The organism is Microbacterium sp. 67-17, assembly GCF_001898325.1.
Classification (GTDB): Bacteria; Actinomycetota; Actinomycetes; order Actinomycetales; family Microbacteriaceae; genus Microbacterium; species Microbacterium schleiferi.
On record NZ_MKTR01000014.1, the window covers coordinates 1 to 57671 of the forward strand.

47 protein-coding genes and 1 pseudogene (1 of these 48 running past the window's edge) are annotated in these 57671 nt (G+C 67.9%); 23 read left to right on the plus strand and 25 right to left on the minus strand.

Features of this window, described 5'->3' with window-relative positions:
- Positions 1-63 precede the first annotated feature (63 nt).
- Positions 64-680: pseudogene (locus BGO47_RS05845) on the plus strand (integrase core domain-containing protein); the annotation flags it as partial.
- Positions 681-904: 224 nt separating this feature from the next.
- Here the strand turns inward: BGO47_RS05845 and BGO47_RS05850 are convergent.
- A complete protein-coding gene (locus BGO47_RS05850; RefSeq protein ID WP_292709458.1) occupies positions 905-1765 on the minus strand; it encodes an ABC transporter permease in 861 nt (286 codons plus the stop codon).
- The gene (locus tag BGO47_RS05855; RefSeq protein ID WP_292709459.1) at positions 1762-2739 is read right to left on the minus strand and encodes an ATP-binding cassette domain-containing protein; all 978 of its coding nucleotides are present in this window, start codon (positions 2737-2739) and stop codon (positions 1762-1764) included. The genes BGO47_RS05850 and BGO47_RS05855 overlap by 4 nt, the downstream gene beginning before the upstream one ends.
- 83 nt (positions 2740-2822) lie before the next feature.
- Here BGO47_RS05855 and BGO47_RS05860 point away from each other — a divergent pair, with 83 nt between their 5' ends.
- Entirely contained in the window at positions 2823-3695 is an 873-nt protein-coding gene (locus BGO47_RS05860) for a GTP-binding protein LepA (protein ID WP_292709461.1), read from the plus strand.
- Between the two features lie 205 nt (positions 3696-3900).
- On the plus strand, positions 3901-4752 hold the full coding sequence (locus BGO47_RS05865; RefSeq protein WP_228177413.1) for an LLM class F420-dependent oxidoreductase: 852 nt from the start codon (positions 3901-3903) through the stop codon (positions 4750-4752).
- A gap of 271 nt (positions 4753-5023) precedes the next feature.
- Here the strand turns inward: BGO47_RS05865 and BGO47_RS05870 are convergent, their stop codons facing one another.
- From BGO47_RS05870 to BGO47_RS05880, 3 genes are all read right to left on the minus strand, one after another.
- Entirely contained in the window at positions 5024-6049 is a 1026-nt protein-coding gene (locus tag BGO47_RS05870; protein WP_292709465.1) for a methionine synthase, read from the minus strand.
- Positions 6046-7065, minus strand: a complete 1020-nt coding sequence (locus tag BGO47_RS05875; RefSeq protein WP_292709467.1) for a DUF1852 domain-containing protein — start codon at positions 7063-7065, stop codon at positions 6046-6048. Before BGO47_RS05875 ends, BGO47_RS05870 begins: the two co-directional genes overlap by 4 nt.
- 277 nt (positions 7066-7342) lie before the next feature.
- The gene (locus BGO47_RS05880) at positions 7343-8614 is read right to left on the minus strand and encodes an alpha-hydroxy acid oxidase (protein WP_292709469.1); all 1272 of its coding nucleotides are present in this window, start codon (positions 8612-8614) and stop codon (positions 7343-7345) included.
- 289 nt (positions 8615-8903) lie between these two features.
- Here BGO47_RS05880 and BGO47_RS05885 point away from each other — a divergent pair, with 289 nt between their 5' ends.
- The 4 genes from BGO47_RS05885 to BGO47_RS05900 all read left to right on the plus strand — a co-directional run bounded on the left by BGO47_RS05885 (position 8904) and on the right by BGO47_RS05900 (position 12033).
- Positions 8904-9941: an FUSC family protein gene (locus tag BGO47_RS05885; protein ID WP_292709470.1), complete on the plus strand. Its 1038-nt coding sequence runs from the start codon at positions 8904-8906 to the stop codon at positions 9939-9941.
- Positions 9942-9967: 26 nt separating this feature from the next.
- Positions 9968-11296, plus strand: a complete 1329-nt coding sequence (locus tag BGO47_RS05890; RefSeq protein ID WP_292709471.1) for an MFS transporter — start codon at positions 9968-9970, stop codon at positions 11294-11296.
- Positions 11297-11357: 61 nt separating this feature from the next.
- On the plus strand, positions 11358-11582 hold the full coding sequence (locus BGO47_RS05895; protein ID WP_292709474.1) for a three-helix bundle dimerization domain-containing protein: 225 nt from the start codon (positions 11358-11360) through the stop codon (positions 11580-11582).
- Positions 11583-11628: 46 nt separating this feature from the next.
- The gene (locus BGO47_RS05900; RefSeq protein ID WP_292709475.1) at positions 11629-12033 is read left to right on the plus strand and encodes an HsmA family protein; all 405 of its coding nucleotides are present in this window, start codon (positions 11629-11631) and stop codon (positions 12031-12033) included.
- 3 nt (positions 12034-12036) lie between these two features.
- Here BGO47_RS05900 and BGO47_RS05905 read toward each other — a convergent pair whose 3' ends face one another.
- The 6 genes from BGO47_RS05905 to BGO47_RS05930 all read right to left on the minus strand — a co-directional run bounded on the left by BGO47_RS05905 (position 12037) and on the right by BGO47_RS05930 (position 18471).
- A complete protein-coding gene (locus BGO47_RS05905) occupies positions 12037-12354 on the minus strand; it encodes a YbjQ family protein (protein WP_292709477.1) in 318 nt (105 codons plus the stop codon).
- A gap of 54 nt (positions 12355-12408) precedes the next feature.
- A complete protein-coding gene (locus BGO47_RS05910) occupies positions 12409-12810 on the minus strand; it encodes a hypothetical protein (protein WP_292709479.1) in 402 nt (133 codons plus the stop codon).
- Between the two features lie 99 nt (positions 12811-12909).
- The gene (locus BGO47_RS05915; RefSeq protein ID WP_292709938.1) at positions 12910-15180 is read right to left on the minus strand and encodes a glycoside hydrolase family 3 N-terminal domain-containing protein; all 2271 of its coding nucleotides are present in this window, start codon (positions 15178-15180) and stop codon (positions 12910-12912) included.
- 109 nt (positions 15181-15289) lie between these two features.
- Entirely contained in the window at positions 15290-16174 is an 885-nt protein-coding gene (locus tag BGO47_RS05920) for a carbohydrate ABC transporter permease (protein ID WP_292709481.1), read from the minus strand.
- Positions 16174-17181 (minus strand): sugar ABC transporter permease, encoded by a 1008-nt coding sequence (locus tag BGO47_RS05925; protein ID WP_292709484.1) that lies wholly within the window; start codon positions 17179-17181, stop codon positions 16174-16176. Before BGO47_RS05925 ends, BGO47_RS05920 begins: the two co-directional genes overlap by 1 nt.
- A gap of 9 nt (positions 17182-17190) precedes the next feature.
- Positions 17191-18471: an extracellular solute-binding protein gene (locus BGO47_RS05930; RefSeq protein ID WP_292709486.1), complete on the minus strand. Its 1281-nt coding sequence runs from the start codon at positions 18469-18471 to the stop codon at positions 17191-17193.
- A 195-nt stretch (positions 18472-18666) separates the two neighbouring features.
- Between BGO47_RS05930 and BGO47_RS05935 the strand changes: the two genes are divergently transcribed.
- Complete coding sequence (locus BGO47_RS05935; protein ID WP_292709488.1) at positions 18667-19683, plus strand: LacI family DNA-binding transcriptional regulator; 1017 nt, start codon at positions 18667-18669, stop codon at positions 19681-19683.
- Here BGO47_RS05935 and BGO47_RS05940 read toward each other — a convergent pair.
- The 4 genes from BGO47_RS05940 to BGO47_RS05955 all read right to left on the minus strand — a co-directional run bounded on the left by BGO47_RS05940 (position 19669) and on the right by BGO47_RS05955 (position 23006).
- Entirely contained in the window at positions 19669-20013 is a 345-nt protein-coding gene (locus BGO47_RS05940; protein ID WP_292709490.1) for a DUF202 domain-containing protein, read from the minus strand. The genes BGO47_RS05935 and BGO47_RS05940 overlap by 15 nt on opposite strands.
- A gap of 12 nt (positions 20014-20025) precedes the next feature.
- Positions 20026-20385 carry a DUF202 domain-containing protein gene (locus BGO47_RS05945; RefSeq protein ID WP_292709492.1) on the minus strand — a complete coding sequence of 120 codons (360 nt, stop codon included), beginning with the start codon at positions 20383-20385 and terminating at the stop codon, positions 20026-20028.
- A 79-nt stretch (positions 20386-20464) separates the two neighbouring features.
- Positions 20465-20860 carry a DUF4259 domain-containing protein gene (locus tag BGO47_RS05950; RefSeq protein ID WP_292709494.1) on the minus strand — a complete coding sequence of 132 codons (396 nt, stop codon included), beginning with the start codon at positions 20858-20860 and terminating at the stop codon, positions 20465-20467.
- A gap of 118 nt (positions 20861-20978) precedes the next feature.
- Positions 20979-23006: an ATP-binding protein gene (locus BGO47_RS05955; protein WP_292709495.1), complete on the minus strand. Its 2028-nt coding sequence runs from the start codon at positions 23004-23006 to the stop codon at positions 20979-20981.
- Between the two features lie 99 nt (positions 23007-23105).
- Here BGO47_RS05955 and BGO47_RS05960 point away from each other — a divergent pair, with 99 nt between their 5' ends.
- Positions 23106-23495 carry a response regulator gene (locus BGO47_RS05960; RefSeq protein ID WP_292709497.1) on the plus strand — a complete coding sequence of 130 codons (390 nt, stop codon included), beginning with the start codon at positions 23106-23108 and terminating at the stop codon, positions 23493-23495.
- Here the strand turns inward: BGO47_RS05960 and BGO47_RS05965 are convergent.
- Positions 23449-24645, minus strand: coding sequence for an ROK family protein (locus BGO47_RS05965; RefSeq protein ID WP_292709498.1), 1197 nt, complete (start codon positions 24643-24645; stop codon positions 23449-23451). The genes BGO47_RS05960 and BGO47_RS05965 overlap by 47 nt on opposite strands.
- 91 nt (positions 24646-24736) lie before the next feature.
- Between BGO47_RS05965 and xylA the strand changes: the two genes are divergently transcribed.
- The 8 genes from xylA (at position 24737) to BGO47_RS06005 (ending at position 36648) form a co-directional block, all read left to right on the plus strand.
- Complete coding sequence (xylA, locus tag BGO47_RS05970; RefSeq protein ID WP_292709500.1) at positions 24737-25924, plus strand: xylose isomerase; 1188 nt, start codon at positions 24737-24739, stop codon at positions 25922-25924.
- 123 nt (positions 25925-26047) lie between these two features.
- Positions 26048-27382 carry an FGGY family carbohydrate kinase gene (locus BGO47_RS05975; protein WP_292709502.1) on the plus strand — a complete coding sequence of 445 codons (1335 nt, stop codon included), beginning with the start codon at positions 26048-26050 and terminating at the stop codon, positions 27380-27382.
- 163 nt (positions 27383-27545) lie between these two features.
- Positions 27546-28268, plus strand: a complete 723-nt coding sequence (locus BGO47_RS05980; RefSeq protein WP_292709504.1) for a GTP pyrophosphokinase family protein — start codon at positions 27546-27548, stop codon at positions 28266-28268.
- A 97-nt stretch (positions 28269-28365) separates the two neighbouring features.
- Positions 28366-30576 carry a glycogen debranching protein GlgX gene (gene glgX, locus BGO47_RS05985; protein WP_292709506.1) on the plus strand — a complete coding sequence of 737 codons (2211 nt, stop codon included), beginning with the start codon at positions 28366-28368 and terminating at the stop codon, positions 30574-30576.
- 2 nt (positions 30577-30578) lie between these two features.
- On the plus strand, positions 30579-33047 hold the full coding sequence (gene treY / locus BGO47_RS05990; RefSeq protein WP_292709508.1) for a malto-oligosyltrehalose synthase: 2469 nt from the start codon (positions 30579-30581) through the stop codon (positions 33045-33047).
- Complete coding sequence (treZ, locus tag BGO47_RS05995; protein WP_292709510.1) at positions 33044-34846, plus strand: malto-oligosyltrehalose trehalohydrolase; 1803 nt, start codon at positions 33044-33046, stop codon at positions 34844-34846. The genes treY and treZ overlap by 4 nt, the downstream gene beginning before the upstream one ends.
- Positions 34847-34952: 106 nt before the next feature.
- The gene (locus BGO47_RS06000; RefSeq protein ID WP_292709533.1) at positions 34953-36143 is read left to right on the plus strand and encodes a cation:proton antiporter; all 1191 of its coding nucleotides are present in this window, start codon (positions 34953-34955) and stop codon (positions 36141-36143) included.
- Between the two features lie 4 nt (positions 36144-36147).
- Entirely contained in the window at positions 36148-36648 is a 501-nt protein-coding gene (locus BGO47_RS06005; RefSeq protein WP_292709534.1) for a glutaminase, read from the plus strand.
- Positions 36649-36776: 128 nt separating this feature from the next.
- Here the strand turns inward: BGO47_RS06005 and BGO47_RS06010 are convergent, their stop codons facing one another.
- Positions 36777-37364 (minus strand): LysR substrate-binding domain-containing protein, encoded by a 588-nt coding sequence (locus tag BGO47_RS06010; protein ID WP_366246876.1) that lies wholly within the window; start codon positions 37362-37364, stop codon positions 36777-36779.
- A 120-nt stretch (positions 37365-37484) separates the two neighbouring features.
- On the minus strand, positions 37485-37955 hold the full coding sequence (locus BGO47_RS06015) for a transferase (RefSeq protein ID WP_292709536.1): 471 nt from the start codon (positions 37953-37955) through the stop codon (positions 37485-37487).
- Between the two features lie 126 nt (positions 37956-38081).
- Between BGO47_RS06015 and BGO47_RS06020 the strand changes: the two genes are divergently transcribed.
- Entirely contained in the window at positions 38082-38783 is a 702-nt protein-coding gene (locus BGO47_RS06020; protein ID WP_292709538.1) for a YitT family protein, read from the plus strand.
- Between the two features lie 29 nt (positions 38784-38812).
- On the opposite strand, the gene BGO47_RS06025 is transcribed toward BGO47_RS06020, so the two are convergent.
- Positions 38813-39586, minus strand: coding sequence for a DNA-formamidopyrimidine glycosylase family protein (locus BGO47_RS06025; RefSeq protein WP_292709540.1), 774 nt, complete (start codon positions 39584-39586; stop codon positions 38813-38815).
- Positions 39579-44339: a DEAD/DEAH box helicase gene (locus BGO47_RS06030; RefSeq protein WP_292709542.1), complete on the minus strand. Its 4761-nt coding sequence runs from the start codon at positions 44337-44339 to the stop codon at positions 39579-39581. The genes BGO47_RS06025 and BGO47_RS06030 overlap by 8 nt, the downstream gene beginning before the upstream one ends.
- Before the next feature lie 272 nt (positions 44340-44611).
- On the opposite strand from BGO47_RS06030, the gene BGO47_RS06035 reads away from it, so the two are divergent.
- Together BGO47_RS06035 and BGO47_RS06040 are read left to right on the plus strand one after the other, a co-directional pair.
- Positions 44612-45091 (plus strand): cupin domain-containing protein, encoded by a 480-nt coding sequence (locus BGO47_RS06035; RefSeq protein ID WP_292709544.1) that lies wholly within the window; start codon positions 44612-44614, stop codon positions 45089-45091.
- Positions 45092-45172: 81 nt separating this feature from the next.
- Positions 45173-46651, plus strand: a complete 1479-nt coding sequence (locus BGO47_RS06040) for a thioester domain-containing protein (RefSeq protein WP_292709546.1) — start codon at positions 45173-45175, stop codon at positions 46649-46651.
- Positions 46652-46763: 112 nt separating this feature from the next.
- On the opposite strand, the gene BGO47_RS06045 is transcribed toward BGO47_RS06040, so the two are convergent.
- The 5 genes from BGO47_RS06045 to BGO47_RS06065 all read right to left on the minus strand — a co-directional run bounded on the left by BGO47_RS06045 (position 46764) and on the right by BGO47_RS06065 (position 55391).
- Positions 46764-47786 carry a putative zinc-binding metallopeptidase gene (locus BGO47_RS06045; protein WP_292709548.1) on the minus strand — a complete coding sequence of 341 codons (1023 nt, stop codon included), beginning with the start codon at positions 47784-47786 and terminating at the stop codon, positions 46764-46766.
- 202 nt (positions 47787-47988) lie between these two features.
- On the minus strand, positions 47989-48867 hold the full coding sequence (locus BGO47_RS06050; protein ID WP_292709550.1) for a transglutaminase family protein: 879 nt from the start codon (positions 48865-48867) through the stop codon (positions 47989-47991).
- Positions 48868-48877: 10 nt separating this feature from the next.
- Entirely contained in the window at positions 48878-51394 is a 2517-nt protein-coding gene (locus BGO47_RS06055) for a circularly permuted type 2 ATP-grasp protein (protein ID WP_292709552.1), read from the minus strand.
- The gene (locus BGO47_RS06060) at positions 51391-54663 is read right to left on the minus strand and encodes a transglutaminase family protein (RefSeq protein WP_292709554.1); all 3273 of its coding nucleotides are present in this window, start codon (positions 54661-54663) and stop codon (positions 51391-51393) included. Before BGO47_RS06060 ends, BGO47_RS06055 begins: the two co-directional genes overlap by 4 nt.
- A gap of 71 nt (positions 54664-54734) precedes the next feature.
- Positions 54735-55391 carry an alpha/beta hydrolase-fold protein gene (locus BGO47_RS06065; RefSeq protein ID WP_292709556.1) on the minus strand — a complete coding sequence of 219 codons (657 nt, stop codon included), beginning with the start codon at positions 55389-55391 and terminating at the stop codon, positions 54735-54737.
- A gap of 22 nt (positions 55392-55413) precedes the next feature.
- Between BGO47_RS06065 and BGO47_RS06070 the strand changes: the two genes are divergently transcribed.
- The 3 genes from BGO47_RS06070 to BGO47_RS06080 form a co-directional block, all read left to right on the plus strand.
- Positions 55414-56082, plus strand: a complete 669-nt coding sequence (locus tag BGO47_RS06070) for an NUDIX hydrolase family protein (RefSeq protein WP_292709558.1) — start codon at positions 55414-55416, stop codon at positions 56080-56082.
- Between the two features lie 14 nt (positions 56083-56096).
- Positions 56097-56939 (plus strand): ATP-binding protein, encoded by an 843-nt coding sequence (locus BGO47_RS06075; RefSeq protein WP_292709560.1) that lies wholly within the window; start codon positions 56097-56099, stop codon positions 56937-56939.
- 68 nt (positions 56940-57007) lie between these two features.
- Positions 57008-57671, plus strand: partial view of a cell division initiation protein gene (locus tag BGO47_RS06080; protein WP_292709562.1) — the 5' portion only. Its footprint extends 566 nt past the window's final position; only the first 664 of its 1230 coding nucleotides appear in the window; it begins with the start codon at positions 57008-57010; its stop codon lies off the right edge, out of view.

Below are 57671 nucleotides of genomic sequence, written 5' to 3' on the forward strand. Positions count from 1 at the left end.
TCACCCCCTACCTCTAACCACCAACACCAACCCGCTTACACAGAAGACTTGACAAGCCCCACTCCGTTGACCGGCCGGGTCATCCGCGCCTCGAAACAGACCGCCGTCCGATACGAACGCGCCCGGCCGGGTGAGCTGGTCCATATAGACGTGAAGAAACTGGGGCGTATCCCCGACGGCGGCGGGTGGCGCGCCCACGGCAGAGCCGCCGGCGACACGGCGGCCCATAAGCGGGCTCGGATCGGTTTCGACTACGTCCACTCGATGATCGATGACCACTCCCGGCTCGCATACTCCGAGATCCACCCCGACGAGAAGGGCGCGACCTGCGCCGGGTTCCTCACCCGGGCTGCGGCGTACTTCGCCGCGCACGGCATCACCCGCATCGAACGGGTCATGACCGACAACCACTTCAGCTACCGGCTCTCGAACGACTTCCAGACCGTCCTCCGCGGGCTCGGTGCGAAACACGTCCTCATCCGCCCGCACTGCCCGTGGCAAAACGGCAAAGTCGAACGCCTGAACCGCGTACTCTGCAAACCGAATGGGCCTACCGGCAGATCTTCACCTCTAACACCGCCCGCGCCGACGCCCTCGCACCCTTCATCGAGCATTACAACGCTCATCGCCACCACACCGCCATCAACGGCACACCCCTCAGCCGAGTGTTACCAACGTGACTGCCGAGTACAGCTAGCGGCGGGCCTCGCAACAGCCGCGCAGGCGGCGGGCCCGGTCCCGTGGCCGACGTGGCCACAAGAGAAGCCGGTACCCGCGTTCACGGCCATCGATCACGTCCTCGCGCGCGGGGCAGTTCCCACGGGGTGGGACAGTGCGTACATCGAGGGCAGCGATCACCGGGCGGTCATCGCGAACTGGGCCCTCTGCGACCTCACCTGAGGCCTCAGCGGCTGAGCGATGCGAAGCGGCGGATCGACAGCGGAACGAACACGACGAGCATCACAATCGTGATCAGCAGCACATAGATCACCGGATGCTGCAGCGGCCATGCGTCGGTTGCCGCACTGCCACTGGGTGCGTTGCCGAACAACTCCCGGGCTGCCTGTACGAGGGCCGAAACCGGGTTCCATTCCGCGATCACCCGGAGGGGGCCGGGGAGGTTCTCACTCGGCACGAACGCGTTCGAGATAAAGGTCAGCGGGAACAGGATCAGGAACGAGGCGTTGTTGATGACCTCGGGGCTGCGCACGATCAGACCCAGGAACGCCAGCACCCACGAGAGCGCGTAGGCGAAGACCAACAGCAGCCCAACGCCAGCCAGGAACTCGAGGGGAGATGACTCGACGCGCCACCCCACGAGAAGGCCGGTGAGCATCATGACGATCAGGGAGAGAACGTTGATGACGAGGTCTCCGACCGTCCGCCCGACGAGCACCGCCGACCCGCTCATCGGCAGGGTGCGGAAGCGGTCGATGATGCCGTCCTTGAGGTCTTGGGCCATCGCCGAGCCCGAGTATGTCGAGCCGAACACGATGGTCTGCGCGAAGATCCCGGCCATGAGGAACGACGTGTAGCTCTCGCCCGGCACCTGGATCGACGAACCGAAGACGAACGTGAACAGCAGCACGAACATGATCGGCTGGATGAGGGTGAAGATCAGGATGTCGGGAACCCGGGTCAGTTTCTTCACATTGCGCCAGGTGGTGACGTAACCGTCGGAGAGGAACCGACTGAACGCCGTACCGGGCCGGGGCTGCAGTGTTGTGCTGGATGATCCCGTCGTGTGCGAGGCCTCGGTGCTCATGCCGCCTCCTCCTCGTCCGTGGTCTGCTCGGCGGCATGGCCCGTCAACCGCAGGAAGACGTCATCCAACGTGGGCCTGCGCATCCCGGCATCGTGCAGTTCGACCCCGGCAGCAGCGGTGTCGGTCATGATGCGCGAGAGAGCGTCGGCTCCGTCGCTGACCGGAACGACGAGGCCGCGCGCGCCGTCCGATGCGACCGGCCCCGAGCCGTAGCGCGAGAGGATCTCGCGCATCGCGTCGACATCGCTCTCGCTCACAAGGCTCACCGCGATCCGCTGACCGCCGACCGACGACTTCAGCTCGTCGGCGGTGCCCTTCGCGATCACCCGCCCGTTGTCGATGATCGAGATCGAGTCGGCGAGGCGGTCGGCCTCCTCGAGGTATTGCGTGGTCAGGAGCACCGTCGTGCCGCCGGCGACGAGCGATTCGATCACGTCCCACAGTGCGAGCCTGCTGCGGGGGTCCAGGCCCGTCGTCGGTTCGTCGAGGAAGAGCACGGGCGGATTGATGACGAGCGCGCCGGCCAGGTCGATCCGGCGCCGCATCCCGCCCGAGAATCCTTTGACGGGCCGGTTCTGGGCATCCACGAGATCGAACAGCTCGATGAGTTCGCGCGCCCGCTGGGCTGAGCGGCGCCGCCCGAGGTGGTACAGCATCCCCACCATGAAGAGGTTCTCGAACCCGGTGAGGTTCTCGTCGACCGCCGCGTACTGACCGCTCGCGCCACTCATCCGACGGATCTGCTGCGGATCTGCGAGCACGTCGACACCGTCGATGCTCGCGGAACCGGCATCCGGTCGGATGAGGGTTGTCAGCACCTTGACCGTCGTCGTCTTCCCGGCGCCGTTCGGCCCGAGCAGCGCTGCGACGGTTCCCTCCGGCACTGACAGGTCGAGCCCGTCAAGCGCGCGGACAACCGGCGCACCCCGCGGATGGTACGTCTTGACGAGCCCGCTCGCCTCGATGAAAGCCATAGCACGGATGGTAACGGTGCCCGCAGACATCCGGGTGCCTGCCAACGGCCCCACGGGGGAGGACTGTCCCGCATGATGGATGCATGGCTGAGCCGGTGACGTCCCAGCGGATTCTCGAGCACGTCCAGCGGCTCGGCGAGGAGCATCCGCCGATCGAGCTCGATTCGGTCGACCGCGGCATCCGTGATCCGCATACCGTTGCCGATCGGTACGGGCATGTGATCGACTATCTCGCTCGTGTCGAACTCGAGGTCGACCGCAACGTCCTCGAGCTGCTCGTCCTGTTGCCCGATGTCAGCGAGGTCGACCGGATGTTCTACGCCGACGTGTGGCAGCCCCAAGAGATCCAGCATGGACTGATCCTCGATCGACTGCAGCAGGATCTCGGGTGCCCGGCGGCTGAGCCCGTGCTCGAGGTGTCGTACAAGATGCGGATCATGGGCGCTCTCGCGCACTTCTCTGCGATCCAAGACATCGCGCGGCTGCTGTATTACCTCACTGGCGCGAGCACCGAACGGCAGGCGGTGCTCGCCTACAACACGATCCACAGCGGGATGACAGGGCTCGGTGAGTCCGCGATCGCCGAGACGATCATCGCGCCCATCCGTCGGCAAGAACCCGGCCATTTCGCCTTCTATCGGATGAGCGCGACCGAGCTCGTGCACTCCGGGGCGCTGCGACCCTGGCAGCTCTACCTCGCCCGCGTCCTGCGCGAGAAGACCTACAACCTCGTCGGCACGAACGGACAGGACCGCTACCGCGCGCAGATGGGCGGCGTCGTCACAAGCCTCGGGTTCGACACCGACCTCGACAAGTACGCGCGCGAAGTCGGCCGCATCGAAGCGCAGCTACTGTGGGCGAACGAGCAGGGCATGGAGTTTCCGCCCTACGTCCTGCGGGCCCTCCGCGAGAGCATCGACCTCTACCGCGAGCGGGGCTTCGGCGACGCCGCGTGACGCGGCATCCGTGGTGGCATCCGCTGCCCGGGCCGACCTCTCGTGGGTAGGAATTCTCGCCGAGGTAGGGCGATGTGCATGCTCATCGTCCTGCCTCGGCGATTGCTCCTACCTCCGTGAGGCATCGCACAAGACCACGGATGCCGATGGCGGCGTAACCTGACAGCGCGGCCGGATACGGCATCCGACCCGGGACGGAGCTGACATGCACTTCGGGCTGCACATCGCGGACTTCACCTTCGACTCGGGGCCGGCCGAGCTCGGCCAGACCCTCGCGCGGCACGTCAGGCACGCTGAGGATGCCGGCATCCAGCGGATCACCGTCATGGACCACTTCTGGCAGCTGCCCGGCATCGGCCCCGTCGAGCACGAGATGCTTGAGGCTTACGCGACCCTCGGGTTCCTTGCCGCGCACACGCAGAAAGCGATGCTGCACGTCCTGGTCACGGGCGTCATCTATCGGCATCCCGCCCTGCTTGCCAAGCAGGTGAGCACGCTCAATGTGCTCTCGGGTGGCCGGGTCGGACTCGGCATCGGCGCAGGCTGGAACGAGCAGGAGTGTGTCGGCCTCGGATTCCCGTTCTCGCCCGTGGCGCAGCGTTTCCGCGAACTCGAGGAGACGATCCAGATCTGCCAGCAGATGTGGTCGGACTCCGACGAGCCGTATGACGGGGCGATCTGGCAGCTCGGGCGCACGCTGAACTCGCCGCAGAACGTCACGAAGCCGATGCTCATGATCGGCGGCGGGGGAGAGAAGAAGACCCTCAAGCTCGTGGCGCAGTACGCGGATGCCTGCAACCTCAGCGCCCTCGCTGGAGTACCCACGGGCAAGCTCGACGTGCTGCGGGCCCACTGCGACGATGTCGGGCGCGACTACGACACCGTCGAGAAGACCGCCATGATCGGCGTGAATCCCGAATCCACGGCGGACGGCGTCGCCGACCAGGTGCGGGCGCTGGGGGAGGCGGGCTTCACGACGACGTACGTCTTCTCTGTCGGCATCCGTCAGCCCGAGAAGGTCGTCGATCTGATCGCCGGGGTCGCCGCGCGGGTCTAGCGGGCCGAGTCCACCGCACGCCCACCGCACGAAGGTAGGTGTTCTCGCCGAGGTAGGACGTTTCTGGTGCACATGGTCCTACCTCGGCGATTTCTCCTACGTCGGCGCGTGCCGAAGACGGATGTTGAGCCGGTGGCCGCACTGACAGTTCGCCGCACGAAGGTAGGTGTTCTCGCCGAGGTAGGACGTTTCTGGTGCACATCGTCCTACGCTGGCGATTTCTCCTACGTCGCTGCGGTGGCGACCGATGCCGGAGGTCGGCTGCCTGAGTTCAGCCGCCGAGTTCCGATCGCACGATCGCCGCGCCCGCGGTGAGGGCGGCGAGCTTCCCGCGGGCGAGCGCGCGGGGAAGCGGTGCCATGCCGCAGTTCGTGGACGGATAGAGGTTCTCGGCATCCACGAACTGCAGCGCCCGCCGCAGCGTGTCGGCCACCTCATCCGGGGTTTCCACGAGCGTGCTCGCCACGTCGATCGCCCCAACCATGACCTTCTTGCCGCGGATGAGCTCGATGAGGTCCATCGGTACATGGGAGCGATGGCACTCGAGCGAGACGATGTTGATGCTCGATTCGCGGATGCGGGGGAAGATCCGCTCGTACTGGCGCCATTCAGACCCGAGCGAGGCCTTCCAGTCGGTGTTGGCCTTGATGCCGTAGCCGTAGCAGACGTGCACCGCCGTCTCGCACGTGAGCCCCTCCGCCGCGCGCTCGAGCGCCGCGATGCCCCAGTCGTTCACGTCGTCGAAGAACACGTTGAACGCCGGCTCGTCGAACTGGATGATGTCGACCCCGGCCGCCGCGAGTTCTTTCGCCTCCTGGTTGAGGATGCCGGCGAACTCCCACGCGAGCTCCTCGCGGCTGCCGTAATGGGCGTCGTAGAGGGTGTCGATCATGGTCATCGGGCCGGGCAGCGCCCATTTCACCGGTCGATCGGTGTGGGCGCGCACGAAGGCGGCATCCTCGACGAACACCGGCGCTTTGCGCACGACGGGGCCGGCAACCGTCGGAACCGACGCGTCGTAACGGTCGCGGATACGCACCGTCTCGCGGCGCTCGAAGTCGACGCCCGCGAGGTGTTCGATGAAGGTCGTCACGAAGTGCTGGCGGCTCTGCTCGCCGTCACTGACGATGTCGATTCCCGCGTGCTGTTGGTCCGAGAGCGCCAGCAGCAAAGCGTCTTGCTTACCTTCGGTGAGGATGTCGTCGTCCAGCCTCCAGGGCGACCAGAGCGTTTCGGGCTGTGCGAGCCATGCGGGCTTGGGCAGGCTGCCTGCGGTGGAGGTGGGAAGGAGCGTCACGCCTGGGCCCCCTCCAGCTCGCGGGCGGAGAACTGTGCCGACCACAGCTCCAGCGTCTCGCGGTGCGGCTCGACGAAGTGTTCGCCGGCGAAACGGCCCTGCTCGACGGCCAGGCGGCTGCGCTCCTCACGGTCGTAGTCGATGCGGGTCAGCGAGTAGTCGGGCTGGCTCAGGCTGGGCTGGAACCGCGCGGGTGCAGCGGAGTTGGCGTTGTAGATCTCGGGACGGTAGATCTTCTGGAATGTCTCCATGGTTGCGATCGTGGAGATCAGTTCGAGGTTCGTGTAGTCGGCGAGCAGATCACCGACGTGGTAGAAGGCCAGCGGCGCGGCGCTGCGCGGCGGCATGAAGTAGCGGACCTTCATCCCCATCTTCGCGAAGTAGTCATCGGTCAGCGAGTACTCGTCCTGGCGGTACTCGACGCCCAGAACCGGATGCCGCGTGTCGGTGCGCTGGTAGGTCTTGGTGCTCGAGACGCTCAGGCAGATGACGGGTGCCTTGGCGAAGTGCCGCGTGTAGGCATCCGATGCCAAGAAGCTGCGGAACAGGTTCCCGTGCAGCACTCCGAAGTCATCGGGGACGCTGAATCCGGATCCGCCGGCGTTGTGCGCGGGGAGCACGACGCTGAAGTCGTAGTCCCGCACGTACGACGAGAAGTTGTTCCCGACGATGCCCGGGATGCGGGTTCCGGAGCCGTGGTCGACGATCGTCGTCTCGAGAACCTCGATGATCGGGAAGCGCTCGCCGTCGCCGCCCCCGTCGAGGTCGATCGATACCGAGACGATGTCGAGATCGACCGAGTAGCGGTCGCCGGTGTCGTTGTCGGTATCTGCGAGCTCATTGAGCCGGTTGTCGATCATCCGGATCGCGTTTCGCAGGTTCTCCCTGCGACTCTCGCCGCGCGCGAGGTTCGCGAAGTTGGTGGTGATGCGCGTGTTGTCGAGGGGACGGTAGTCCTCGTCGAATCGGACACGCTCGAGGGTGAAGACGGGGACGGGCGGAGACGTCAGACGCATGACAGACCGTTCGGGTTGGGCGAGCCGGGGCGGCCCGCTGAATTGTCAGGGAGCCGCAGCGCGTGCCCGATGCTGTGCTCGGGCGCGAGGCTTCGCGTCATGCTGCGATGTGTTCGAGGATGCCGTCTTCGAGGGGGGTCCGCAACTTGCGACGTAACGCAGTGACGGATTGGTGGGAGGCGGCGCCCACGAGACCCCTCCGGCTGCTCGTGAGCGTAGGTCTTCTCGCCGAGGTCGGACGGTCGGTGACGAGATCGTCCTACCTGCGCGATCTTGCCTACCTGGCGGACGTGTCGAGGGGAACGGATGCCGCGCCCCCGCCCACCGGAACCAGACGCGTCAACTGTGTGACGTGGCGGGGTTCCAGCTCGGCAAGGCTCGACACGCCGAGCAGGCGCATCGTGCGCTCGATCTCGGCGCGCAGGATCTCGATCGTGCGGTCCACGCCCTGTCGTCCGCCCGCCATGAGGCCGTACAGGTACGCGCGACCGATGAGCGTGAACGTGGCGCCGAGGGCCACGGATGCCACGATGTCGGCACCGTTCATGATTCCGGTGTCGATCATGACCGTGGCATCCTTGCCGACTTCGCGCACGACCTTCGGCAGCAGGTGGAAGGGGATGGGTGCGCGGTCAAGCTGCCGCCCACCGTGGTTCGAGAGGATGATGCCGTCGACACCGTGGTCGATCAGGCGCACCGAGTCGGCGACGTTTTGCACACCCTTGATGACGATCTTTCCGGGCCACAGATCACGGATGACGGCGAGATCCTCATAGCTGATCGTGGGGTCCATGGCGGCATCCAGCAGCTCACCGACGGTGCCGCCGGTCGACGAGAGCGAGGCGAACTCGAGCTTCGGAGTCGTGAGGAAGTCGTACCACCACCAGGGCCGGGGAATCGCGTTGACGATCGTGCCGAGGGTGAGCTGCGGCGGGATCGAGAAGCCGTTGCGCTTGTCGCGCAGGCGTGCGCCCGCGACCGGGGTGTCGACGGTGAACATGAGGGTGTCGAAGCCGGATGCCGCGGCGCGGCGAGCCAGCCCGTAGGAGATCTCGCGATCGCGCATGACGTACAGCTGGAACCAGTTGCGCCCGCCGGGGTTGGCAGCCTTCACCTCCTCGATCGATGTCGTGCCGAGGGTCGAGAGAGTGAAGGGGATGCCGGCAGCTCCAGCCGCCGAGGCGCCAGCGATCTCGCCTTCGGTCTGCATGAGTCGCGTGAAGCCGGTCGGCGCGATTCCGAAGGGGAGCGCCGAGGGGCCGCCGAGGACCTCGACGGAGGTGTCGAGGTCGGGCGCGGGGGTCAGGACGTCGGGGTGGAACTCGATGTCCTCGAATGCGCGGCGGGCGCGCGAGAGCGACAGCTCGCCCTCGGCGGCGCCATCGGTGTAGTCGAATGCGGCCTTGGGTGTGCGGCGCTTGGCGATGGTGCGGAGGTCAGAAATCGTGAGTGCCGACTGCAGCCGTCGCTTGCGTCCGTCGAACTCGGGCTTCTTGAACTTCATCAGTTCGAACAGCTCGGCAGGCTGGGGAAGCTGACGTTTCACCATGATGGTGTCCTTCCGTGTCATCGGATGCCCGAGGGCTGGGGGTCGTAGCGCCGAGGGTTATGTGTCCTGACCACACGGTACCGTAGGTCGTCGAGGCCCCCGTCGATGAGTCCGGCAGCCCGCGGTAGAGATCGGACGCGCAGCGGTGGAACCGTTCCTCGAGCAGGATGGCGAGCATTCGCGACCCCGTCAGGTGAGGTTCACCCCCGAGCTCATCATCCGGGAATCCAGTCGTGCGACCCTGAGAATCTGAGCCGCATCGCGGGCATGCTCCCCTAACGTGGGCCGCATGAGCATGTCAGTCGCCCTTCGCACCGCCCAGCGCTCGTCGTTGCTCCAGGTCGTCAAGTCCGCCGTCGCCACCGTGCTCGCGTGGTTCCTCGCCGGGTGGCTCATCCCTGCTCAGCCCCCGGTTTTCGCCGCGATCGCCGCGCTCCTGGTCGTCCAGCCGAGCCTGAACCAGTCGTTCGGGAAGGCGCTCGAGCGCAGTGTCGGGGTCATCGTCGGTGTCGTGGTCGCCTCGGCCCTCGGCATCCTGCTCGGAACCTCTACCTGGGTCGTTGCGGTCGCCGTGGTCGTGGCGCTCGTGCTCGCGTGGGCCCTGCGGATGACGCCCGGCACCGGAAACCAGGTAGCCATCAGCGCGCTCCTCGTGCTCGCCCTGGGAACGGCAACACCCAACTACGCGCTCGATCGCATCGTCGAGACGGTCATCGGCGCCGCGATCGGTTTCGTCGTCAACGTCCTCATCGTTCCGCCGCTCTCGGTCGAGCCGGCCCGCCGCGCCGTGCGCGCGCTCGCCGATGACCTCGCCGGAACCCTCGACCGCTTGGCCGATGCCCTGCAGCACTCGCAGAGTCGGGCGCAGCTGGACGATCTTCTCGCGCGGGCGCGAGCGACGCGAGCGAGCCGGGATGCCGCGGATGCCGCGATCGCCGCGGCGCGAGACTCGCTGACCCTCAACCCTCGCGCGCCGCGCCATCGGGCCGAGCTCGCTGCTCTCGACACTCTCGTCACGACGTTCACGCCGATCGTGACGCAGGCCATCGGGATGACCCGCGCGTTCCACGAGCGCTACGACGACACCCTCACGGGCGAGCCCGCAATCGGCGCGATCGCCGAACAACTGCGCCGAGCGGCACACGATGTGCGATTCGCGCCCGACCGGGGCGCTGCTCCTCCGACCGCTGGCGTGATCGAACCCGCCGCGCTGACGAGGCCCCTCGCGGTGACCGCTCCGGCGTCGGATCACTGGATCCTCGTGGGCTCGATGATGGTCGACCTTCTTCGCATCCATCACGCGCTCGTCGGGATCGAGACCGAGTGAGGCCGCCGGAGTACTAGCGTTATGAGGTGACCTCGGCTCGCCGCCCCCTCGCCGGAGGGCCGAGCTGGCGAGCATGGCTGATCTGGTCGGTTGCCGTTGCCGGATACGTTCTGGCCGTCACCAACCGCAGTTCTCTCAGCGCTGTCGGTGTAGACGCCGCCGATCGCTTTGGCGCCGACGCGTCGACGCTGTCGCTGTTCGCGGTCATCCAGCTCGGGGTGTATGGCGGCATGCAGATCCCGGTGGGAGTGCTGCTCGATCGCTTCGGGTCGCGCCCGATCATGACCGTCGGCATGGTGCTGATGGCGCTCGGTCAACTCGGGATGGCGATCTCTCCGAGCGTCGGTATCGCCCTTGTCGCCCGTGTTCTGCTGGGCGCGGGAGACGCGGCCATCTTCCCCGGCGTCATCCGCCTCATCGCCACCTGGTTTCCCGCGCAGCGCGCACCGGTCATGGTGCAGCTGACCGGCATCGTCGGTCAGGCCGGGCAGCTGGTGGCGGTGATTCCCCTGGCGGCTTTGCTCCACGCCACGTCGTGGACGATCACGTTCGGGTCGATCGCGGGGCTCGGTCTCGTGTTCGCCATCCTCATCGCTCTGGTCGTACGCAACCATCCACCCGAACTGGAGCGGGATGTCTCGATCAACACCGACACGGGTGCGATCCGGGTCGTCACCTCGACCGTGGACACGGGGGTCGGCATCCGTGCCGCGTGGGCGCACCCCGGTACCCGACTCGCGTTTTGGTCACACTTCACCACCCCCTTCGCCGGCACGGCTTTCGTGCTGCTGTGGGGAATGCCGTTCCTCACCGTCGGCGAGGGGCGCACGGTCGCCGAAGCCGCCGGCATCCTGTCGCTGTACGTCGTGGTCGGGATGGCCCTCGGACCGATCATGGGCGGACTGTCGCAACGACTGCCCCAGCATCGATCGCGCGCCCTCGTGCTGCCGTCGGTCGCTGCTCAAGCTGTCGCGTGGGCGGTTGTGATCGCCTTTCCCGGGCCCGCGCCGCTCTGGCTGCTGTTCGCGCTCGCCGTCGCTCTCGCCATGGGGGGACCCGCGTCGCTGATCGCGTTCGACCATGCCCGCACCCACAACCCAGCACAGCGCTTGAGCACGGCGACAGGGGTCACCAACGCGGGCGGATTCCTCGCCGCGCTCATCGCGATCTACCTCATCGGTCTCGCGCTTGACCTGCAGGGCGCTGGGACACCCGACACCTACACGCTGCAGGCCTTCCGCATCGCGTTCCTCACGCAATTCCCGCTGTGGGCCATTGGGGCGTTCTTCATCGTGCGAGAGCGCCGGCGCACCCTCATCCGCCTCGGTCTCGTGAGCCCTCGAGCTCCGCGCTGAACAGGGCGTCCTCGCTGACGCAAGGGTGGAAATTCGACGCGAGCGCGCGCATCCTAGACGCGTGAGCGCGACGAACCCCCGCGATGAGTACGAGGCGCTGAACCACGCCGTGGACCGTCTCGTGCGCCGCATCCCCTGGGCCGACGAGGCGGGCGTCAGAATCATGGTCGCCGAGGAGGTGGCGGCTCTCGGTGATGCGCGGTTGCGGCACTTCATCCCCGCGATGGTGGAGGCTCGGGTGCTCCGGCGGCTCCGTGCGCCCGGACCGTTGGACATCGCCGTCTAGGCGACTTCAGCGTTCAGTATTACTGAAGGTTTGCTAGCATCGCGTCATGCTTGTTGCAGCCATCGTCATCATCACGCTTGCCCTCGTCTTCTACTCCATCGGCGTCTGGGCGGAGCGAATCCAGCGCACCCTGAAGTGGTGGCACGCCGCGTTCTTCGCAGGAGGCCTCGCCGCCGACACCACCGGGACTGTGCTGATGTCTCAGATCGCGGCAAGCCGTCGAGCGGATGGGGTCGCCGCGGGCGGGCTGGATCAGTTGATGGCGATCACCGGGCTCGCAGCCATCATCCTCATGGCGATCCACCTCGTGTGGGCCGTGATCGTCCTGATCCGAGACCGCGCCAACGAGAAAGCTGTCTTCCACCGATTCAGCATCGTGGTGTGGGCCATCTGGCTCGTGCCCTACGTGCTGGGCGCGGCCGGGGCGATGATCGGGGGCTCAGCGTCCTGATGCTCAGGAGATCGTGACGGCGGTGCCGTAGGCACACACCTCGACGCCGCCGCTGTCGCCGTAGTCGTTGGTCTCGAACCGGAAGGCCACGACGGCGTTCGCGCCCTTCGCCTCAGCCTCAGCCGACAACCGCGAGAGCGCCTCGATGCGGGTCTCGTGGAGCAACTCCGTGATGCCCTTGAGTTCGCCGCCTGCCAGAGCCTTGAATGATGCGCCGATGTTGGCGCCGATGTGCCGTGAACGTACGGTGAGCCCGAAGACTTCCCCGTGGACGGCGGTGATGGTGTGACCGGGGACGTCGTTGGTTGTGACGATCAACATGGCGTCAGTCTGCCAGCGGGGCGAGCCCGGGGGAAGAGCGCGCTTACGACGGGTCTAGTCCTGGCTCTCATCAGTCGGTACCGCCCGAACGAACGCGTCGACCTCGTCGGCGGGCATATCGATCCCGGCCTGGCACAGCCGCTCCTGCAGAACCTCGCGGAGGCGGCGGCGGTTCGCCCGGGGGTGGTCCATGCGCGTCTGCGCGAGAATCCCCGTCACCTCGTCGTGGACGCTCGGAGCGTTCATTGCCATTCTCGGTCGGCTCTGGGTTGTCGGGTCGGCGGCGTCGCGAGCGGCATCGGCCCCGACGTCGCGGCGTAGCCGTCGCCTGAGCGCACGCTCGGCGCGCGGACTCTCCCGGTCATCGTGGAGTTGCGAGACGGGCGGCTCGATGCCGGGATTGCCGCTGGCACTGTTTGTGCGGGACGCGAGGGTCTTGTGGGTGGGGTTCGTCATAGCGAGCTCCCTTCCGTGGGTCGGCCCTCAGCATCGCTGCGCACAGCCGTGCGCACCACCCGGTTGACAGATCGCGGCTGACGCGATCCGAGGGCGGGCTCAGTTGGTGGCGGAAAGCTCCGGCACGGGCTGCGCCGCTGGCGACAGCGTCGACCGGGCCTGTGTGACTCGCCGATCGGAGAGGGCAACGTCGTGCGCCTCGCCCACCAGCGTCGTGGACCCCCATGTCGCCCGGTCAGCCGCCGTCCCCACCCACAGTTCCACCTCGCCGGGCTCCACCCTGCGAACCAGGTCCACGCCGGCGGCGGCAAGCCGTCCACTCGGGACATCGAACGTGACGATCGCGCTCTGTCCCGGCTCCAGGGCAACACGCTCGAAGCCGATGAGTTGCGCGACCGGCCGCGTCGTCGACCGATACGGGGTGTGGGCGTAGAGCTGAACGACATCCGTGGCCCCGCGCTTCCCGGTGTTGGTGACGGTGACGCTGACGCCGAGCTCGCCGCTCGTCGGTGCCGTCTCCGGCGCCGACAGATCGGTGTACTGGAAGCTCGTGTAGCTGAGACCGAACCCGAAAGGGCGAACGGGCGTGCTATCGGCAGTCGTGATCTCGGACGGCCCTCCCAGCAGGGGATGCAGGTAGCTGTAGGGCTGGGCGCCAGCCGACCGCGGCAGGGAGACCGGCAACCGGCCCGAGGGCGAGACGTCACCGGCGAGGATGCGTGCCAGGGCACGTCCGCCTTCTTCGCCGGGGAAGAAAGCCTGCACGATGGCGCCGACGGCATCCGGTCCATCCAGTGCCCAGTCCAGGGCGTAGGGGCGTCCGCTCAACACGACCATCGCGACGGGGGTGCCGGTCGCGGCGATGGCGGTGACGAGGTCACGCTGAACGCCGGGCAGATCGAGGCTGGAGACGTCGTTTCCCTCTCCCACCGTGCCGCGGCCGAAGAGGCCGGCGCTGTCTCCGACCACGACGACGGCGACATCGGCATCCTTGGCATCGGCGACAGCCGCTGCGAATCCCGACCGGTCGTCACCCTCGACCGCGCACCCGGCCGAGAAGGTGATCTCTGCGGCGGCGAAGCGTTCGCGGATGCCGTCGAGGACACTCGGGGCGTCGAACCCGAGCGGCGTCTCTGGATGATGAGCGAGCACATGATTCGCAAAGGAGTAGCACCCCATCAATGCCGCATGCCCTGCCGCGTTCGGTCCGCTGACCGCGATGCGCAGACCCGGGGCTGCGCCCAGCGGCAGCAGCGCGTCATTTCGAAGCAGCACCACCGATTCTTCGGCAAGGCGCCGGGCGAGGTTTCGATGGGTGGGGGAGTCGAGGTCGATGACCGTCGGGGGAGTCTCGAACTGCTCGTCGAGCAGACCCAACTCCTCCTTCTGTGAGAGCACGCGCAGGACGGCGCGGTCGACGAGGGCGACAAGCTCCGGATGCTGCGCAATCAGCTCGCGCAGCGGTGCCGTGTACGCGTCGCCGGTCGGCAGCTCGACATCCACGCCGGCGCGCAGCGCAAGAGCGGCTGCCTCACCGCGGCCGGGGGCGAGCTGATGCATCGTGTGCAGGAAGGCCACCGAGAAGTAGTCGGCAACCGTCACCCCATCGAACCCCCAGCGCTCACGCAAGATATCGGTGAGGTAGGCAGGCGTGGCGGCTGCCGGCAGCCCGTCGATCTCGGCGTAGGAGTTCATGACCGACCGCGCTCGCCCCTCGATGACGGCCATCTCGAACGGCGGCAGATAGACATCCGCGAGCTCGCGCGGCCCGGCGTGCACGGGCGCGTGGTTGCGGCCGGCCTGCGACCCCGAGTACCCGACGAAGTGCTTGAGCGTCGCGTGCACACCCTGCGACTGCAGCCCGCGCACGTAGGCGGTGCCGATGACACCGACCACGTACGGATCCTCCGAGATGCACTCGTCGACTCGTCCCCAGCGGGGATCCCGCACGACATCGAGCACCGGCGCGAGCCCCTGATGGATGCCGAGCTCCCGCATCGACCCGCCGATCACCGCCGCCATCTCAGCGACCAGGGTCGGGTCGAACGCGGCGCCCCACGCGAGCGGCGTCGGGAAGGTGGCTGCCTGCCAGGCGGCCAATCCCGTCAGGCACTCCTCGTGGACGATCGCCGGAATCCCCAGGCGCGAGGTCTCACGAAGGCGCTTCTGCTCGCTCCACAGCCACTGAGCCCGCTCGATCGGATCGACCGGACGGGTCCCGTACACGCGCGTGAGGTGGCCGAGGCCGTGAGCTGAGGCATCCGTGTAGAGCGTCGAGGTCGCCATTTCGCCCTGCAGCGGCGCGACGATGTCGTCGCCCTGGTCGACCCAGAATCCGACGAGTTGCGCGAGCTTCTCATCGAGGGTCATCTCGCCGTGCAACGACCGTACGCGATCGCTGACGGCGGGAGTGGGTTCATCGAACACGAGCACAGTTCCTTCGGTCGAGCGGATGCCGCGGTCGCGGCATCCGGTTGAGTCAGCCCTTCACGGCTCCGGTGAGACCGCCGACGATGCGGCGTTCGAAGAGGCTGAAGAACACGAGAGCGGGAATCATCGACAGGGACGTGAAGGCAAGGACCTTCGCGGTGTCGACGGAGTACTGCGACGCGAACGCTTGGACGCCCAGCGGCAGCGTGAAGCTCGCCTCGTTGTTGAGGATGAACAGCGGCAGCATGTAGCTGTTCCAGCTGGCGATGAACGCAAGGATGCCGACGGTGATCACGCCGGGCATCGACAGGGGGATGACCATGCGCCAGAAGAAGCCGAGCCTGCTGCATCCGTCGATGAACGCAGCCTCTTCGATTTCCCGGGGCAGCGCCTGCAGGAACGGCACCAGGATGATGATCGTCATCGGCAGGGCGAATGCGACCTGGGGGATGATGACGCCCGCGAGCGAGTTCATGAGCCCGAGGTTTCGCACCAGGATGTACAGCGGTGTGATTGCGACGGTCATCGGGAACATCAGTCCCGCCGCGAACACGGCGTAGAGCACGCCGCGCATCCGGAAGCGATATCGCGCGAGCACGTACGCCGCCATCAGCCCGAGGGTGACCACGAACAGCGTCGTCGCGATAGCGGCGATCGAGGAGTTGAGCACCTCGCGCCAAAAGACGTCGCTGGTCAGCACGTTGAGGTAGTTCTCGAACTGCCACGTCGCGGGCAGGCCCGCCGGGTCTTGCGTGATCTCGGAGTTCGTGCGGAATCCGCCGATGATGATGTAGGCGACGGGGACGAGGATCAGAACGACGAGCGACCACGCCAGGAAGTAGATGAAGAAGTTTCCCGTGCGTTGTCCAGCGGTGCGCTGCGGGCGTCGCCGATCGGTGCGGCCGCCGGGCGCTGTCAGAGTTGCGGTGGCCATCAGTTCGCTCCTCCTGTGACGGCTCCTTCGGTGTCCCGTCGCAGCACGAAGCGCTGATACACCAGGGCGACGGCGAGGGAGATGAGGAAGATGACGACGGCGACTGCGCTGCCGTAGCCGAAGCTGCCGGCATTGCGGCCGGTGACGACCATGTACGTTGCCATCGTCGAGGTACCAGCGGTGGATGCCACGTACTGCCCCCAGATGATGTAGACGAGATCGAACAGTTGGAGGGATCCGATGATCGACAGGAACGCCCAGATGCGCAGCGTCGGCCCGAGCAGCGGCAGCGTGATGCTCCGCTGGATCTGCCAGTACGAGGCGCCGTCGATGGCGGCTGCTTCGTAGAGTTCTTCGGGAATGCCCTGGAGGCCGGCGAGCATGAGGATGACGGCGAAGCCGATGTACTTCCAGGTGATGATGCCCATCAACGTCCAGATCGCCAGATCCGGGTTGGAGAGCCAGTCCTGGGTGAGAGCTCCGAGGCCGATCTTCTCCAGGAAGTCGTTGAGCGCGCCGTTGGTGGCAAGCATCAGGCTCCACCCGGTGCCCACGACCACCTCGGCGATCACGTAGGGGACGAAGATGAGGACGCGGATCGCGGACTGACCCCGCATCTTGCGGTTCAGCAGCAGGGCAAGGCCGATCGCGATCGGTCCCTGGATCACCAGGGAGAGGACCACGATGATCGCGTTGTGCCACAGCGCAGCCTGGAAGGCAGGGTCGCTGAGGATGACGATGTAGTTGTTCAGGCCGACGAAGTCGGTGGCCGGGCCGAACCCACTCCAGCTGAAGAAGCCGTAGTAGGCGGCCATCACGACCGGGAAGATCACGAAGGCCAGAAAGACGATGAGGGCGGGGCCGATCAGGATGCCGATCTCGGCGCGGGTGCGCCACGACCTGTGCCGAGGGCGCCGGGAGGGGGACGACGCCGAGGCGCCGCCCCCCTCTTCCGTGACGCTCACGACCGCATCCGTGACCGGATAGGTTCGTTCGCTGACGGACATGACGACCGATCAGCCTCGCGCTGCTGCGTCGTTGACTGCCTGGACGATGGCTTCGGGCGAACCGTTACCAGCGAGAAGGTCGACGACAGCGACGTTCAGGGCGTTTCCGACGTTCTGTCCGTAGAGCGTGTCGAGCCACAGCACCACGTACGGCGCTTCGCTGTACGCCTCGAGCACCGACTGGAGAGCAGGTGTCGTGACGACATCCTGCGCCTCATTGCTGGCGGGAAGCGTCTGGAAGGCCTCGGCGTAGGCCTCCTGCTGGTCCTTTGTCGCCAGGAAGTTCAGGAAGTCGACGCACTCGGCTGGGGCGTTGACCCAGCAGGAGTAGCCGTCGGCCCCACCCATCATGGCACCGGGCGTACCGTCGCCGCCCTCGATCTCGGGGAAGGGGAACCAGCCAAGGTCAGGCAGCGGCTGCTCGTCCGGGGTGAGCGACGCGATGACGCCGGGGTTCCACGCACCCATGAGTTCCATCGCGGCCTGGCGGTTGGCCAGCAGTCCTGCTGACGATCCTGCGCCCTGCTGCGCGGGTGTCGTGAGGAAGCCGTCGTTGAAGGGCTCTGTGGCGATGAACTCCTGAAGGTCCTCACCCGCACGCAGCCAGCACTCGTCGTCGAACGAGCGGCTCTTGGCTGCCTCGTCCATCGCTTCCTGCGAGCACTCGCGCAGGGCGAAGTTGTAGTACCAGTGAGCGGCGGGCCAGGCATCCTTCGCGCCGACGGCGATCGGTGTGATGCCCGCAGCCTTGAGGGTGTCGTTGACCTCGACGAGCTCGTCGATCGTTCCGGCAGGCTCGACCCCCGCCTCGTCGAAAAGATTCTCGCTGTAGAAGATGCCCTCGGGGAGTACGGCCAGCGGCATACCGAAGACCTTGCCGTCGAGGGTGAAGGCGCTCAGCGACGATGCCATCGCCGACTCTGCCTCGGCTGAGATCTTGCCGGTGAGGTCCATGACCTGGCCAGCGTCGACGACGTCCGCAAGCTTTCCGCCGCCGCGCGCCATGAACACGTCGGGGGCATCTCCGGCGTTCAGGGCGGTCTGGAGCTTGCCGTCCATGTCTTCGTTCTGAATGGACTGCACTTCGACCGTGACATCGGGGTTCTCGGCCATGAAGGCTGCTGCAGCGTCTTCCCAGTACTGCATGCCATCGCCGGTGGTCGAGTTCTGCCAGACGGTCAGCGTGACCGGCCCGTCTCCCGACTCGCCGCCGGAGCCACTGCATCCGCTGAGCGCGAGTGCGCCGACGGCCAGGGCGGCCGACGCCGTGAGTACTTTGCTGTACTTCATGTGATTCTCACCTGTTCTCTTCATTGAGGAGCGGCTCGGGCGTCGAGCCGCCGCTGCGTGGACACGGTGCATGTGGGGCGAGCTTCCCGTGTCTCGCGGCCCGTGGGGGGCGACGTGGGAACAGTGTCGTCAGGCGCATCACTTCATGTCAAACGTTTTCGAAAACCTTTTCAAAATCCAGTAGGGTGGCCATTCATGGCGAGACGTCCGACGATCACCGACATTGCAACCGCGGCGGGAGTGTCGGTGGCTACCGTCTCGAAGGCGGTCAACGGGCGCTACGGGGTGGCCCCCGAGACCGTCGAGAAGGTCATGCGGGTGGTCGCCGAGATGGGCTATGAATCGAGCCTCGTCGCCAGCCGGATGCGCGGTGTGCGCACCGGCGTTGTCGGTGTTCTCGTTGCCGAATTCGAGCCGTTCAGCGCCGAGGTCCTCAAAGGCGTGGGAGCTGCAGCAGAGTCCCACGAGCTCGATGTGCTCGCCTACAGCACGCCGCGGCGGGTACACGGAGCCGGGTGGGAGAACACGTCCCTCGCGCGACTGGCGGGGAGCCTTATCGACGGCGCGATCATTGTGACGCCGACCGTGGAGGCGATCGTCGCCGACATCCCGGTCATCGCGATCGACCCCCACGTCGGACCGGGTGATGGCGTACCCACGGTCGAGGCCGACAGCTTCGGGGGAGCTGTCTCGGCAGTCAAGTATCTGATCGAGCTTGGCCACCGCCGGATCGGGTTCGTCGCCGGGCGGCCGGACCTGCGCTCATCGCGTGCGCGAGACGCCGGCTACCGGCGGGCATTGTCCGATGCCGGGATCCCGTACGACTCCGAAGTCGTGCGGGTTGGTTTCTACGAGCAGGATGCTGCGCGCACCGCGGCGCTCTCGCTGCTCGATTCGCCCCGCCGCCCGACCGCCGTGTTCGCCGCGAACGATCTGTCGGCCATCGGCATCATCGAGGTCGCACGGGAGATCGGACTCGAGGTCCCGCGGGATCTATCGGTGATCGGTTTCGACGACGTGCTCGAAGCGTCGCGGATGTCGCCTCCACTGACCACCGTTCGCCAGCCCATGCGGCGACTCGGGGCTGCAGCCATGTCCCTGTTGACGACTCTCATGAACGGCGAAGAACCGCCAGAGCGCCACGTGCGGCTTGCAACGCAGCTCATTCCGCGGGCCACAACCGCCCCGCCGAGGTCCTCAGGTGAGCGGTAGTGCGACCAGCACGACGATGCCCAGTGCCCCGATGAGTGCCACGAACACCGCCAGCGTCAGCAGGAGTGCGCCGTCGGGAACGAGGGTGTGATCGCGAGCCGCGACAGTCGCGAACGATATGCGCTCGTAGCGGCGGCGGGACCATGCCCACAGAACCGCTGAGAAGATCACTCCGAGGATGCCGGGGAGGATCCACCATCCGCCTCCGAGAGCCGTGGGCAACAGCCGCATCGCGACGACAGATCCGACCGCGATACTCAGAGCGGTCCGCCGCCACGCCAGTTCGGTGCGCTCGGGCTGGAGCCCCGGATCGAACAGCTGATCACTCACGCGGGTGCCGCCCTAGGCGAAGATGACAGCGAGCAGGATGAGCGCCGCCGACAGCGTGACGGCCACCCCCGTGACCGCGCCCAGGAGCGACCCCGGCAGCGGGCTGTTCAGTCGCAGGGCGCGCTCGCTGCGCTGCCACCCGAACCAGGCCAACGCGGGAGTGAGCATCCCCATGACAATCAGCACGAGGCTGGCTGCCAGTCGCAGGCCCGGATGCAGGGCAAGACCGAGCACCTCCAGGGCGACTCCACCGGCGATGAGGGCGAGGGCGGTGCGGATCCAGGCGAGAAATGTTCGCTCGTTGGCAAGCGAGAACCGCACATCCGGCTCCGAGCCGTGACGGTAGACGGACTGCGGAAACCGCGGGCTCATCGGGGCCTCCCTGAACGCTGACGATTGCTCACCCTACCGCGACGCGCGCCACCCGTCCGGCGCGATGGCCAGGTGATGATCAGGTGATCAGCGCTGCCCGAATCTGCTCGATCGCCTCGCCCCAGCCGGGGTCTCCCGTCCATGCCGCAGTCAGTTCGCTGCCCGAGCCGCAGGCGGCATTGAGTGCGGCGACCGCAAGATCGCGGGTGTCCGGGGTCGGACGACCCGCGCGCGTGATGAACGACTCCACTTCCTCGGTGTACGCGTCTCGCTGTGTCGCGTGCCCCAGGCCGTGCGCGACGACTTCGGCTGCGGCGACGGCGATGACCGCCGTGTCACGATCGATCTCCTCGCTGTCCTCGAGGGCATCGGCCAACGCCTCGTCGACCACGCTCCAGTCCGACTCGTCTTCGAGTTCCCAGGCCCAGTCAGCCGCGACATCGTTGCCGAACGGCTCAACACTCCACGCACCCATGGCCGGCACGCTAGGGGTTCCGAATGAACGGATGCCCCTCCTCCGGTAGCCCCGATGTGACACTCGGGCAAAGGCTCGCGACGTCCCCTCCTGCACGAATCCGGATCGCGGCCGGGGCTCAGGAGCTCATGCCGCTGGAGAGCTCGGGTGGTTCCGTGTCAGCGATCGGAAGGGTGATCTGCGCGCAGGTGCCCACCGGCTCTGCGCGAGCCAGCTCGATCCGGCCGTCCATGGCCGACAGGAGCTCTTTGACGATGGCGAGGCCGAGGCCTGTCCCCGGGACCCCGCGGCTCGTGCTCGAGGAGCTTCGATAGAACCGGTCGAAAATGTGCGTCAGATCCTCCTCGGCGATGCCCTCGCCCTGGTCCGAGATCGTGACGACCACCTGATGGTCGGTACGGTACGCCACGATCGAGATCGTCCCGCGATCCGGCGAGAACTTGATCGCGTTGGTGAGGATGTTGGTGAAAACACGCGTGAGGTCGATCTCGCGGCCGTGGACGGGTAGATCTGCCTCGATCTCGGCGGCAACCCGAAGGTGACGTTGCTGGATGCTGTGCTTCGCGTCTTCGACGCTGCGTTGCAGCGCGAGCCCGGCATCCGTGACGGGCAGAGCGTCAGCTGAGGAAGGCCCTCGGCTCAGCTTCGACACCAGCAGTACGTCGTCGATCACCCCGCGTAGCCGCGTCGCGTTTCTGAGGATCACGTCCACCTGTTCGCGAACGTTCGGGTCGTCGGTCGTGTCGCTGAGCTCCTCGGCGAATCCGAGGATCGATGTGATCGGGGTTCTCAGCTCGTGCGTGACACTCGCGACGAAGTCGACTTTCTGCTGTGTGAGGGCCTGGAACGTTCGGCTCACCTGGCGTTCGCGCTCCAACCGCCACTCCATCTCGCGCTCCGCTTCACGAAGCGGCCGCAGGTCCTGCACCGAGACGAGGAGTACGCGGTTCAGGCCGGAGCGGTTGACAGCGTCGATTGTGATCGTGGCCGGCGGGTTCCCGGGTGCGACATCCTCCCAATCGACAGTCACCGAGACGTCGTAGGTGGCCTCGGCAAGCGACGGTCGCAGGAGCGCATCCTCGCGAAGGCGCCAGCGCCCCGTATCCGCGCGTTCGAATTCGCTGCGCAGCAGGACGACCGCCGAGGCGTTGACTTCCAGAACGGAGTACTTGCCCGGGCTGTCCTCTTGGAGGATCGCGAACCCGCTCTTGGACTGCCGGAACGCGTCGTGAAGCAGGTGCGATACCGCCATCTGTCTGTTCTCGAGTGCGCGTCTGTCGTTCTGCGAAGCCGAGATCGCGAGAGTGGTCGCACCGAGGCAGATCGTGAAGACCTGGAGCGCCGTCGCTGTCGGAAGCTCCGAGCTGGCGGCGGCGTACGCTCCCCCGCCGATGACGGTCAGCCCCGCGGCTGTGCCAACGACCGCGAGAAGCTGCACGGCGACGAAGAACATGGGTTCTGCAACCGCTGCCCAGGCCATGAGCGGCATGGCGAGGATCGGAAGGGGGACAGGTGTGCCGGGGAAGAATGCGATTGCCGTGGCGGCGAGCATGGCCACGGTGAGGACGACGCTGCGCCACCAGCGTGCGGATGCTGCACGTGGGATGGCGATGAGGCCGAGTGGCGCGATCAGCACCATCGCCGAGAGGTGGGACGCGCCGATCGTCCAGAAGGCGTCCACGAAGTCGCCGCCGCTGAACTCGCGGGCAACTCCCACGAACGCACCGACGATGGCTGCTCCGCTGATCGCCCCGATGGCGAAACGACCGACATCCGTCAATGTTGTCAGCCGGGGTCGATCCTGCTCGCGCGAGACCGCTGTCGCAACCACCCACACTTCGACTGCGACCCCGAGCGACCCCAGAATCACCACGAGGAATGGGCGGCCGGCAACCGCCGAGCCGAGCCCCGACGCCAGCGCCACCGCGACCGCCGTGAGCCATCGCCACCGCGACGGCGAGGCCGCAACGGCGATCGCGCCGACAGCAGCCGTCGGCCACCACCACGCCAGGCCCATCTCGCCACGCTGTTCGAGGGCGAAGACGACGGCGAGAGCCCCGCCCAGCGTGACCAGCCCAGTGACGCAGACCGCTCGCCACACGGGCGCGGCCTGACCGATGGTCGCCGCAACGCTTGGCCGCGTCATGCCCGATCCCTTCTGACGTGCCCACCCCTTCGCACTAGCATGGCTCACAGCAGGGCCTTTCGCAGGCCTGAAGCAGTCTTTTACCGAACGGAGGGTCGTGTGGCGCGCATCATCGTCATCGATGACGACGCGGACATCGTGCGGCTCGTCGCGATCCGGCTCGCGCGCGCCGGCCACGAGATCGACGAGTACTACGACGGCACCTCCGGATTGCGGGCTATCCAGTCCACGAGTCCCGACCTTGCGGTTGTTGACTGGATGATGCCTGGCATGGACGGCATCGCCGTCGCCCAGGCGGTTCGGGCAGATGCGTCGCTCGCGAACCTGCCGCTGCTGCTTCTCACCGCCCGCTCAGATCCCGCAGAGCACGAATACGCCCGAGGGGAAGGCTTCTCGGCTGTCGTGACCAAGCCCTTCACAAAGGCGGAGCTGCTCAGTGCGGTCAGCGCGCTCCTTCCGCCGGATGCGGGCGCGCCGGCATCTGGCTGAGCGGATCTGCGAGCAGGGCAGCGAAGGCTGCCTCCGCAGCGCCGATCAAGAGTCGGTCATCGGCGAGAACTGCGGCTCGGATGTCCACGTCCTCGGCGTTCGCGGGCATCGACTGCGCGCGAACGAGCTCGGTGAGCTGATCGGCTGCTCCCTCAGCGAGCATCGCAAGGAAGCCGCCGAGCACGATCGCGCGAGGGTTCAGGACGTTGACGGCATTCGCGAGAGCTGTTGCCAGGACCCGCCGCTGCCTGTCCGTCTCAGCCGCTACGGCGGGCTCATCGGACGTCGACAGCGCTGCCGCCAACGTCGGGTCGTCAGCGCTGGTCAGGCCTACTGCACGCAGGAGTCGTGAGCGGCTGACCTCGTCTTCCAGGACGCCGTCGGGGGCTTGTTGATCGGTCGCGGCGGCGATGCCGGGACGGTTCTGGCCGAACTCGCCGGCGTAGCCCGAAACGCCGCGTACCGGCATCCCGTGAACGATGAGACCGCCACCGATACCGCTCGCGCCGCCGTTGAGGTAGACGACGTGGTCGAGTCCGCGCGCCGCGCCGTACAGATGCTCGGCAACCGCGCCGAGGGTTGCGTCGTTGTCGACGGCTGTCGGCAGCCCCGTCGCGTCGGCGACGAGTTCGCGGATCGGCGCATCGTGCCACTCGAGGTGTGGTGCGGTGCGCACCAGGCCGTCGCGCGCGCGGACCAGCCCCGGGACGGCGACTCCGATGCCCACGATGTGGTGATCTGCGAGCGCGGTCTCCCGCCAGTTGGCGATGGTGTCGGCCACGAGGGTGGCAGTCTCGCCGGGAGTGATGAGCTCGGTGCGCTCGATGCGAAGGCGGGTGGCGATCGACTGGTCGAGGGCGACTGCCGCGATCGTCACGGCATCCACCTCGGGGTTGACGGCGACCGCGACCACCCGCCGGTCTGCGGTGACGATCGGCGATGGACGACCCACCCGTCGAGAAGGGTCGGGCGCGGTCTCGGTCACCAGGCCAGCCGTGCACAGTTCGGCCACGAGATCAGCGATCGTCGAACGGTTCAGCCCGGTAGCGAGGGTCAGAGCGGCCCGTGACCGGGCTCCTTCGAGGTGGACCTGCCCGAGAATGCGAGCGAGATTGCGAGTCCTGACGCTGTCGGTTCCCGGCTCGAGCATGCGTTCACTGTAGGGGATAGCGGCGGCATCCGTCGTGGTATAGGTTGTTGCTCGCAACAATTATCCGCGTGCCTCGTGCGAAGGAGCAGTCATGCCCACCCCCACCCCCGCCGACAAGTTCTCGTTCGGTCTTTGGACCATCGGCTACAACGGCGCCGACCCGTTCGGTGGCCCCACCCGTCCGCACCTGGATGTCGTGCACGCCGTGGAGAAGCTCGCCGAGTTGGGCGCCTACGGCCTGACCTTCCACGACGATGACCTGTTCGCCTTCGGCTCGAGCGATGCCGAGCGCCAGACGCAGATCGACCGGCTCAAGGCGGCCCTGGCCGACACGGGCCTGATCGTCCCCATGGTCACCACCAACCTGTTCTCGGCCCCCGTCTTCAAGGACGGCGGGTTCACCTCCAACGACCGCCAGGTGCGCCGCTTTGCCCTCCGCAAGGTGCTGCGCAACCTCGACCTGGCCGCCGAGCTGGGAGCTGCGACCTTCGTCATGTGGGGTGGGCGCGAAGGTGCCGAGTATGACGCGGCGAAAGACATCCGTGCAGCCCTGGAGCGCTACCGCGAGGCGGTGAACCTGCTCGGCGACTACGTGACCGACAAGGGCTACGACATCCGCTTCGCGATCGAGCCCAAGCCCAACGAGCCCCGCGGCGACATCCTGCTGCCCACCGTCGGTCACGCCCTCGCCTTCATCGAGTCGCTCGAGCGTCCCGAGCTCGTGGGCCTGAACCCCGAGGTAGGCCACGAGCAGATGGCGGGGCTCAACTTCGCCGCAGGCATCGCCCAGGCGCTCTACCACGGCAAGCTCTACCACATCGACCTCAACGGCCAGCGGGGCATCAAGTACGACCAGGACCTCGTGTTCGGTCACGGTGACCTGCACAACGCCTTCGCGCTCGTCGACCTGCTCGAAAACGGCGGCCCGAACGGTGGGCCGGCCTACGAGGGCCCCCGCCACTTCGACTACAAGCCCAGCCGCACCGAAGACGAGACCGGGGTGTGGGACTCCGCTGCCGCCAACATGCGCACCTACCTCCTGCTCAAGGAGCGGGCACAGGCATTCCGCGCCGACCCCGAGGTGCAAGAGGCGCTCGCTGCCGCACGCGTGCCCGAGCTGTCGGTGACCACGCTCGGCGAGGGTGAGTCCTACGACGAGCTGCTTGCTGACCGCTCGGCGTACGAGGAGTTCGACCCGGCGCAGTACTTCGGTGGCAAGGGATTCGGCTTCGTGCGCCTCCAGCAGCTGGCTACCGAGCACCTCATGGGTGCGCGCTAAGGCACGCAATCTGGCCGGGTTCTCGCTCGCGAGGGGTCGCAACACGCCGCAGGCATGTGCCCACAGGCGGCACATTGCGACCCCTCGCGTGAGAGATCAGCCCACGAAACGCGAGGAGAAGCAATGACGCTGGTGATGGGGGTCGACTCGTCGACGCAGTCGTGCAAAGTCGTGATCACGGATGCCGAGACCGGCGCCATCGTGCGGGAAGGCCGTGCGTTGCATCCGGCCGGCACCGAGGTCGACCCGGGCTCGTGGTGGGAGGCGCTGCAGGAGGCGATTGCCGCGGCGGGCGGCACCGAGGATGTCACCGCGTGGTCGATCGGCGGGCAGCAGCACGGCATGGTCGTGCTGGATGCCGAGGGCCGAGTTATCCGCCCGGCGCTGCTGTGGAACGACACCCGGTCAGCCGGGGCGGCCAGCGACCTCATCGCCGAGTTCGGCGCGGAGGACCTTGCCCGGCGCACGGGACTCGTGCCGGTTGCCTCGTTCACCATCACGAAGCTGCGCTGGCTGCGCGATCACGAGCCCGCGAGCGCGGCCCGGGTCGCGGCCGTCGCGCTCCCGCATGACTGGCTGACGTGGCGGCTGCGGGGCTTCGGTCCGATGGGTGAGTCGGCGCGCGGCCCCGTCCTCGAAGAACTCATCACCGACCGTTCGGATGCCTCGGGCACGGGGTACTGGTCGCCGGATGCCTGGGTGGCGGACGCAGCGGGAAAGGTCATCACCGACGGCTACGACCGCGACCTCCTGACTGCGGCGCTCGGCCACGACGCGGTGCTTCCTCGGGTGCTCGGCCCGCGCGAGTGGGTGACGGATGCCGGTGGGCGGCATGTGGCACCCGGCGCCGGCGACAACGCGGGCGCTGCCCTCGGGGTGGGTGCCGGAACCGGCGATGTCGTCGTCTCGATCGGCACGAGCGGTACGGTCTTCGCCGTGAGTGACCGGCGGACGATCGACCCGTCAGGCACCGTCGCGGGCTTCGCCGACGCCGACGGTCACTTCCTCCCGCTGGTGGCGACCCTCAACGCGGCGCGGGTGCTCGACGCGATCGCCGGTGTGCTCGGCGTCGACCACGACGGTCTCAGCGGCCTCGCGCTCGCCGCAGATCCCGGGGCTGGAGGGCTCACGCTCGTGCCCTACTTCGAGGGCGAGCGCACCCCCAACCTGCCGGATGCAACGGCATCCGTCACGGGCATGACACTGCGCTCAACGACCCGCGAGAATCTCGCCCGCGCCGCGGTGGAGGGAATGCTCTCGGGGCTTGGCGCGGGTCTTGACGCTCTGCGAGCCCTCGGTGTTCCGCTGCAGCGCGCACTCCTGATCGGCGGTGGCGCCCAGTCCGAGGCGGTGCGCAAGATAGCTCCGGCGGTCTTCGGGATGCCGGTCGAGGTGCCGGCGCCCGGCGAGTACGTGGCCCTCGGCGCCGCTCGTCAGGCGGCGTCGGTGCTCGCCTGACGAGCCCGCCTCTTCGCCGACCGCGAGACTGCACCGTGCCCGTGAGACAGGCGCCGGCGTGCGAAGTCTCGCGGGCACAAATCAGTCTCGTGCGAGTGGCGGGGCACCAAACCGGATGCTGGGCTCACAGCGATCTCGTACCCGCGCTTCATAGGTTGGGGGCATGAGTCACGCGCCGGCCACCGACCCCGCGATTCCACCGTTCCCGGAGCATCCGTCCGACGAGGTGACCGTCTCGCTGTCGCAGTTGAGGGCGGCGCGCGACGAGGTGCAGCGCTTTCTGTTGCCCTACCAGTTCGGCCTGAAAGAGATCGAGACGAAGGTCGAGATCCTGCGCGACGAGTTTCTGCAACTGCACGACTACAACCCGATCGAGCACATCTCCAGTCGCGTGAAATCCGCCGACAGTCTCGTCGCCAAGGTCGGCCGCAAGGGCATCGACGGAGACTTCGACTCGATCCGCACGCACATCACCGACATCGCGGGCATCCGTGTCACGTGCAGTTTTGTCGCGGACACGTATCGCCTCTTTGACCTCCTCACCCAGCAGGACGACATCCAGGTGCATTCGGTCAAGGACTACATCGCCGATCCGAAGCCCAATGGCTACAAGAGCCTGCACGCGATCGTGAGGGTTCCCGTGTTCCTCTCGACCGGCCGGGTCGATGTCCCGGTCGAGGTCCAGTTCCGCACGATCGCGATGGATTTCTGGGCGAGCCTCGAGCACAAGATCTACTACAAGTTCGACCGTCAGGTGCCCGAGACCCTGCTTGCGGAGTTGAAGGATGCCGCAGCCAGCGCCTCAGAGCTCGACGAACGGATGCAGCGGCTGCACCGCCAGGTGCACGGCATCCGTCCAACGTCGCCCCGCACACTCGAGGTCTGACCTGGCCCCGCTCTAGCAGGGCCGAGTTCTCCGGAGCAACCACCCCCACCTGGAAACCCCGCTCGACTAGGGTGGAATCCCACCGGGAAGGGGTGCCGTGCAAACATGGCCAGGGTCGGCGTATCCGTTGGGTGCGACCTTCGATGGGAACGGAACCAACTTCGCCCTCTTCAGTGAGGGCGCTGAGCGCGTCGAGCTCTGCCTGTTCGGCGAGCGCGGCCGCGAAACCCGCGTAGACATGCTCGAGGTCGATGCCTATGTGTGGCACGCGTACCTGCCGAACATCGCGCCAGGCCAGCGCTACGGCTACCGCGTCCACGGCGAGTACGACCCCGCATCCGGCAAACGGTTCAACCCCAACAAGCTGCTGCTCGACCCCTACGCGAAGGCTGTCGACGGACAGGTGACCTGGGGCCAGTCGGTGTTCGGCTACACCTTCGGCGACCCCGACTCCCGCAACGACGACGACTCCGCAGCCGAGATGATGAAGGGCGTTGTCATAAACCCCTTCTTCGACTGGGGTGGTGATCGCCCGCTCCGCATCCCCTATTCGGAATCCTTCATCTACGAAGCCCACGTCAGGGGGCTGACGATGCGGCATCCCGACATCCCCGATGAGATCCGCGGCACCTACAGCGCCATCGCTCACCCGCTCATCATCGAGCACCTCAAGCGTCTCGGCGTCACCGCGATCGAGCTGCTTCCGGTGCACCAGTTCATCAACGACTCGATGCTGGAAGAGAAGGGCCTGTCCAACTACTGGGGCTACAACACCATCGCCTTCCTCGCGCCGCAGAACACCTACGCGTCCTCCGGGCAGCGCGGTCAGCAGGTGCAGGAGTTCAAGGGGATGGTGCGTGCCCTGCACGAGGCCGGTATCGAGGTCATCCTGGATGTCGTCTACAACCACACCGCTGAGGGAAACCATCTCGGGCCTACGCTCTCGTTCCGCGGCATCGACAACGAGGCGTACTACCGACTCGAAAATGACGACAAGCGGTACTACACCGACTACACCGGCACAGGCAACAGCCTGAACGTCGGCAACCCGCACGCGCTGCAGCTGATCATGGACTCGCTGCGGTACTGGGTGCTCGAGATGCATGTCGACGGATTCCGTTTCGACCTCGCCGCGACCCTCGCCCGAGAGTTCTATGACGTCGACCGGCTCGCCACCTTCTTCGAGCTCGTGCAGCAAGATCCGGTGGTCAGTCAGGTCAAGCTCATCGCCGAGCCCTGGGATGTCGGCCCCGGCGGCTACCAGGTCGGGAACTTCCCCCCGCAGTGGACCGAGTGGAACGGCAAGTACCGCGACACCGTCCGGGACTTCTGGCGGGGCGAGCCGCAGGCGCTCGGTGAGTTCGCCTCTCGGCTCACCGGGTCGAGCGACCTGTATGCCCACTCGGGTCGCTGGCCGGTGGCATCCATCAACTTCGTCACGGCGCACGACGGGTTCACCCTGCGCGACCTCGTCTCATACGAGCAGAAGCACAACGACGCCAACGGCGAGGACGGCCGCGACGGTGCCGATGACAACCGGTCGATGAACTTCGGTGTCGAGGGCCCCACCGATGACCCCCAGATCAATGAACTGCGCGAGCGGATGCAGCGCAACTTCATCGCGACGCTGCTGCTGTCGCAGGGTGTGCCCATGCTCCTGCACGGCGACGAGCTCGGCCGCACGCAGCGAGGGAACAACAACGGTTACGCGCAAGACAACGAGATCACGTGGATCGATTGGGAGCACGTTGACGCGAGTCTGATCGACTTCACCTCCGCGCTCGCGCGGCTGCGTCGCGACCACCCCACGTTCCGGCGACGTCGCTTCTTCGATGGCCGTCCCGTGCGCCGCGAAGAGGTCGAGCGCATCCCCGACATCGTGTGGCTTCGGCCCGATGGCACACAGATGCAGCCAGAAGACTGGGACTCCGGATTCGGACGGTCGATCGGCGTGTTCCTCAATGGGAACGGCATCCGTGAGCGCGACCGCCGGGGCGAGCCGATCACTGACCGGCACTTCCTCGTGCTGTTCAATGCTGGTGACGAGCCGGTCGAGTTCAGGCTGCCGGATGTCGATTTCAGCCCCAACTGGGATGTGCTGGTCGACACGGCGGGAACCCTCGCGAACACCGAGCCCGTCCATCCCGGGGCGGTCCTCGACCTCGCGGCGAAGTCGGTGGTCGTGCTGTGCGAGCACGTCGAAGAAGAGGTCGAGGTCGACAGATTCGTCGCCGCGTCGCTGGCGACCGGAACGGTCCAGATGGACGAAGTCCCGGGAGCTGCCCCCAAGGAAGAACTGCCGAGGTAGTGATGCATCCCACGTCGACGTACCGCCTGCAGATCCGCGCCGCGTTCGACCTGGATGCCGCAGCCGCCGTCACCGGATACCTGCGTGATCTCGGCGTGGGGTGGGCGTACCTCTCGCCCCTGCTGCAATCGACCACCGGCTCCGACCACGGCTACGACGTCGTCGATCCGACCCGCGTGGATCCCGCCCGCGGCGGGGCGGCGGGGCTGGAGCGTTATGCCGCGGCCGCGCGGGCGGCAGGGCTCGGCATCCTCATCGATACGGTTCCCAACCACATGGGGATCGCGGTGCCGGTCGAAAACCCCTGGTGGTGGGACGTGCTGCTTCGGGGCAGAAGCTCGCGGTATGCGGCAGCGTTCGACATCGATTGGGAGTTCGGTGGCGGCAAGGTGCGGGTCCCGGTGCTCGGATCGGAGGCCGACGAGGCCATCGATGCGATGGAGATTCGCGTCGACCCGAAGCCCACGGCCCGTGCGCCGCACGGCACCCTGCGGTACTTCGATCACGAGTTCCCGCTCGCGGAGGGGACCGCGCCGGGAGAGGCGACGTCGTACCCGGATGCCGTCCGCCAGGTGCTCGCTCGCCAGCACTTCGAGCTGATGTTCTGGCAGCTCGAGGCATCCGAGCTGAACTACCGGCGCTTTTTCGCCGTCTCGACCCTGGCAGGCGTTCGCGTCGAGGACCCGGTTGTTTTCGACGAGGCCCATGAAGAGGTGGCGCGGTGGTTCCGGGAGGGCCTGGCCGATGGCCTGCGCATCGACCACCCCGACGGGCTGGTCGATCCCGGCGGTTACCTCGAACGGCTCGGCGCGATCACCGGGCGACGGTACACGTTGGTCGAGAAGATCCTCGAGCACAGCGCGACGGAGCATCCCGAGTTGCTGCCGGCGTGGTGGGACACCGACGGCACCACCGGGTACGACGCCATGGCCGAGATCGACCGCGTCTTCATTGACCCGCATGGCGAGGGTGCCCTCGACGCGCTTGATGAGCGGTTGCGCGGCGCGACGGGCCTGCCGCCAGCGCAGCCCTGGCCCGACCTCATCCACGACACCAAGCGGATGATCGCCGACACGATCCAACGCAGCGAGATTGCCCGACTCGTGCGGTGCCTGCCCGAGCAGGTGGCGCTCGCTGCTTCGGATGCCACCGATGCCCTGGCCGAGCTCCTCGCCTGCTTCCCCGTCTACCGCTCCTACCTTCCCGCGGGGCGGGAGGCCCTCGACGAAGCGCTGGCTGAGGCATCCGCTCGTCGCCCCGACCTGGCCGAGGCTATCGATGCGCTCGCGCCGCTGCTGGCCGACCCGACGCTCGAAGTGGCTCGCCGCTTCCAGCAGACGACGGGCCCCGTCATGGCCAAGGGCGTCGAAGACACCGCCTTCTATCGCGCCACGCGCCTGGGTGCCCTCACCGAGGTCGGAGGAGATCCGTCGGTGTTCTCGCTCACGGTCGAGGGCTTCCACGAAGCCTTCGCCCGCAGGCAGGCGCACCGCCCCGCATCGATGACGTCGCTGTCGACGCACGACACCAAGCGCGGCGAGGATGTGCGTGCCCGCCTGTCGGTGCTCGCCGAGATCCCGCATCGCTGGGCCGCCGCGCTCGAACAGCTCCGCGCCGTGGCGTCAACCGGACACGGGCCGTTCGACTCTCTGTTGTGGCAGGCGATCATCGGCTCGTGGCCCGCAACCCCCGAGCGCCTCCACGCTTACGCCGAGAAGGCAGCGCGCGAAGCGGCAGAGGCGACGACGTGGTGGAATCCGGATGCCGACTTCGAGCGCCGGATGCACGCCGTCGTGGATGCCGCCTACGGTCCCGCGCGAGAGCTGGTCGAGGCTTTCGTCGACGAGGTCGCGCAGCCGGGCTGGAGCAACGCGCTGTCGGCGAAGCTCGTGCAGTTGGCAGGTCCCGGAGTTCCCGACGTCTACCAGGGGTCCGAGTTGTGGGAGACCTCACTGGTGGACCCCGACAACCGTCGCGCCGTCGACTTTGCGCAGCGCGCAGCGATGCTCGCCGAGCTCGACCGCGCGGAGTCCGAAGGACGCGTGCCTGCCATCGATGCATCAGGAGCTGCGAAGCTCCTGGTCACGTCGCGCGCGTTGCGCTTGCGGCGCGACCGACCCGAATTGTTCGCGCGCTACTTGCCCGTTCAGGTGCTGGGTTCGGCATCCGGCCACGCTGTAGCTTTCGACCGGGGCGGCGCTGTTGCCGTCGCCACCCGGCTGCCCGTCGGGCTGGTGGCACGCGGCGGCTGGGCCGACACCCGGATGCTGATTCCCGGCGGCACCTGGACCGACGCTCTGACGGGCCGCGCCTATCCCGGCGGAGAGGTGCCCCTGGCAGACGTGCTGGGCTCGCTGCCTGTCGCGCTCTTGACGCGTCAAACACCCGACCTGCGTCGAGGCGCTGCGGGTGACGGGGTGTCTCATGCAGGCTTCGGTGTCTCGGGTTTCAGCGAAGCGGAGGAAGCATGATCGAGGTCTGGGCACCCCGAGCGCAGCGGGTACGGATGCGTCGACCGGGCCACCCCGATGTGGCGATGACCGCGGGAGACCGCGGGTGGTGGGTGGCGGACGTTGAGCTTGCCGATGGCGATGAATACGGCTTCGTCCTCGGTGACGCCGACGCGCTACGCCCCGATCCGCGGTCGCGTCGGCAACCGCGGGGGGTGCACGAGGCATCCGCCTTCTTTGATGCCGGCGCGTTCGAGTGGACCGACGGGGCCTGGACAGGGCGGCAGCTGGCCGGGGGTCTGATCTACGAGCTGCACGTGGGAACGTTTACACCCGAGGGCACGCTGGATGCCGCGATCGGTCGGTTCGATCACCTCGTCTCGCTCGGGGTCACGCACATCGAACTGCTGCCGGTCAACGGGTTCAACGGCGTCTGGAACTGGGGCTACGACGGCGTGCTCTGGTACACCGTCCACGAGGCTTACGGCGGCCCCGCCGCCTACCAGCGGTTCGTGGATGCCGCGCACGCCGCGGGCCTGGCCGTCATCCAGGACGTCGTCTACAACCACCTCGGCCCGAGTGGCAACTACCTGCCCGAGTTCGGTCCGTACCTTCGGGATGCGGCGCGCAACACGTGGGGCCTGTCGGTGAACCTCGACGCGCGCGAAGTGCGTGATTTCATCGTCGAGAACACGCTCCTGTGGCTGCGCGACTACCACGTCGATGGACTGCGACTGGATGCCGTGCATGCCCTGCACGATGAGAGCCCGACCCACATCCTGCAGGAGATCACCGAAGCCGCCGACGCGCTCTCGGCGCACCAGGGTCGCCCGCTGACCCTCATCGCGGAGTCCGATCTGAACGACCCGACCCTGATCCTGCCGCGGGAAGCCGGCGGCTACGGACTGACCGCACAGTGGAGCGACGACTACCACCATGCACTCCACGTCGCGGTCAGCGGCGAGACCGTCGGCTACTACGAGGACTTCGGGGCGCTCGGGGCTCTCCCGAAGGTGTGGACCGAGGGGTTCTTCCACAACGGCACCTACTCGTCGTTCCGCGGGCGGGATCACGGTTTCCCTATTCCGCCGACAGTGCCCACCTGGCGTCTGGTGACGTTCGGGCAAGACCATGATCAGATCGGCAATCGCGCCACCGGTGACAGGCTCAGCCAGACCCTGTCCACCGACCGGCTCGCCGTGGCCGCGCTCCTGACGCTCACTACTCCCGGGACGCCGATGCTGTTCATGGGGGAGGAGTGGGGAGCATCCACGCCGTGGCAGTTCTTCACGTCGCATCCGGAGCCTGAGCTCGGGGAGGCCACCGCGAAAGGTCGCATCGAGGAGTTCGCGCGGATGGGCTGGGACCCCGCGATCGTTCCGGACCCGCAGGATCCCGAGACCTTCCACCGCTCGAAGCTCAGCTGGGCCGAGGCATCCACATCGCCGGAGGTGGGGGTCGACCACGCGCGCCTTCTCCAGCTCTACCGTGACCTCGCCGCGCTTCGACGTGAGCGTCCCGAGCTGACGGACCCCGCGTTCGCGGACTGCGACGCGCTGTCGGGGAACGGCGCCGACGGTGAGGATCCCCGGGCGCGGTGGTTCGTCCTTCAGCGGGGCGAACTGTCTGTTTTCGTGAATCTCACCGGGGCATCGCACACCTTCGCGGTGGCGCCGGCTGCCGTCATCCTGCTGCACACCGGAGGGCCGGATTCGGCTCCCGTCATCGCCCCGGCGGTGGTGGGGCACCAATCGACGGGCGCGGCATCCGTCCTCACCCTCGCCCCCGACTCCGCCGCGATCGTCGCCCCCGCCCCCTGACCCGAGTGCCGAACCCACAGGTTTCAGCGCGCGCCCACACGCCTGTGCGCGCGGATGATGTGGGTTCGCGTCGAGGGAATGTGCTCCCGCTCGCTATCGTGATGGGATGGCCGCGAACCTACTAATCGTCCCGCTGCTGGCCGCGCTCGCGCCGCTGCTGACCCGGGTGATCGGGCGGTGGTTCGCGGTGCCGATCGTTGTGTTCGAACTCGTCCTGGGCATCCTCGTCGGGCCCTCCGTGCTGGCGTGGGTCGAGCCGGTCGAGTTCCTCGCGACTCTCGCCCAGTTCGGTCTGGCGATGCTGTTCTTCGTCGCTGGATCAGAACTTGACTTCGCCGCTTTCCGCGGGCGCACGGGCCGTAACGCAGTGGTCGGATGGCTCCTCTCGCTCGGGATCGGCATACTGATCGGCCTGCTCGTCGGGCCGTTGGGGGCGGCGATCATCATCGGCATCGCGCTGTCATCGACGGCGCTGGGGACGATCCTTCCGATCCTTCGTGACGCCGGCGAACTGAAGACTCCGTTCGGCAAGGCGGTCGCGGCAGTCGGTGCGGTGGGCGAGTTCGGTCCGCTCGTCGCGATCTCGGTCTTCCTCGGCGGACGCGATCCGGGGGCGGCCTCGATCGTGCTCGCCGCCTTCCTGGTGGTCGCCGGGTTCGCGATCTGGTTAGCCTTCCGCATCCCGCACGGCATGATGCACCGCGTCGTGAGTGCGACATTGCACACGTCGGGCCAGTACGCGATCCGTGTGGTGTTCCTGATCCTCGGAGGGTTGCTTGCGCTGAGTATCGCGCTCGACCTCGACATCCTGCTCGGCGCCTTCACCGCAGGAATCGTGTGGCAGCTCATGATGCGCGACGCATCCGACGAAAATCGCGAGGCTGTCGAGAGCAAGATCGAAGGCATCGCCTTCGGGTTCCTCGTGCCCATCTTCTTCATCTACACCGGCGTCACCTTCGACCTCGCGGCGCTGCTGGAAAACCCCACGCTGCTGTTGTTCGTGCCCGTGGTTCTTGTCGCGCTGCTGATCGTGCGGGGTCTGCCCTCGATGCTCGTCGCGCCGCCCGGATCACGCGTGCGCGACCGGATCGCTCTCGGCCTCTTGGGTGCCACCGGCCTGCCGATCATCGTTGCCGTCACCGCGATCGGCGTCGACGAGAACCTCCTCACGTCGGCGCAGGCCGCGCTGCTCGTCACCGGCGGCATGCTGTCGGTGCTGATCTATCCGCTCGTCGGGATGCTCTTGCGGGGTGAGCGCGTCAGCCGCGTGCCGGCCGAGCTGGACGACGCGGTCTAGCGCGGTGAGAACCGCTGATTTACCCGATCTGCTCGTCTGGGCCAGAGCCGAACTCGCCGCTGCGCCGCGGGAACTGCTCGGCGAGGTCGTGACGCCTCGGATGCTCGGCATTCCGCGCTCGCCCCGGGTCGTCCTCCGCGACGAGGTATGGCACCTCGGCGTCCTCCTGCTCGGGGCGGCCGACCTCTACGCAACCGGCGAGATCGTGCGATCCCGTGAGCCGGCGCGCCGCGGGTACACCGCGGAGTCCCAGCGTGCCCGGGCGGGACTGGCCGAAGCGGCGTTTCGCGGCGGCATCCTGCCTGGCACAGCTGTGCATCTTGGATGGCGACGGCTCGATGTCTCGTCGCTCAGCGAACCGACATCCGCCGAGATGGGGCCGCTGGCCGTCATCGACGGAGCTCTCCGCGTGCGCTGGAGCACGAGCGGCGGATACGCGGATGCCGAAACCTATGTTCGCGAGCGGGTCGAGCTGGTTCGGCATCCGCCCCAGGGTGCCACCTGATCCTGTCCGCACCGGCACTCGTCGCGCAGGTAGGCGAAATCGCGGAGGTCGGTGGATTCCGGCGCCAACCTCCTGCGCTGCGGATATCTCCTACACCCGCGAGAGACCGAGGCGCCGTATCGGGGTTGCTACGCGCGGGAGGAATTGACGCTGCGACCCCGCACGATGCCGACGAAGGCCTCGACCTCGGGCGTGGTGCGCTCGGCTAGCCATGCCAGCGCGATGCTGGAGGTGGTACCGCCCGCGAACGGCCGGTACGTCACGTCCTTGCGGTGATGCAGTCGCGCGAGCGACATCGGGACGATCAGGATGCCGACGCCGGCCGCCGCGAGTGCGACAGCTGCCTTGGTGTCTGGCGGGGGCGCGAAACCCGGCTTGATGGTTCCCGGAACTGCCTGCTGCAGCACGTCATCCTGCGCAACGATGAGCACCTCGCCGGACAGGTCCTCGGGGGCAAGCTCTTCAGCCACTGACAGGGTCGAGTCGCTTGAGAAGACCACGACCGGGATCTCCTCGTACAGCGGGATGGCGTGAAGATCGGTCTTGTCGATCGGGAGTCGGACCAGCGCCGCGTCAACACTCCCGGCCAGCAGGCGGTCGCGCTGCGAAGCCGGAGTGATCTCCACCAGCTCGAGGCGCGTTCGCGGCATGCGTTCTCGCCATAGCGAGATCCACTTACCGGGCGTCGCCCCGGGCACCGCTCCGAGCCGGAACAGCTCGGCTGGCGGCGGGCCCGCGGGTGTCGATGTATCCCGTGCTCGGGATGATCGGTCGTGCCTGGCCATCCCGTCAGGCTACCGCCACGGCGTCAGGCGACGCGGTTCAGGCAGGTGATCTCAGGCGGCGAGGCGGAGCCCGCGACGGTCGGTCGCGACCCGCTCGTTCTCGCCCACGATCTCGTCGTCGCCCAGGAGTGAGCCGACGGCGACGCGAGCGTGAGCGCCGATGACAGTGCGGATGCCGATTTTGGAGCCGGCTCCTACCGCCGCGCCCGGGCCGATGTGCGCGTGCGGCGCAACGATGACTTCCGGGCCGATGAGCGCGTCCGATTCGATCCACACGCCGCGGCCGATTCGGGCGCCCGCGGCGATCTGAACTCCGGGTTCGACATACGCCCCAGCCTCGACGATCGCCGTCGGGTGCACTTTGGCCCCGTGCGCGATCAGTCCTCGGCCATTGGCGTGTTTGCGATACCGCAGTGTCTCGCCGTGGTCGTTCTCGATGTCGACGTAGTTCTTGCCCACGATCTCCTCCACGGGGCCGTTCGGCCCCAGTACGATCCCCAACGCCGTGGTACGGAGATTCATTCCCCTGCATCCGCTTGCCGCTGAATTCTCTGTAGCGGCAATGGTGCCGGATCTCGGGTTCGTCGTCTCCCGGCTTGACATCTCTTCGGAACAGTCCCGACATCGGATTGGCAGAGAATGGAAGGCATGCCAACCGACGATCTCGGCGACGCGCATGACACGACTTCGGAGACCCCGGATCAGTCCTCGCACCCTGCTCCAGAGGCCACCCGCACCCTCGTATTCGACGAACGTGCCACCGCACACTCGCCGGCGGAGGACGTGCTCGGCATCCTCACCGGTACCTTCACCGCATCACTGGGGCTCTACCTGTTGCAGTCCTCGGAGGCCGTTACCGGCGGCACGGCAGGACTCGCGCTGCTGATCCAGTACGCATCCGGGTTGCCGTTCTGGATGCTGTTCCTGCTCATCAATCTGCCCTTCGCCGTGCTGGCGGTGTGGCAGCGCGGCTGGAGCTTCACGATCCGAACTGTCATTGCGATCGCCTTGGTCTCGGGCTGGTCGGTGGTGCACCACGCACTCTTCTCCATTGATGACCTCAACCCGATCTACGGGACCCTCGGCGGGAACCTTCTGGCCGGAGTGGGTCTGCTGATCTTGTTCCGACACCGAGCGAGCCTCGGTGGGATCAACATCGTCGCGCTCATCGTGCAGGACCGGTGGGGGTTCCGCGCCGGATGGACCCAGATGATCTTCGATGTCATCATCGTTGCCGCGGCGCTGCTGGTGGTGCCGTGGCCCAACGTGGTGCTGAGCGGTCTGGGCGCTGTCGTACTGAACCTCGTGCTGGCGATGAACCACCGCCCGGGACGGTACATCGGGCACTGAGAGCGCGGCCGCCGCCGGCGTCGTGCGCGTCAGGTTTGGCAGCGCGGGCACCAGAAGACGTTCCGTTCCCGCGTGGCGTCGGCGCCCAGTGCGCTGGCGAGAATCGGCGTTCCGCATCGACGGCATGGCCTTCTCTCGCGGCCGTACACCCACATCCGCTCTCCCCTCCGGTCGACGCCCGTGAACGTGCGCTCGACGCGGTCGCGGTTCGCGCGGATCATTCGCGTGCCGACCTCCAGCAGGCCACGCGCGTCGACCTGCGTGCCCGGAGCCGTGGGGTGGATGCCGCGCACGAACAGCATCTCGTTCGCGTACACGTTTCCAAACCCTGCGACGTTGCGTTGGTCGAGCACTGCGACGTGGATCTCCCGCGGGTCCGCACCCACCCGCCTGACCGCTTCGTCGAGGTCCCAGCCGTCGCTGAGGGGGTCGGACCCGAGGTAGCCGACGAGCTCGTTTTCGCGATCCGTGGGAACAAGGGCGATCTCGGCGAGGTCGAAACCGACAGCTTCGGCATCCGTCGTTCCGACGATTGCCCGTGCTCGAAAAGCCGGCGCCCGCCAACGCGCACCGGGGCGGTACACGTGCCATTCGCCCTCCATCTTGAGGTGCGAGTGCAGCGTCCATGGCCCGATGCGTGCGAGCAGGTGCTTTCCGCGCGGCACGACCGCGTGGACCTGTTCTCCCGTGAGGTCAGCGGTAGCCAACTGCGGCACCCGCAGGTCGAATCGCGTCACCGTGCCGCCCGCGAGTGCCGCATCCAGCATTCGCGCTGTACGAAAGACGGTGTCGCCCTCAGGCATGCGGCGACCCCGACGCCTTACGCAGAGTGAGGCCGCGCGGGGTTTCGACGAAGCCTGCTTCGCGCAGCGCCCGGGCGAACGCCGTTCCGAAGATCGGGTCACCGTTCACCTGCTCGACGGTCAGGGTATCGAGGTGCCGCGTGCGGGCCGTCGCTGCGAGGTCGGCTGTGGCTGCCGTCACCGCTTCGTCGTCGGCGCTGAAGAGGAGGGCCGACTTGCCACCGCGCTCGAGGTACAGCACGAGCTCGCCGTCGACGAGCGTCACGAGAGCTCCCGCCTTGCGACCCGGGCGATGTCCGACGCCCTCGAGGCTCGGCCACGCGAGAGCGGCACCGTACGCATTCGCGGGGTCGGTGGCAGCGAGGGTGATCGCCGTGCGTGGGGCGGGGTCGGTGATCGCCGAGAACTCGCGCAAGCGGTCGACGGTCGCGGATGCCGCGAACTGGGCCCCGCCGAGCCTTTCGACGAGGTATCCCCGTCGACAGTGGCCGGCGCGTTCGGCATCCGCGAGGGTGCGGTACACCTGCGCAAAGCCGCCCGGGACCGCCTCGCTTTGGACAGGGCCGCGGGTAACGACCCCGTAGCGGTCGAGGAGGATGCCGGCGATCGCGGCAGCGCGGACCGTGGCGTCTGGCTCGGGCTCGGGAAGAAGCGACCACCGGCCGCTCGCTCGCGCACCGCTCCCGCCAGCGCCCCCACGCGAGCTGTTCGCGGCCGGGCGGGGGATCGTGGCAGAGATGGCCGACCCGCGGAACATCCGCGCACGGGGGGCACGCCGTGCGCTGCGGTGCGCCTGGGACCCACCGGAGAGCAGCCCGCGCACCGGCGCGAACGTGTCATTCGTGACCCGGCCCGCCCACGCCAGCGCCCAGAGCGCCTCGATGACCGACTGCTCGTTCGCGGCGTCAGTGAGGCCGCGAAGCTGCCCCGCGAAGTAAGCCCCGCCGCCGGCGAGAGCATCAAGGATGCGTGCCTCGAGCGACTCGGCGGCGATGTCGTCGTCGGCTCGAGTGGGAAGGCTCAAGGCGACGGTGTCGGCGGGATGCAGCGCGATCCAACCGTCGCGCCCGGGGAGGGCCCCGTGCCCCGACCAGATGACCTCTCCCGTGGCGGTGAGCTCGTCAAGCAGCGCCGCACGATAGTCGCGAACGCGGCTCGGCAGGATGAGCGACTCCCACGCGCTTGCGGGAATCGGAACCCCGGCGAGTTGCTCGATCACCGCGAGCACGCCGTCGATGCCCTCGAGCGGCCGGGTCAGGTGCTGCCAGGCGGGCAGGAACCGGGCGAGCGCAGCCTGTGGCACGGGTTCGATGCTTCCTCGGATCGCCGCGAGCGAGCGCATCCGCAGCCGGCGCAGCACCTCGGAGTCGCACCATTCGTTCTCGCCGCCGTCGAGCGCAGACGAGGCGGGCAGGAAGTATCCGCTCGTGATGCGACCCTGCGCCTCGAGCCGCTGCAGTGTCAGCCGTGCGACCGCGGTCCCGATGCCCAGGCGTTCGGCGACAGCATCCGTCGTGAACGGTCCGTGGGTGCGGGCGTGACGGGCCACCAGGTCACCGAGGGGATCGGCGACCGGTTCGAGGAACGCGACGGGGATGCCGACGGGCAGCGGAATGCCGAGGGCGTCGCGCAGGCGGCCGGTGTCTTCGATGGCTGCCACCCGTTCGAGGCCGGCGATCGTGATCCCGATCGCGCGCCGGCTGGCCACGAGTGCGTCGAGGTGGGTGGATGCTTCGGGAACCGGGGCGGCGGGTCCGGGCCCCTCGACGTCAGCAGCTTCCGTCTCGGTGGGGGTACCGGGTGTCGCCTGCAGCCTCTCGGCTACTTCTGGCGCAGACAGCGGTCCGAGCAGACGCAGCAGGTCGGCCACGCCCTCGAGCCCGCGGACCCGGCGATCCGGCGCGAGGTGCTGCACCTCGGCTTCGAACTGGGCGATGACGTCGGGGTCGAGGAGCTCCCGCATCTCGACCGTGCCGAGCAGCTCCGCCAACAGGGCAGGGTCAACGGCGAGGGCGGCGGCCCGACGCTCGGCGAGCGGGGAATCCCCCTCGTACATGAACGCACCGACATATCCGAACAGCAGGTCGCGGGCGAAGGGTGAGGGCTGCGGCGTCTCGACCTCGATGAGGCGGATGCGGCGGTCAGCGATCGAGCGGGTGATCCGCAGTAGAGCGGGGACGTCGTACACGTCCTGCAGGACTTCGCGCAGCGTTTCGAGGATCACCGGGAACGTCGGATGCCGACGGGCTACCTCCAGCAGCTGGGCTGACCGTTGGCGCTGCTGCCACAGTGGGCTGCGCCGGTTCGGATTCGTCCGCGGCATAAGGAGTGCCCTCGCGGCGCATTCGCGGAAGCGTGACGCGAACAGCGCAGAGCCGCCGACCTCCTGCGTGATGAGCGGTTCGAGCTCATCCGCGTCGAACACGAAGAGCTCGGCGCCCGGAGGTTCACCGGTGGTGTCGGGAACGCGCGCGATGATACCGTCGTCGCTCGCGACAGCGGACCCTTCCACGCCCAACCGCTCTCGGATCCTCGCGTTGACGGCAAGGGCCCACGGCGCATGCACTTGCATGCCGTAGGGGGAATGAAGAATGACCCGCCAATCGCCGACCTCGTCGCGGCCACGTTCGACGGTGAGGCTTCGATCGGTCGGCAATGTCCCGGTGGCTTCGCGCTGTTCAGCAAGGTACGCGAGCAGATTGGTCTTCGCATTCGCGTCGAGTCCGGCATCCGTCAACCGCGCGTCGGCGGCAGGCGGTGTCGCGGTGGCGATCTCCCGAGTGAAGGCGCCAAGGGCCTCGCCGAGTTCCGCGGGCCTGCCGATCCCGTCGCCGTGCCAGAACGGCACGCGGCCCGGTTGGCCGTATGCGGGAAGCACGTTGACGCGATCGTGGGTGATCTCGACGATGCGCCAACTCGTCGTGCCGAGCGTGAAGACGTCGTTGACGCGCGACTCGTAGACCATCTCTTCGTCGAGTTCGCCGACGCGAGCATTCTGCCTCTCGCCGGCGACGAACACGCCGAACATCCCGCGGTCGGGGATCGTCCCGCCGCTCGTGACGGCGATGCGCTGGGCACCGGGGCGGCCCGTGAGGGTTCCGGCATCCCGATCCCACACGACGCGCGGGCGGAGCTCTGCGAACTCATCCGAGGGAAATCTGCCGGCCAGCAGGTCGAGCGTGGCTTCGAACGCCGACCGCGGCAGCGCGCGGAACGGAGCACTGCGCTTGACGGTCTCGAACCACTCCTCGACGCGGAGCGGGGCGAGGGCTGCGGCTGCGACGGTCTGCTGCGCGAGGATGTCGAGCGGATTCTGAGGCACCTGGATCGCCTCGATCTGACCCGCCAGCATCCGTTCGGTCACGATAGCGGTGTGCAGCACGTCGGAGCGGTGCTTGGGAAACAGCGAGGCGCGGCTGATTTCGCCGACCTGGTGTCCCGCGCGGCCGATGCGTTGCAGGCCGGATGCTGCGCTCGGCGGCGCCTCGACCTGGATGACGAGATCGACGGCTCCCATGTCGATGCCGAGCTCGAGACTGCTCGTGGCGACGACGCAGCGCAGTATGCCGGACTTGAGTTCCTCTTCGACGAGGGCGCGTTGCTCCTTCGAGACGGAGCCATGGTGTGCCTTAGCTAGCACGGGCTCAGCCCCCGCGGTCTGGCCGCTCTGCGCGGGCATCGCTGCCGCGATCGACGGTTCGGGGAGGTCGATACCGAGTCGCTCGGCGTAGATCTCGTTGAGTCTCGCGGTCAGGCGTTCTGCGAGCCGCCGGGAGTTCGCGAACACGATCGTCGACCGGTGCTCGAGGACGCGGTCGACGATCGCCTCTTCGACGTGAGGCCAGACCGATCCGGTCATCTCGGTGTTCTCGGGGCGCTGGGCGGCGCCGCCCGAGGGGGCGAACCAGTCCTCGCCTGGCCCGGGGGTCGGCGCCGTGCCGTCCGTCGACCGCACGCCTGGCCCACCCGTGGTGGATGCCGCGGCCGGCGGTGGGTTGAGCATGTCTTCGACCGGGACCGTGACCCGCATCTCGAAGGTCTTGGATGCCGGCGGCGCGACGATCTCGACCGGGGCTGCGCCCCCGAGGAACCGTGCGACCTCGTCGATCGGCCGTACTGTCGCAGACAGTCCGATGCGCTGCACGGATGCCGCTTCCGGTCGCTCGGCGCGGATCATGGCGTCCAGGCGCTCGAGGCTGACGGCCAGGTGCGCGCCGCGCTTGGTCGCTGCCACGGCGTGGACCTCGTCGACGATCACGGTGTGAACTCCCGTAAGGGTGCGGCCCGCCTGACTCGTGAGCATGAGGTAGAGCGACTCGGGGGTCGTGATCAGGATGTCGGGCGGCGTGGCAACAAGTTTGCGGCGCTCTGCCGACGGTGTGTCTCCGGAGCGGACGCCGACGGAGACCCCGGGAAGGCTCAGCCCGCGTCGGCGGGCTGCCTGGTCGATGCCGACCAGCGGCGAGCGGAGGTTTCGTTCCACGTCGACACCGAGGGCCTTCAGGGGAGAGATATAGAGGATGCGGGTGCCCGCGGCATCCTGCGGCGCCTCGGCCTTCTCACGGAAGACGCGGTCGATGGCCCACAGGAACGCCGACAGGGTCTTGCCGGAGCCGGTCGGTGCGACCACGAGCGCGTGCCGTCCGGCAGAGATCGCCTCCCACGCGCCCGATTGCGCGGGGGTCGGAGCGGTGAACGCGCCGCGGAACCAATCCTGCGTGGCAGGACCGAACCTCTCGAGCACATCCGCCATGCCCCTATCTTCGCCCGCCCCACCGACATCCGGGGCGGTCTCGGTCCCAGCCCGCAGCGAACGCCTCAGAACGGGCGACGGAAGCTGCGCGGGGCGCCTGCGGCCACGGTAGGTGGCCCGATCTTGAGGAGTTAGCGACGCTGTGCATCGCGGGTTCGTCCCGGTCCTGACGCAGAACGTCGACGCGAACCGAGGCTGCCCCAGCGAGTTGACAGACGAACCGGGCGGCGCCGCCCCGAGGGAGTACCGTGACGGTGAGCAAAGGAGCGACCATGGCATTCGACCAGGTGGTGCACGGACGGCAGGACGATTTCGAGGCCCGGCACGGTGACCGTGGCCGGTTCACGTTCGCCAAGCACGTCGTTGTTCCCAAAGAGGGCACTCAGCTACAGGTCTCATTCATGGAGATCCCGCCGGGTCAGTCGGCGTATCCATATCACTGGCACGCTGGCGTCACCGAGGCCTACGTCATCCTGTCGGGAACGGGTCGGGTGCGTACCCCGGATGCTGAATTCGACATCGGCCCCGGGGAGGTCGTCGTCTTTCCACCCGGGCCGGCGGGCGCGCACCGGATGACGGCTACCGGCGGTGAGCCGCTCCGGTATGTCGACCTGGACACGACAGCCGAACAGGACGTGATCGGCTACCCGGACTCGAGAAAGACGATGGCGTACACGACCGCCCGCCCCACGATGCTCTTCCGTGACGACGACGCCGTCGACTACTACGACGGCGAGCCTGACGCTGGGTGAGGGGCGAGACCGGGTGAGCGGGGTGACGCGGAGCGCACACATGTGAGCGCGGACGTGCGAGAGTGACGTACGGAGGATCCCATGCGTACCACCCCAACCGTCCTCGCCGCGACTCTTCTCACCGCGTTCCTCGTCGGCATCGGCGCCGCACCCGCCCTCGCGGAACCCGGAACCGGCCCCGGCGTCAGCGATCCCCCGCGGGCTTCGACCGAAGCCACGGTCGTCGCGATGCGGCATCAGGGCGGCCTGTTCGGAGCCCAGGAGACGGCGATCACCGACCCCCAGACGCCCTATCCGGCGACGATCACCGGCACCGGCAGGACGTTCTCGACGGCGCAGATCGTCCTCAACGACCCGAGTTCGAGCAGTCCCGGCGACATCCTGACCTATTGCATCGACCTGGCCACCGAGACCGAGATCGGTGTGCACTATGAACTCGGCGACTGGTCCTCGGCGAACGTCCCGAACCTCGACTACGTCACCTACATCCTCAACAACTACTATCCGGTGGTGCCTGGAGCGCCGGCGCTGTCGACGGATGCCGAGAAGGTAGCAGCCGTGCAGGGTGCGATCTGGTACTTCACCGATCAGTTCGTCGTGCCGCGATTCGGCTACCTCGCGCAGCACGATGCGATCGCGGCGATCGTGGCGGCAACCCAGGCTGCCCTCTCCGGGGGAGCGACCCCCGCGCCGCCGCTTCCCACTCTGACCATCACACCCGACACTGCCACGGCGCCCACGACCGGTGACGTGGTGGGGCCGTTCGCGATCGGTGGGTCGGTGAGCTCTTCGACGCTCTCGACGCGGGGCATCGATGTGTTCTCGGATGCCGCTGGCACTGAATCGGTTCCCGAGGGCGCTTGGGTCCCGCCGGGAAGCTCGCTGTGGGTGCGGTACGCATCGACGGTCGCCGACGAAGGATTCACGCTTGAGACATCCCAGACCGTCGAGGCTGGAAACGTGTTCCTGTACGACGGCGGGAATCCTGGCCGCGCGAGCGCCCAGAAACTGATCCTGGCTGCACAAGCCACGATTCCGATCCGCGCCAGCGCGGCGATCACGCCGATGGCCGCCGGCTGGTTTGCCGCCGATGTGACAGTCGCCGGTGTGGCCGCCGGCCTGCAGGGAGCCATCTCGGTGACGGCGCGTTGCGATGACGGAACGACGGTCGTCGAGAGTTCGGGAACGCTCGCCGCCGGCACCCCGGCGGGAACGACCCGGGTGGTGACCCTGTCGGCTGTGCCCGCCGGCGCAACGTGCACCGTCACGCAGACCGCCGACGGGCACACCGCCGGTGCGGTGCTGACCTCCACCACGACGGTTCCGGCATCCGTTGTTGCTGTGGCCAACTCCACGGTGTCGGCGACGGTCACCGACACGTTCGCACACCCGACGCCCACTCCCACCCCGACGCCTACCCCGAGTCCCACCTCGACCCGACTACCCGACACCGGAGCCTCCGCGCCACCGTCCTGGGGGATGCCGGCGGCTCTGCTGACCGCCGGGCTCGCCGTCATGGTTCTCGACCACGTTCGCCGGCGCTCGCGCGCATCACGCTAGCCAGGGTCGCCGGTGGCGAACTCAGCATGATCGGGGCCATACCGCTACCGCATGAGCGGGGAAGCGGCGCGCGGGCGCCGAGATCGAGGAGTTAGCTACACGCCAGCGCCGGTCAGCTCTCCGGTGCCGCCGAGTCCTCGGCTGATCCGGGCGCTGCGGAGACTGCCGCGAGGCCGGCGACGAACTCGAGCTTGTCGAGCACGGGCGCGGACAGTACGAACGGGTAGAGATCGTCGTAGCCCATCGACCGGTTCATCATGTTCAGAGCGGTCGACAGCGGCATCCACGTCTTGGTGACCCGTTCGCGGAACGAGGCGGTCGGTGCGGGGCGCAGCAGGCCGAATTCTTCGGCGGTCTGGATGCTGTCACTGATGTGCAGGTAATGGGCCCAGGTTTCGGCGAAGTCCTCCCACGGGTGCATCGTCGCGTACTGCGAAATGAAGTGCTGTTGCCAATCCGCGGGAGCACCCTCGGCGTAATGGCGGTCGATTGCCGCCTGATAATCCTCGGACTCGTCACCGAAGAGTTCCCGCGCCCGGGCGCGAGTGTCGTCATCTGTGATCAGGAAAGACTCGTAGTAGTGCCCGATCTCGTGCCGGAAGTGACCCAGCATCGTGCGGTACGGCTCGTCGAGCATCGCGCGTACCTTTTCGCGGTGCGCGTCCTCGGCCTCGGCGAGGTCGATCGTGACGATGCCGTCAGCGTGCCCGATCGTCACTGGCTCCGCCACGCTCGAGAGCAGGTCGAAGGCGACGCCGCGAGGGTCCTCGGTGCGATCGAGAATCGGGATGCCGAGCTCGTCGAGCTCCGCGATGAGGTGACGTTTGGCCCGCTCCGCGGGGGCGTAGTTCGAGATCCCCTCGAGGTCGGCGTCGTTGGGCCGGGTGCGGGTCAGGCCGCAGCTGAAGCACAGCCCGCCGGCATCCGTCGTGAGCCACGTGCAACCCGAGAGCCCGAGGTTCGTGCACACATGCCAGACGACACCCCCAGCATCCGTGTAGGTGCGATCGTCGGCATCCAGCGGCACGATGTCGCGCTCGGCGCGCGAGTAGCCGAGGGGTGTATCGCACGAGACGCAGACCGAGTTCTCGAAGAACAGGCGATTGCCGCAGACCCGGCACGTGTAGGACTTCACGGGCGAATCCTCGCACACGAACGAGTCATCTCCGGAGGGGTTGCGCTCGCCGCGATTCGACCACCGGCGCGGTCGCAACGGCGCACGGATTCGGCGGCGCGCCGGGCGGAGGGGGCTGGATGCCGGGGTGTCGCGCACAATCTGCGCCGTTGCGACACGGCATGGGCAGTCGGGCGGGGCGGGTGCTCGGGCGGGGCGGAGATCAGGGGGCGGGGGCGACGTCGACTGAGACGCGCAGGGTCGAATGCTTCGCGGTGGTGAAGATGATGCCCTTGACCGGGGAGACATCGCCGTAGTCCCGGCCCCACGCCACCGTGACGTAGCGGTCGTTCGCCCACTGGTCGTTGGTCGGATCGATCGCGAGCCACTCATCGGACCCGGGCAGCCAGACCGCGAGCCACGCGTGCGAGGCGTCCGCGCCGACGATCCGCTCCCGACCGGGCGGCGGCTGGGTGGCAAGGTACCCGCTGACGTAGCGCGCCGCAATTCCGTGACTGCGCAGGCACGCGAGGGCGAGGTGCGCGAAGTCCTGACAGACTCCCGCGCGCGTCCGGAACACTTCGGCGACCGAGCTGGTGACGGTCGTCGCCGTCTTGTCGTAGTCGAAGTCGGCCTTGATACGGTGCATGAGGTCGGTGGCGGCCTCGCCGATCGGCCGCCCCGGCGTCAAGGATGCCGCGGCATACGCGTGGGCGTCGGCGACGTGCTCCGCCTTGGGGGAGGCGACGGCGAACTCCGCCGCGGACCATGCGCCGGGGGTGTCAGGATGCTGCAGCGGACGTGCCAGCTCCCACGGCAGCTCCAGCGCCGCACCGTCGTAGCGGGGCGCCTCGACGGTGACGTCGGTGCGAGCGTCGACGACCAGACGGGTGTGGGGGGAGGTGACGTGGAAGTACGTCACGACATTGCCGAAGGCGTCGCGCTCGTGGCTGACGTCGTTCGGCCCCGGCTCGATCGTGACGGTGTGCGAAGCGATCTGCTGCCACACCACCGGTCGCGGGGCCACGTGCGCGAGCCCCAGGCTGTTGCGCACATCGTCGCTGTATTCGTAGATCGTCCGGTGCGACACCGCGTACTTCATGCGTCGCTCCTCACGAGAGTGCCCCTGTGAGCTCGGTCAGCGACAGCGACGCATAGGTCTGCAGAGGCGGGCCGGCAGAGAAGTGCAGTGCCTCGATGGCCCGCGCGATCTCGCGCAGCTGCGCGTCGGCATCCGTGAGGGTGTCGTGCAGCATCGACCGCCGATCATCGACAGCCATAGAGAGGTCGGCGACCTGCACCTCCGCGAGTTGCGCCTCGAGCTGATCGAGCAGTCGCTCGGGGCGGGTCGACCCGCTCGACAGCGGCTGGGCGGCGAGGTGCTCGCGGATGCGTGCCACGGCAAACCGCAGCGACCGGGGGTTCTCGGGGTCTCGCACCAGCAGATCGATCACGCCGCTCGCGTAAAGCCCGCCGCGGTACCGGCGGCGGTGGGTGACGACGCTTTCGCTCGCGCGCAGCACAGCTTCGAGCACTTCCTGTTCGACCTCGCCGACGAGGCGGTCGACCATCGTCGCGCGAAGCAGGATGCCCAGCTGCAGCGCCCGTTCGATGGCTCGCCCGGCCTCGATCATGTGCCAGCCGGCATCACGGATCATGTTGGCCGAGGTGCCCTGCAGCGCCAGAAGCGCCGTGAGCATCTGCCCCGCCGCCTCGCCGATGCCGTGGGCGTGGGGAGTGATCCGCAGGGCGGAACCTGCGCGATCGGTGGCGGCGAACACCCGCCACGTGTCGGCAGAAAGCTGGTCACGCACTCCCTCGAGGGTTGTGCGCAGGCGCGCGAGCGAATGCGCCACCGAGCCGGGGCGCGTGCCGTCGAGCAGCACCGACCGGAACTCCTCGTCGAGGTCGAGCCACCGCGTGCCGCACAGGCGCTGGGTGGCGCCCACGAGCACCTGCGTGCTCTGCGTCGCGGTCAACCCCGGTGCGGTGAGTTGGTCGGCATCCGAGCGGATCGCGAGCACGAGCCGCAGCAGATCTTCGGCGCGCTCGGCGTAGCGTCCCGACCAGAACAGATCATCGAGTGCGCGCGGGGCCACCTCGGGCACCGACTGGACGACGGCAACGGTTGTCGCATCCGGGAGCCCTTGGTCGAGGTCTGACGGGTCGGCCTTCAGGACCCAGACGTCCTTCGATGCCGTGGGGAGCGTGCCGTCCGCGACGGCGGTGGCAAGCCCGCCGATGAGGGGTCGATAGGTCGACTGGTGCCGGAGCGTGAATGTTCGCAACACCACCGGCCTCGCGTCGACATACCCGGGCGCGCGCCAGGTCGGTACCTGCGAGAGAGGAAGCAACTCCTGCGCCGCGAAACGGTGGGGGCTCTGTCTGATGTGTTCGACGAGCCGGGCGGGGTCGGATGCTTCCAGCGGCGTCCGAAGCCCGTCGATGGCCCGAACGACAAGGGTCGGATCTGCTCCCAGCAGGCGGGGCGCTACCTGGTCCAGCGCGTCAGGATCGCCGCACCACCACGTCGGCGTCGACGCCAGGCGCAACTGTTCGCCGAGGAGGCGCTCGCAGAGGGCGGGAAGGAAGGGGAGCAGTGCGGGGTTCTCAAGTACGCCGGCGCCCAGGCCGTTCACGAGCCTCACGCCGCCGCGGCGAACCGCCTCGGTCAGTCCGGCCACACCGAGCTGCGAGTTTCCCCGCAGCTCGAGGGGGTCGCACCACTCGGCGTCCACGCGGCGCAGGATGACATCGACGCGCTCGCGTGGTGCCACTTCGGGCCAGCCCGCGGGCTTCATCCAGACCTTGCCGTCGCGCACCACCAGGTCTGCCCCCTGCACGAGCGGGAACCCGAGCATGCCAGCGAGGAATGCCTGATCGTAGGCGGTTTCCGACAGCGCGCCGGGTGTAAGGACGACGACGCGGGCATCGGGCCGGGCATCCGGAGCGGCCGCGATGAGTGCTTCGCGCAGGGCATCGAAGTACGGCTCGATACGGTGAAGGGCGGCGCCGTGAAACAGCTCGGGAACGACCTGCGACACGATCCGGCGGTTCTCCATCGCGTACCCGAGCCCCGAGGGTGCCTGGACGCGATCGGAGATGACCCGCCACTCGCCGTCGCCGTCCCGCCCGAGATCGGTGGCGCTGAACAGCAGGGGGTGAGGATCGGTGGATCCCGTCCCGGCGACGGCCCGGATGTAGCCGGCGTGCCCCAGCACTGTCGCAGCAGGCAGGATGCCTTCGCGCAGCATCCGTCGTTCGCCGTACACGTCCACGAGCAGGGCGTTCAGGAGCTCGGCGCGCTGGGCCAGCCCGACATCGAGCTTCGCCCACTCGGCGCCGTCGAGCACGAGCGGAACCGGGTCGAGGCGCCACGGCTCGGGGTCGGAGTCGGCCGGGTTGTAGGTCACTCCCTCGTCGGCGAGGAGCGCCTTTACCTCGCGATTCAACCTGGACAGGTCATCGATCGTGAGAGTCAGGGCTCCGGGCGCCATCGCGCGCCACGCGGGCCGCAACGTGCCGTCGGGCGCAATGACCTCGTCGAAGCGCGCCGACGATCCCCGGGGTGAAGCGAAGGGCAGCGTGGGTTGGGTGACCGCGGCGGCATAGTCGCGGAGGACGCTCACGCCGGGGCGATCCTGCGCAGGTCGAGGGTGTGCGGGTAGTCAGCGGATGCCGCGCGGCGGCCGCGCTCGCGGAGGGCTCCGACGTCGACGCGGCCGGGCGTGTGTCCGTGGGCCTCAAAGCGGCTCGCACGTCGTGCTTCGGCCTCGAACGCATTCACGGGCGGGTGCTCGTAGGCGCGTCCGCCCGGGTGCACGACGTGGTAGGTGGCGCCGCCGAGGCTCGCTTCGGCGCGGGTGTCGATCACGTCGAAGGTCAGCGGAGAGTGCACCTCGATCGAGGGATGCAACGCCGACCACGGCTGCCAGGCGCGATAACGCACGCCCGCGTAGAACTCGCCGAGCGTGCCGGTCGATGTGAGAGGCACAGGTACACCATTGCACGTCACGAGGTGTCGGCGCTCGTCAACGCCGCGCACCGTGACCTGAACGCGCTCGACCGATGAGTCCACATAGCGGGCGGTTCCCGATCCGGTGGCCTCCTCGCCGAGTACGTGCCACGGCTCGATGGCCTGGCGAAGTTCGAGTTCGATGCGGGCTCCGGGGGCAGCGATTCGTGCCAGACCGACGCGCGGGAAACGGAACTCCGCGAAGGCGTCAAGCCACGACTGCTCGAACGGGATGCCGGCGCGATTCAGGTCGTCGACGACCCCCTCGATATCCAGCAGCGTCCCGTGGGGGAGGAGGAACTCGTCGTGCAGCCGCGTGCCCCACCGCACCAGCGGCTCGTTGTAGGGCGTGTCCCAGAACCAGGCGATGAGGCTGCGCACCAGAAGGGCCTGGACGAGGGCGAGCTCGGGATGCGGTGGCATCTCGAATCCGCGCAGTTCCAGCAGCCCGAGCCGCCCGCGGCTGGAGTCGGGGCTGTAGAGCTTGTCGATGCAGAACTCGGCCCGGTGGGTGTTGCCCGTCATGTCGGTCAGCAGGTGGCGGAGGGCCCGGTCCACGATCCAGGGGCGGGCGGTGCCGCCGGATGCTGCAGCCTCGGCATCCAGCCGCCGCAGCTCCCGCAGCGCGACCTCCATCTCGTACACGGCCTCGGGTCGGCCCTCGTCGAAGCGCGGCGCTTGGCTGGTGGGCCCGATGAACCTTCCCGAGAAGAGGTACGACAGGCTCGGATGCCGTTGCCAGTAGGTGATGAGGCTCGCCAGCAGGTCGGGGCGTCGCAGCAGCGGCGAGTCGATCGGCTGGATGCCGCCGATCGTGATGTGGTTGCCGCCGCCGGTGCCGGTGTGGAGCCCGTCGAGATCGAACTTCTCGGTGGACAGGCGGCTGCGCCGGGCGAGGTCGTAGAGCGTCGTGGTCAGCTCGCGCTGCTGCGCCCACGACGACACCGGCTGCACATTCACTTCGATCACGCCGGGGTCGGGGGTCACGACGAGCTGCTCGAGGCGGGTGTCCGGCGGCGGCGCGTAGCCCTCGATCACCAGACGGATGCCGGTGGCAGACGCCGCCTGCTCGAGGACGTGCAGCAGGTCGGTGTAGTCCTCGAGGTGCGCGACCGGGGGCAGGAAGACATGCACCTGACCGTCCCGAGCCTCGAACGCGATGGCGGTGGTCGCAGTAGTCGCGACGCCCTGGAGCGACACGTCGGGGACCGCGGGCTCACGGAGCGGCGCCTCTTCGAGATACGAGGGCTCGGCCGTCAGCTCTGGCGGCGTCCACGACACAGAGTCCAACGGCAGGCGCAGGCCGATGGGGCTCGTGCCGGGGCTGAGCACGAGCCTGCCGCGGCGGAACATCCACACGGGGCTCGTCCAGTGCCCGTCAGTCGTGAGCGGGAGCACCCAACCAGTCGGTGTGTCGATGTCGCGGTCGAGGGTTGCGAGGTCGTGCTCGTCGAAACCCTCGACGTCGGTCGGTTCGCCGACGGGCTTGCGGACCTCGGCAGCGAGCGCCGCCAGCGGGTCTTCGTAGGCAGCCAGCAGCCGGCTGTTCGGGATGCCGAGAGTCTGGGTGACGCGCCTGGCCAGAGTTTCGGCATCCGTGTTGGCGTTCGGGCGTGCCTCGTCAGACCACGGGTCGGCGAACAGCGACGGGTCGTTCCACAGCGGCACGCCGTCTTTGCGCCACTGCAGCGCGATGTTCCACCGAGGGAGCGGCTCGCCCGGATACCACTTGCCTTGGCCTCGATGCACGATGCCGCCGCCGGCGTAGCGCTCGCGGAGTTTCTCGGCGAGGGTGTCGGCGAGCTCCCGCTTGTGGTCGCCGTCGGCGTCGGTGCTCCATTCGGGTGCTGTCGCATCATCGATAGAAACGAAGGTCGGCTCGCCGCCCATCGTGAGGCGCACATCTGCCGCCGCGAGACGCTCGTCGACAGCCTCGCCGAGTTCGTCGATGCGCTGCCACTGGGCGTCGGTATAGGGCCGGGTCGTCCGTGGGTCCTCGTGGATGCGGCGCACCTCGTTGTGGAACGAGAACTCCACCTCGACGGGCTCGGTAGCTCCCGAGATGGGTGCTGCCGAGGACGGCTCGGGTGTGGCGCTCAGCGGAATGTGCCCCTCGCCGGCGAACAGGCCGCTCGTGGCATCCAGTCCGATCCAGCCGGCGCCGGGGACGTAGACCTCGGCCCACGCGTGCAGGTCGGTGAAGTCGGTGGCAGGCCCACTGGGGCCGTCGAGGGACTCCTGGTCGGGGGCGAGCTGGATGAGGTAGCCCGAGACGAAGCGTGCGGCCAGGCCGTACTGACGCAGCAGGCTGACGAGCAGCCACGCGCTGTCGCGGCATGAGCCGATACCGCTGCGCAGCGTGTGGTTCGGGGTCTGCACTCCCGCCTCCATCCGCACGCTGTACGTGACCCGCTGCTGCACCGATCGGTTGAGCTCGGCGAGGAACGTGACTGTCGGCACACCGTCATCGGGCAGCGCCGGCAGCGTCTCGCGCCACCTTTCTGCGCGCCCGCTGCCGGGAACGGACCGCAGGTACGGGGCGAGGTCGGATGCCAGCTCGGGCCGGTAGGTGAAAGGGAAGCGCTCCGCGTACTCCTCGATGAAGAAGTCGAGCGGGTTGATCACCATCATGTCGGCGACCAGGCCCACCGTGATCTCGAGCCGGTCGACCTTCTCGGGAAAGACGAGGCGAGCCACCCAGTTACCGAAGGGGTCCTGCTGCCAGTTGACGAAGTGGTTCTTCGGGCTCACCTCGAGGGAGTATGCCTCGATCGGCGTTCGCGAGTGCGGTGCCGGCCTGAGTCGAACAAGGTGCGGGGCGACCGAGATGGGCCGGGCGAACTCGTACGCGGTGCGGTGCTCGAGAGCGACCTTGATCGACATGCACACAGCGTGTCGGAGAACTGTTGCGCGCGGGTTACGGTTTGCCGACCAGTCGGACTCGACCCCGCGGCTCAGCGTGCGGCGAGCTGCGCGTCGAGGAACTCGCGAACGTCGGCCAACTCCTGCTCCGAGACGCTGTGGGTGAGTCCCGGGTACGCACCGCCCGACAGGGTGGCATGGCCGGGGAGCCACTGCATCGTGTGCTCGACGAGCGCCGACGGGATGACGTCATCGTGGGTCCCGCGGCCCCAGAACACCGGCGGCTTACGCTCTGCCATCGCCGCATCGCCCTCGAGCTCGCCCGGGGCGACGTAGCCGCTGAGGTTGACGGCGAAGGCGAACCGGTGCGGCGCCAGTCGCAGGGCCTGCATTGAGACCGCGGCGCCCTGGGAGAAGCCGAGAAGCCCGACGGGGTCGTTGTCGGGGAGAGCGTCGATCCACTCGATGAGGCGATGCGCGGCATCCGTCACCCGTGACGGGTCGCGGCCATCCAGTCCCTCGATCGGGTACCAGGAGTAGCCAGGGGCCGGCCATGGCGGTGTGAGGGGGGCGCGAACAGCGGCGATCGTGACATCGGCCGGCAGGTAAGGCCGCAGCCCGAACAGGTCGCGTTCGTCGGATCCGTAGCCGTGCAGCAGCACCAGCAGCGGCCGTCCTGCGCGGTCCTCGGGCTCGGTGGACCAGAGGACTGTGTCGTCGGCGAGCGCCGGCGTGTCGATGTCACTCATGGCCTCAGGGTATACAAGAGACATGCCGGTACGGACCCCAGACCCCGACCCCAATGAGCGTGACGACGAGGGAACGCCGCGCGATCCGCTCGGCGGGATCGGCGCTTCGTTCGGTCGCACCGGGCATCCCGTCGGCGATGGGAGCTTCGGTTCCCCAGCACCCGACAGTGCCTCCAATCCGGGATGGCTCACCGATATCGAACTCGCAGAAGCTCGCCGGCGCCTGCCGATGCTCTATGTCGAGGCGCTCCCGGTGCGGACGGACGGCGTGGGTCTGGTCACCGAGGTCGGCATCCTGCTGCGCGCCACCCCGCTCGGTGAGATCACCCGCTCGCTCGTCTCGGGGCGCGTCCGCTACGGCGAGACGGTTCGCGATGCGCTGTTCCGTCACCTCGAGAACGACCTCGGACCGATGGCGTTCCCGCTGCTGCCGCCCCAGCCCGTTCCGTTCACTGTCGCCGAGTACTTCCCGATTCCCGGTGTGAGCCCGTTCTTCGATGACCGACAGCACGCGGTCTCTCTCGCGTTCGTCGTGCCGGTGACCGGCACCTGCGAGCCGCGTCAGGATGCGCTCGAAGTCACCTGGATGTCGCCGGAGGAGGCAGCATCCGACTCGCTGGCCGCCGAGATGGAGGGTGGCAGGGGAACGCTCGTGCGCCTTGCGCTGGCGAGCGTCGGCGCGCTGCGCTGACCCCCGGAGAGCCGATGCCCACCAACGTCCAGCTCGTCGAGTTCGCCGTCGGACTCCCCATCGCTCTGGGAATCTCCTACCTCATCGCGCTCGCGATGCGGCGGCTGTTTCGAGAACGCCTCCCCCTCTCGCTCTCGGTCATGATCCTCACCTCCGTCGTCGGAACCGCGATCGGACTGTTCATCGCCGGCTGGTTCGTCGTGGACGCGCGCCTGTGGACGCCGCTGACGTTGCTGATCGCATTCGGCTCCAGCATCCTGGTCGCCTTCGTCGTCTCGGGGCTGTTCGTCGGTCTTCGACGTGACCCCGGAAAGGTCGACATCGCCGCGGTACTGGCCGCCGGAGAGTCCGACCGCGTCGAGTTCAAAGAGACCGCGCGCTGGAACGTCCGGGAGAACAAGAAGGACCCGCGGATGGAGCAGGTGGTCGCCAAGACCGTCGCCGCCTTCCTCAACAGCGGGGGCGGCATGCTCGTGGTCGGCGCGAGCGACGACGGCGAAGCGCTGGGCCTTGACCGCGACCTCGAGACCCTTCGCACTCCGGATGCCGACCGCTTCGAGCTGTGGCTGCGCGACATGCTCTCCACGCTTCTCGGGCGCAACGCCGCGGCGTTGCCGATCGTTCGGTTCCCGACGGCACCCAACGGGGCAGTGGTCTGCGTGATCGTGTGTCCGCCTTCTCCGCGACCCGTTTTCGTGACGCAGGCGAAGGATGGAGCCTCGACGGAGCTGTGGGTTCGGGTGGGCAATTCGACCCGATCCTTTGCGGTCGACGAGGCCGTCGAGTACGTCGCGCGGCACTGGGGTCGCAGGCGCGTGCGGCAACGCTCGGCCGATCCCAAGCATCCCGCTACCTGATCGTCATCTGAGAGCGGTATGGTGTGTGCGCTCGGGGGAGATTGATCCCGCATGTCCCGGAGGACCGGATGCCCGACAACGCCCCATCTGCTCACACCGACGCATCGCTCTCGACGCCGTTCGATGAGCTCATGAATGCCGCGCCGGACGCCAGCTTCTCGCCGTCGCAGGGCGCTGGCTTCGCGACAGTGTTCCGCGGGTACGACCGCGATGACGTGGATGCGGCGGTCTCGCGGCTGACCGCGAACCTCGCCGCCGAATCGCAGCGCGCTACCGAGAGCGGTGCGCGCGCTGACGCCGCCGCAGAACGCCTCGCCCGGGTCGAGGGAGATCTCACCGCGGTTCGCGCCCAGCTGGCTGATGCCGAGGGGCGTATCGCCGCGCTCACGGAGGAACTCGCAGACGGGTCGGCGGCATCCCCGAACCGCCGCCACTTCGAAGAGGTGCTCCGGGTCGCCGAGGAGCAGGCGAGCACCATCATCCACAACGCCACGAACCAGGCCGACAAGCTGCTCCAGGCTGCCAGTGCCGAGGGTGACAGCCGTCGGGTCGAGGCCGAGGCTGATGCCGCACAGATCATCGCGCGCGCGAACAGCGACGCCGAGCAGGTCCGGCTTCGGATGCAGACGGAGTTGACGGCGCACACCGCTCGCCTGGAGCGCGAGGCAGCGGCGTCGGCGGATGCCGTCGTCCAGGCCGAGCAGGAAGCAGCCGCGATCCGCACCGAGGCTG

Excerpts from the sequence above, each read along its gene's own strand:
- BGO47_RS05850 (WP_292709458.1), bottom strand. The coding sequence starts at position 1,765 with ATGAGCACCGAGGCCTCGCACACGACGGGATCATCCAGCACAACACTG.
- BGO47_RS05855 (WP_292709459.1), bottom strand. The coding sequence starts at position 2,739 with ATGGCTTTCATCGAGGCGAGCGGGCTCGTCAAGACGTACCATCCGCGG.
- BGO47_RS05860 (WP_292709461.1), top strand. The coding sequence starts at position 2,823 with ATGGCTGAGCCGGTGACGTCCCAGCGGATTCTCGAGCACGTCCAGCGG.
- BGO47_RS05865 (WP_228177413.1), top strand. The coding sequence starts at position 3,901 with ATGCACTTCGGGCTGCACATCGCGGACTTCACCTTCGACTCGGGGCCG.
- BGO47_RS05875 (WP_292709467.1), bottom strand. The coding sequence starts at position 7,065 with ATGCGTCTGACGTCTCCGCCCGTCCCCGTCTTCACCCTCGAGCGTGTC.
- BGO47_RS05880 (WP_292709469.1), bottom strand. The coding sequence starts at position 8,614 with ATGGTGAAACGTCAGCTTCCCCAGCCTGCCGAGCTGTTCGAACTGATG.
- BGO47_RS05885 (WP_292709470.1), top strand. The coding sequence starts at position 8,904 with ATGAGCATGTCAGTCGCCCTTCGCACCGCCCAGCGCTCGTCGTTGCTC.
- BGO47_RS05900 (WP_292709475.1), top strand. The coding sequence starts at position 11,629 with ATGCTTGTTGCAGCCATCGTCATCATCACGCTTGCCCTCGTCTTCTAC.
- BGO47_RS05905 (WP_292709477.1), bottom strand. The coding sequence starts at position 12,354 with ATGTTGATCGTCACAACCAACGACGTCCCCGGTCACACCATCACCGCC.
- BGO47_RS05910 (WP_292709479.1), bottom strand. The coding sequence starts at position 12,810 with ATGACGAACCCCACCCACAAGACCCTCGCGTCCCGCACAAACAGTGCC.
- BGO47_RS05915 (WP_292709938.1), bottom strand. The coding sequence starts at position 15,180 with ATGACCCTCGATGAGAAGCTCGCGCAACTCGTCGGATTCTGGGTCGAC.
- BGO47_RS05920 (WP_292709481.1), bottom strand. The coding sequence starts at position 16,174 with ATGGCCACCGCAACTCTGACAGCGCCCGGCGGCCGCACCGATCGGCGA.
- BGO47_RS05925 (WP_292709484.1), bottom strand. The coding sequence starts at position 17,181 with ATGTCCGTCAGCGAACGAACCTATCCGGTCACGGATGCGGTCGTGAGC.
- BGO47_RS05930 (WP_292709486.1), bottom strand. The coding sequence starts at position 18,471 with ATGAAGTACAGCAAAGTACTCACGGCGTCGGCCGCCCTGGCCGTCGGC.
- BGO47_RS05935 (WP_292709488.1), top strand. The coding sequence starts at position 18,667 with ATGGCGAGACGTCCGACGATCACCGACATTGCAACCGCGGCGGGAGTG.
- BGO47_RS05945 (WP_292709492.1), bottom strand. The coding sequence starts at position 20,385 with ATGAGCCCGCGGTTTCCGCAGTCCGTCTACCGTCACGGCTCGGAGCCG.
- BGO47_RS05950 (WP_292709494.1), bottom strand. The coding sequence starts at position 20,860 with ATGGGTGCGTGGAGTGTTGAGCCGTTCGGCAACGATGTCGCGGCTGAC.
- BGO47_RS05955 (WP_292709495.1), bottom strand. The coding sequence starts at position 23,006 with ATGACGCGGCCAAGCGTTGCGGCGACCATCGGTCAGGCCGCGCCCGTG.
- BGO47_RS05965 (WP_292709498.1), bottom strand. The coding sequence starts at position 24,645 with ATGCTCGAGCCGGGAACCGACAGCGTCAGGACTCGCAATCTCGCTCGC.
- xylA (WP_292709500.1), top strand. The coding sequence starts at position 24,737 with ATGCCCACCCCCACCCCCGCCGACAAGTTCTCGTTCGGTCTTTGGACC.
- BGO47_RS05975 (WP_292709502.1), top strand. The coding sequence starts at position 26,048 with ATGACGCTGGTGATGGGGGTCGACTCGTCGACGCAGTCGTGCAAAGTC.
- BGO47_RS05980 (WP_292709504.1), top strand. The coding sequence starts at position 27,546 with ATGAGTCACGCGCCGGCCACCGACCCCGCGATTCCACCGTTCCCGGAG.
- treY (WP_292709508.1), top strand. The coding sequence starts at position 30,579 with ATGCATCCCACGTCGACGTACCGCCTGCAGATCCGCGCCGCGTTCGAC.
- treZ (WP_292709510.1), top strand. The coding sequence starts at position 33,044 with ATGATCGAGGTCTGGGCACCCCGAGCGCAGCGGGTACGGATGCGTCGA.
- BGO47_RS06000 (WP_292709533.1), top strand. The coding sequence starts at position 34,953 with ATGGCCGCGAACCTACTAATCGTCCCGCTGCTGGCCGCGCTCGCGCCG.
- BGO47_RS06015 (WP_292709536.1), bottom strand. The coding sequence starts at position 37,955 with ATGAATCTCCGTACCACGGCGTTGGGGATCGTACTGGGGCCGAACGGC.
- BGO47_RS06020 (WP_292709538.1), top strand. The coding sequence starts at position 38,082 with ATGCCAACCGACGATCTCGGCGACGCGCATGACACGACTTCGGAGACC.
- BGO47_RS06025 (WP_292709540.1), bottom strand. The coding sequence starts at position 39,586 with ATGCCTGAGGGCGACACCGTCTTTCGTACAGCGCGAATGCTGGATGCG.
- BGO47_RS06030 (WP_292709542.1), bottom strand. The coding sequence starts at position 44,339 with ATGGCGGATGTGCTCGAGAGGTTCGGTCCTGCCACGCAGGATTGGTTC.
- BGO47_RS06035 (WP_292709544.1), top strand. The coding sequence starts at position 44,612 with ATGGCATTCGACCAGGTGGTGCACGGACGGCAGGACGATTTCGAGGCC.
- BGO47_RS06040 (WP_292709546.1), top strand. The coding sequence starts at position 45,173 with ATGCGTACCACCCCAACCGTCCTCGCCGCGACTCTTCTCACCGCGTTC.
- BGO47_RS06050 (WP_292709550.1), bottom strand. The coding sequence starts at position 48,867 with ATGAAGTACGCGGTGTCGCACCGGACGATCTACGAATACAGCGACGAT.
- BGO47_RS06060 (WP_292709554.1), bottom strand. The coding sequence starts at position 54,663 with ATGTCGATCAAGGTCGCTCTCGAGCACCGCACCGCGTACGAGTTCGCC.
- BGO47_RS06065 (WP_292709556.1), bottom strand. The coding sequence starts at position 55,391 with ATGAGTGACATCGACACGCCGGCGCTCGCCGACGACACAGTCCTCTGG.
- BGO47_RS06070 (WP_292709558.1), top strand. The coding sequence starts at position 55,414 with ATGCCGGTACGGACCCCAGACCCCGACCCCAATGAGCGTGACGACGAG.
- BGO47_RS06075 (WP_292709560.1), top strand. The coding sequence starts at position 56,097 with ATGCCCACCAACGTCCAGCTCGTCGAGTTCGCCGTCGGACTCCCCATC.